This is a genomic window from Candidatus Marimicrobium litorale (assembly GCF_026262645.1).
Taxonomy (GTDB): domain Bacteria; phylum Pseudomonadota; class Gammaproteobacteria; order Pseudomonadales; family Halieaceae; genus Marimicrobium; species Marimicrobium litorale.
Map to the genome: position 1 here is coordinate 1,496,757 of NZ_SHNO01000001.1, position 57,671 is coordinate 1,554,427.

At 54.5% G+C, this 57,671-nt stretch carries 47 protein-coding genes (2 of these 47 cut by a window edge); 20 read left to right on the forward strand and 27 right to left on the reverse strand.

The annotated features are described in order from the left end of the window. Nucleotides 1–1,600: the start of a DUF6531 domain-containing protein gene (locus EYC82_RS06720; protein WP_279248768.1), read on the reverse strand. The gene continues 2,216 nt to the left of window position 1, outside the view; only the first 1,600 of its 3,816 coding nucleotides appear in the window; it begins with the start codon at nt 1,598–1,600; its stop codon lies off the left edge, out of view. A gap of 167 nt (nt 1,601–1,767) precedes the next feature. Here EYC82_RS06720 and EYC82_RS06725 point away from each other — a divergent pair, with 167 nt between their 5' ends. The 3 genes from EYC82_RS06725 to EYC82_RS06735 all read left to right on the forward strand — a co-directional run bounded on the left by EYC82_RS06725 (nt 1,768) and on the right by EYC82_RS06735 (nt 9,606). Next, nucleotides 1,768–3,009 (forward strand): cytochrome P450, encoded by a 1,242-nt coding sequence (locus EYC82_RS06725; RefSeq protein ID WP_279248769.1) that lies wholly within the window; start codon nt 1,768–1,770, stop codon nt 3,007–3,009. Nucleotides 3,010–3,582: 573 nt separating this feature from the next. Continuing rightward, the gene (gene gltB / locus EYC82_RS06730) at nt 3,583–8,148 is read left to right on the forward strand and encodes a glutamate synthase large subunit (RefSeq protein WP_279248770.1); all 4,566 of its coding nucleotides are present in this window, start codon (nt 3,583–3,585) and stop codon (nt 8,146–8,148) included. Nucleotides 8,149–8,166: 18 nt separating this feature from the next. Then, the gene (locus EYC82_RS06735; RefSeq protein ID WP_279248771.1) at nt 8,167–9,606 is read left to right on the forward strand and encodes a glutamate synthase subunit beta; all 1,440 of its coding nucleotides are present in this window, start codon (nt 8,167–8,169) and stop codon (nt 9,604–9,606) included. A gap of 109 nt (nt 9,607–9,715) precedes the next feature. Here the strand turns inward: EYC82_RS06735 and EYC82_RS06740 are convergent, their stop codons facing one another. From EYC82_RS06740 to EYC82_RS06755, 4 genes are all read right to left on the reverse strand, one after another. Continuing rightward, nucleotides 9,716–10,714: an LLM class flavin-dependent oxidoreductase gene (locus EYC82_RS06740; protein WP_279248772.1), complete on the reverse strand. Its 999-nt coding sequence runs from the start codon at nt 10,712–10,714 to the stop codon at nt 9,716–9,718. A 25-nt stretch (nt 10,715–10,739) separates the two neighbouring features. Continuing rightward, nucleotides 10,740–11,876, reverse strand: a complete 1,137-nt coding sequence (locus tag EYC82_RS06745) for an acyl-CoA dehydrogenase family protein (RefSeq protein ID WP_279248773.1) — start codon at nt 11,874–11,876, stop codon at nt 10,740–10,742. A gap of 2 nt (nt 11,877–11,878) precedes the next feature. Next, entirely contained in the window at nt 11,879–13,081 is a 1,203-nt protein-coding gene (locus EYC82_RS06750; RefSeq protein ID WP_279248774.1) for an acyl-CoA dehydrogenase family protein, read from the reverse strand. Nucleotides 13,082–13,233: 152 nt separating this feature from the next. Next, entirely contained in the window at nt 13,234–14,595 is a 1,362-nt protein-coding gene (locus EYC82_RS06755) for a phosphotransferase family protein (protein ID WP_279248775.1), read from the reverse strand. A 212-nt stretch (nt 14,596–14,807) separates the two neighbouring features. Between EYC82_RS06755 and EYC82_RS06760 the strand changes: the two genes are divergently transcribed. Together EYC82_RS06760 and EYC82_RS06765 are read left to right on the forward strand one after the other, a co-directional pair. Then, entirely contained in the window at nt 14,808–15,110 is a 303-nt protein-coding gene (locus EYC82_RS06760) for a YMGG-like glycine zipper-containing protein (protein WP_279248776.1), read from the forward strand. 82 nt (nt 15,111–15,192) lie between these two features. Then, nucleotides 15,193–15,588: a Rap1a/Tai family immunity protein gene (locus EYC82_RS06765; protein ID WP_279248777.1), complete on the forward strand. Its 396-nt coding sequence runs from the start codon at nt 15,193–15,195 to the stop codon at nt 15,586–15,588. Nucleotides 15,589–15,675: 87 nt separating this feature from the next. On the opposite strand, the gene EYC82_RS06770 is transcribed toward EYC82_RS06765, so the two are convergent. After that, complete coding sequence (locus EYC82_RS06770) at nt 15,676–17,991, reverse strand: efflux RND transporter permease subunit (protein WP_279248778.1); 2,316 nt, start codon at nt 17,989–17,991, stop codon at nt 15,676–15,678. 266 nt (nt 17,992–18,257) lie between these two features. Between EYC82_RS06770 and EYC82_RS06775 the strand changes: the two genes are divergently transcribed. The 3 genes from EYC82_RS06775 to EYC82_RS06785 are packed head-to-tail and all read left to right on the forward strand — an operon-like array spanning nt 18,258 to nt 21,138. Beyond that, nucleotides 18,258–20,051, forward strand: a complete 1,794-nt coding sequence (locus tag EYC82_RS06775; RefSeq protein ID WP_279248779.1) for a redoxin domain-containing protein — start codon at nt 18,258–18,260, stop codon at nt 20,049–20,051. Nucleotides 20,052–20,062: 11 nt separating this feature from the next. Continuing rightward, complete coding sequence (locus EYC82_RS06780) at nt 20,063–20,254, forward strand: hypothetical protein (protein WP_279248780.1); 192 nt, start codon at nt 20,063–20,065, stop codon at nt 20,252–20,254. Beyond that, entirely contained in the window at nt 20,251–21,138 is an 888-nt protein-coding gene (locus EYC82_RS06785) for a TAXI family TRAP transporter solute-binding subunit (protein ID WP_279248781.1), read from the forward strand. The genes EYC82_RS06780 and EYC82_RS06785 overlap by 4 nt, the downstream gene beginning before the upstream one ends. 18 nt (nt 21,139–21,156) lie before the next feature. Here EYC82_RS06785 and EYC82_RS06790 read toward each other — a convergent pair whose 3' ends face one another. Then, nucleotides 21,157–22,185 (reverse strand): aldo/keto reductase, encoded by a 1,029-nt coding sequence (locus EYC82_RS06790; protein WP_279248782.1) that lies wholly within the window; start codon nt 22,183–22,185, stop codon nt 21,157–21,159. Nucleotides 22,186–22,445: 260 nt separating this feature from the next. Here EYC82_RS06790 and EYC82_RS06795 point away from each other — a divergent pair, with 260 nt between their 5' ends. Continuing rightward, nucleotides 22,446–23,771 (forward strand): cytochrome P450, encoded by a 1,326-nt coding sequence (locus EYC82_RS06795; RefSeq protein WP_279248783.1) that lies wholly within the window; start codon nt 22,446–22,448, stop codon nt 23,769–23,771. Between the two features lie 21 nt (nt 23,772–23,792). On the opposite strand, the gene EYC82_RS06800 is transcribed toward EYC82_RS06795, so the two are convergent. Next, entirely contained in the window at nt 23,793–24,266 is a 474-nt protein-coding gene (locus EYC82_RS06800; RefSeq protein WP_279248784.1) for a hypothetical protein, read from the reverse strand. A gap of 710 nt (nt 24,267–24,976) precedes the next feature. Between EYC82_RS06800 and EYC82_RS06805 the strand changes: the two genes are divergently transcribed. Next, nucleotides 24,977–25,600: an START domain-containing protein gene (locus tag EYC82_RS06805; RefSeq protein ID WP_279248785.1), complete on the forward strand. Its 624-nt coding sequence runs from the start codon at nt 24,977–24,979 to the stop codon at nt 25,598–25,600. 112 nt (nt 25,601–25,712) lie between these two features. Here EYC82_RS06805 and EYC82_RS06810 read toward each other — a convergent pair whose 3' ends face one another. The 3 genes from EYC82_RS06810 to EYC82_RS06820 form a co-directional block, all read right to left on the reverse strand. Further along, the gene (locus EYC82_RS06810; protein ID WP_279248786.1) at nt 25,713–26,885 is read right to left on the reverse strand and encodes a dihydrolipoamide acetyltransferase family protein; all 1,173 of its coding nucleotides are present in this window, start codon (nt 26,883–26,885) and stop codon (nt 25,713–25,715) included. A gap of 62 nt (nt 26,886–26,947) precedes the next feature. Next, nucleotides 26,948–27,955, reverse strand: a complete 1,008-nt coding sequence (locus EYC82_RS06815) for an alpha-ketoacid dehydrogenase subunit beta (RefSeq protein ID WP_279248787.1) — start codon at nt 27,953–27,955, stop codon at nt 26,948–26,950. A gap of 10 nt (nt 27,956–27,965) precedes the next feature. Continuing rightward, entirely contained in the window at nt 27,966–28,943 is a 978-nt protein-coding gene (locus EYC82_RS06820; protein ID WP_279248788.1) for a thiamine pyrophosphate-dependent dehydrogenase E1 component subunit alpha, read from the reverse strand. Nucleotides 28,944–29,452: 509 nt separating this feature from the next. On the opposite strand from EYC82_RS06820, the gene EYC82_RS06825 reads away from it, so the two are divergent. Next, complete coding sequence (locus EYC82_RS06825) at nt 29,453–31,963, forward strand: sulfatase-like hydrolase/transferase (RefSeq protein WP_279248789.1); 2,511 nt, start codon at nt 29,453–29,455, stop codon at nt 31,961–31,963. Nucleotides 31,964–32,000: 37 nt separating this feature from the next. Here the strand turns inward: EYC82_RS06825 and EYC82_RS06830 are convergent, their stop codons facing one another. From EYC82_RS06830 to EYC82_RS06845, 4 genes are all read right to left on the reverse strand, one after another. Next, nucleotides 32,001–32,771, reverse strand: coding sequence for an SDR family NAD(P)-dependent oxidoreductase (locus tag EYC82_RS06830; RefSeq protein ID WP_279248790.1), 771 nt, complete (start codon nt 32,769–32,771; stop codon nt 32,001–32,003). A gap of 24 nt (nt 32,772–32,795) precedes the next feature. After that, entirely contained in the window at nt 32,796–33,611 is an 816-nt protein-coding gene (locus EYC82_RS06835) for an SDR family oxidoreductase (protein WP_279248791.1), read from the reverse strand. Between the two features lie 203 nt (nt 33,612–33,814). Then, nucleotides 33,815–35,296 carry a flavin-containing monooxygenase gene (locus tag EYC82_RS06840; protein ID WP_279248792.1) on the reverse strand — a complete coding sequence of 494 codons (1,482 nt, stop codon included), beginning with the start codon at nt 35,294–35,296 and terminating at the stop codon, nt 33,815–33,817. Beyond that, nucleotides 35,283–36,197 (reverse strand): sterol desaturase family protein, encoded by a 915-nt coding sequence (locus EYC82_RS06845; protein ID WP_279248793.1) that lies wholly within the window; start codon nt 36,195–36,197, stop codon nt 35,283–35,285. Before EYC82_RS06845 ends, EYC82_RS06840 begins: the two co-directional genes overlap by 14 nt. A 103-nt stretch (nt 36,198–36,300) precedes the next feature. On the opposite strand from EYC82_RS06845, the gene EYC82_RS06850 reads away from it, so the two are divergent. After that, a complete protein-coding gene (locus EYC82_RS06850) occupies nt 36,301–37,212 on the forward strand; it encodes a LysR substrate-binding domain-containing protein (RefSeq protein ID WP_279248794.1) in 912 nt (303 codons plus the stop codon). 66 nt (nt 37,213–37,278) lie between these two features. Here EYC82_RS06850 and EYC82_RS06855 read toward each other — a convergent pair whose 3' ends face one another. Then, a complete protein-coding gene (locus tag EYC82_RS06855) occupies nt 37,279–37,980 on the reverse strand; it encodes a hypothetical protein (protein ID WP_279248795.1) in 702 nt (233 codons plus the stop codon). Between the two features lie 271 nt (nt 37,981–38,251). Here EYC82_RS06855 and EYC82_RS06860 point away from each other — a divergent pair, with 271 nt between their 5' ends. Continuing rightward, entirely contained in the window at nt 38,252–39,334 is a 1,083-nt protein-coding gene (locus EYC82_RS06860; protein WP_279248796.1) for a nucleotidyltransferase family protein, read from the forward strand. On the opposite strand, the gene EYC82_RS06865 is transcribed toward EYC82_RS06860, so the two are convergent. From EYC82_RS06865 to EYC82_RS06895, 7 genes are all read right to left on the reverse strand, one after another. Further along, nucleotides 39,331–40,452, reverse strand: a complete 1,122-nt coding sequence (locus EYC82_RS06865) for a hypothetical protein (RefSeq protein ID WP_279248797.1) — start codon at nt 40,450–40,452, stop codon at nt 39,331–39,333. The genes EYC82_RS06860 and EYC82_RS06865 overlap by 4 nt on opposite strands. Next, nucleotides 40,452–41,303 carry a 2OG-Fe(II) oxygenase gene (locus EYC82_RS06870; RefSeq protein WP_279248798.1) on the reverse strand — a complete coding sequence of 284 codons (852 nt, stop codon included), beginning with the start codon at nt 41,301–41,303 and terminating at the stop codon, nt 40,452–40,454. Before EYC82_RS06870 ends, EYC82_RS06865 begins: the two co-directional genes overlap by 1 nt. Beyond that, the gene (locus tag EYC82_RS06875; RefSeq protein WP_279248799.1) at nt 41,284–42,120 is read right to left on the reverse strand and encodes a hypothetical protein; all 837 of its coding nucleotides are present in this window, start codon (nt 42,118–42,120) and stop codon (nt 41,284–41,286) included. The genes EYC82_RS06870 and EYC82_RS06875 overlap by 20 nt, the downstream gene beginning before the upstream one ends. 67 nt (nt 42,121–42,187) lie before the next feature. Next, entirely contained in the window at nt 42,188–42,442 is a 255-nt protein-coding gene (locus EYC82_RS06880; protein WP_279248800.1) for a hypothetical protein, read from the reverse strand. 274 nt (nt 42,443–42,716) lie between these two features. Beyond that, entirely contained in the window at nt 42,717–43,937 is a 1,221-nt protein-coding gene (locus EYC82_RS06885; protein ID WP_279248801.1) for an O-fucosyltransferase family protein, read from the reverse strand. A gap of 102 nt (nt 43,938–44,039) precedes the next feature. Next, nucleotides 44,040–44,642, reverse strand: coding sequence for a hypothetical protein (locus tag EYC82_RS06890; protein ID WP_279248802.1), 603 nt, complete (start codon nt 44,640–44,642; stop codon nt 44,040–44,042). Then, entirely contained in the window at nt 44,635–44,943 is a 309-nt protein-coding gene (locus EYC82_RS06895) for a PqqD family protein (RefSeq protein WP_279248803.1), read from the reverse strand. The genes EYC82_RS06890 and EYC82_RS06895 overlap by 8 nt, the downstream gene beginning before the upstream one ends. Before the next feature lie 392 nt (nt 44,944–45,335). Between EYC82_RS06895 and EYC82_RS06900 the strand changes: the two genes are divergently transcribed. Further along, on the forward strand, nt 45,336–46,232 hold the full coding sequence (locus EYC82_RS06900) for a hypothetical protein (protein ID WP_279248804.1): 897 nt from the start codon (nt 45,336–45,338) through the stop codon (nt 46,230–46,232). Between the two features lie 346 nt (nt 46,233–46,578). Here EYC82_RS06900 and EYC82_RS06905 read toward each other — a convergent pair whose 3' ends face one another. After that, nucleotides 46,579–47,688, reverse strand: a complete 1,110-nt coding sequence (locus tag EYC82_RS06905; RefSeq protein ID WP_279248805.1) for a glutathione S-transferase family protein — start codon at nt 47,686–47,688, stop codon at nt 46,579–46,581. A gap of 408 nt (nt 47,689–48,096) precedes the next feature. Between EYC82_RS06905 and EYC82_RS06910 the strand changes: the two genes are divergently transcribed. From EYC82_RS06910 to EYC82_RS06925, 4 genes are all read left to right on the forward strand, one after another. After that, a complete protein-coding gene (locus tag EYC82_RS06910) occupies nt 48,097–49,401 on the forward strand; it encodes a carotenoid oxygenase family protein (protein ID WP_279248806.1) in 1,305 nt (434 codons plus the stop codon). 12 nt (nt 49,402–49,413) lie between these two features. Beyond that, nucleotides 49,414–50,652, forward strand: coding sequence for an amidohydrolase family protein (locus EYC82_RS06915; protein ID WP_279248807.1), 1,239 nt, complete (start codon nt 49,414–49,416; stop codon nt 50,650–50,652). Nucleotides 50,653–51,011: 359 nt separating this feature from the next. Next, on the forward strand, nt 51,012–51,362 hold the full coding sequence (locus EYC82_RS06920) for a Zn-ribbon domain-containing OB-fold protein (RefSeq protein ID WP_279248808.1): 351 nt from the start codon (nt 51,012–51,014) through the stop codon (nt 51,360–51,362). Beyond that, entirely contained in the window at nt 51,362–52,534 is a 1,173-nt protein-coding gene (locus EYC82_RS06925; RefSeq protein ID WP_279248809.1) for a lipid-transfer protein, read from the forward strand. The genes EYC82_RS06920 and EYC82_RS06925 overlap by 1 nt, the downstream gene beginning before the upstream one ends. Before the next feature lie 86 nt (nt 52,535–52,620). On the opposite strand, the gene EYC82_RS06930 is transcribed toward EYC82_RS06925, so the two are convergent. The 3 genes from EYC82_RS06930 to EYC82_RS06940 all read right to left on the reverse strand — a co-directional run bounded on the left by EYC82_RS06930 (nt 52,621) and on the right by EYC82_RS06940 (nt 57,282). Further along, nucleotides 52,621–54,897 (reverse strand): TonB-dependent receptor, encoded by a 2,277-nt coding sequence (locus EYC82_RS06930; RefSeq protein WP_279248810.1) that lies wholly within the window; start codon nt 54,895–54,897, stop codon nt 52,621–52,623. Nucleotides 54,898–55,198: 301 nt separating this feature from the next. Further along, a complete protein-coding gene (locus EYC82_RS06935; RefSeq protein WP_279248811.1) occupies nt 55,199–56,173 on the reverse strand; it encodes an LLM class flavin-dependent oxidoreductase in 975 nt (324 codons plus the stop codon). 29 nt (nt 56,174–56,202) lie between these two features. Further along, the gene (locus tag EYC82_RS06940) at nt 56,203–57,282 is read right to left on the reverse strand and encodes an NAD(P)H-dependent amine dehydrogenase family protein (protein ID WP_279248812.1); all 1,080 of its coding nucleotides are present in this window, start codon (nt 57,280–57,282) and stop codon (nt 56,203–56,205) included. 176 nt (nt 57,283–57,458) lie between these two features. Between EYC82_RS06940 and EYC82_RS06945 the strand changes: the two genes are divergently transcribed. Both EYC82_RS06945 and EYC82_RS06950 read left to right on the forward strand, forming a co-directional pair. Continuing rightward, on the forward strand, nt 57,459–57,632 hold the full coding sequence (locus EYC82_RS06945) for a TetR/AcrR family transcriptional regulator (protein ID WP_279248813.1): 174 nt from the start codon (nt 57,459–57,461) through the stop codon (nt 57,630–57,632). Between the two features lie 12 nt (nt 57,633–57,644). Then, nucleotides 57,645–57,671, forward strand: the start of a protein-coding gene (locus EYC82_RS06950; RefSeq protein WP_279248814.1) for a hypothetical protein. Its footprint extends 414 nt past the window's final position; the window shows 27 of its 441 coding nt (coding positions 1–27); the start codon lies at nt 57,645–57,647; its stop codon lies off the right edge, out of view.

The window sequence follows — 57,671 nt, forward strand, 5'->3', positions numbered from 1 at the left end:
GCGTTTTCTTGATATCAGTGAGAACACCGCCTCGCAGCGCGGCCATACGCTCACTGGTTTTAACTAAGGTGTGTTCATCCCAATCGTAGGTAAAGACACGCTCTGCGAGTGAACCTGCTGCTTCGGTTCGCGTTTTCAGCAAGCCATAGCGAGCTTCGTCCGTATGGTAACTGTACCGCGTGACCTGACCAGCCTTGTCTGTGTCGGATTCCAGCCAGCCATAGAGAGCGTGGTAGGTTCTCACCTGAACGTCGGCAAGACACGTTCCAAGCGGCAAACCATCGATGGACGTGATGTTACTGACGCCCAGATGATGATCAATGTGATACACCGCCTGCTTGTCCAACGCAGTAGTCACCACCACTCGCGGATCGAGCAGGTCATCGATATGGGCATAATCGATGGCATACCGATTCAGGCTCCCATGGTGCCCAAGACCAGTGGTAACCGCACGCCCTTGTGCATCATAGGCGACAGATTGGAAACGATCGCCATTCTCGTCGGTAATTCCTGTCACCAGTCGGCTGTCAACCGCATCTTCATAATGGTAGGTACGATAGGGGTTATCCTCCCCGAACGGATTGCCCCCCGCGACACGGGTGTTATCCGGAAAACCGACGTACTGCACGTTATCCTCGTGGTTGTATGCATAACGATAGATCTCTCCATCCGGATCGGTCATCTCGATGACGCGCCCATGTGCATCCGTTGTCACAACAAGTTCATTGCCGTAAGCATCCTGCACCCTGATCTCGGAAACACCATACTGCACGTCAATAGCATCGCCCCCCACATAGGCGATACGGGACAACCGGCCACTGTCATCGAACCACTCCGCCTGACCAGAGGAAAGCATAAACCTCCATAGATCGTCGTCCTGTTCTATTCGGGCGCGCACATCCTTATCGGACTTCCAATCGCCGCTCCGATCACGATAAAACGACACGACATGGCCGTTCTCACGGTGTATGCGGATCGTGTGAATAAAGCCGTCACTGCCCGTCTTTAAGTACTCCGCGAACTGTCGGAAACTGAAGCGCCAGCGACGATCAAAACTGTTCCATACGCGACCGAATCGCAAACGCTGACTCCCCGGGGAATGATAATCTGTCTCCGAGAAAAACTTGTTCCCCGTTGTGAGGTTAATCGGGTTACCGACCGCCTTGCCGGAGGAACAAGTGGGGGGCTCGTTCTTCGTTGGTATAACCTTTTCGCAGCGCCTGCTGACCGAATCAAATACCTCGGGCGCAGTGCAGGTCTCGCGGATAATTTTTAGCTTGGTGTCGCAGCTCCAGGTACCGCAGAAGAGCGGGTCGCAGTTCACGTAATACCCTTCTTGCCAGAAGATGCATTTCCAGCCTCCCTGGTATTCCACTCTTTCGGTGCCTTTACAAGCAATCGCATTGGCACTCGTCGCGTTGCTACACGCCTGCTCTCTCGTGACGCCGAGCGCGCGATCGGCCTGGTCGGGGATGACCCTGAAATACGCCTCACCCGGTGGTGACATTATGGCCATTAACAGTAGCGCGAGAACACCGCGAGCACGCTTACGCACTGGGATGACGCTGACGGCATCCGGGCTATTGGCTTTAGGTTTCATCCGTGAATCCTCAAGACATCGTCTCAGCCTGATAGTTTAGTCTTGCCCTGCAGCCCTACAATGGCCGCGGTCAGCCATATATGACCAGCGTTTATTCTTGCGCGCGCAAGTAGCGATTTCCCAAAAGGCTGTATACACTTCCTGCCTAGTTTTAATTACGGGACAACATGATGAATCTCGCCTGCAACCTGTGCGATGCCAGCATTATGGGAAATGAAGCTTCGATGTATGCACTGCTCAAGGAGCTGCGTGACGACAACCCCGTCGCTTATGTCGATCATCCCGATTTTGAACCCTTCTGGGCTATTACTCGCTACGAAGACATCAAGGCCATCAGCCAGAACAATGCAGAGTTCATCAACAATCCCCGCACCGTGCTGATTCAGCGGGAGTTCGAACAGGCTCTCTTGTCCAAATTTGGAACGCGCAATGGGCTGGAAACGCTTATTCATATGGATGACCCCAAGCACCGCAAGCTGCGCAATGTCACCAGAAACTGGTTCAAACCCGGGTCTATCGAAGGCCTGTCCACGAACGTAGAAACCATCGCCGAACAGTATGTGGACAAGATGCAGTCTATGGGAGGCGAATGTGATTTCGTCAGGGATATCGCCCTGCTGTATCCGCTGAGAGTCATCATGGCCATTATCGGGGTAGCTCCCGAGGAAGAAGGAATGATGCTGAAACTGACGCAAGAGCTGTTTGGCGGCCAGGACCCCACCCAGTCCCGCGGCGAGAATGTCGACGATGGTCTTAACGTGCTTATGGATTTCTTCGCTTATTTCACCGCCATAGTGGAGGATCGAAAACAAAATCCGGGTGACGATCTCGCTTCGGTGCTGGCCAACGCCCTGGTCGATGGCGAGCCTATGGAGCAACTGGATCAGATCAGCTATTTCATTATCGCCGCCACAGCCGGTCACGACACCACGTCCGCTACAGTGGGCGGCGGCATGAAGGCCCTGTTGGAGCACCCGGACCAACTGGAAAAACTGCGTGGCAACCCGTCGCTTGCCAAACAGGCCGCCAGAGAAATGATTCGCTGGACATCGCCGGTACGCCACATGATGCGCACCACCACCAAAGATGTGGTGCTGCAGGGACAAACCATACGGGCTGGTGAGAGCCTGTGCCTGTGGTACCCAGCCGCTAACCGCGATGAGCGCGCGATAGACAACCCGGATGTCTTCGATATCGAACGCGACAACCGCCAGCAGATGGCCTTTGGGTTTGGCGGGCACATGTGCCTGGGCCAACACCTGGCCATACTCGAGATCGAGCGCTTTTTCCAGATACTGCTGCCGCGTCTGTCGCACATCGAGATGGTGTCAGAGCCAGAGTGGGTGCAGGCAAATTTTGTCGGCGGCCTGAAATCAATGCCTGTGCGTTACGCCTTTAATCCAAAGTGACCATGCCGTCTGCGCGATAGGTTTCGCGCTCCTAAAGCGAGACATTGCTAATCCGTCGTCGCGAGATGGTCTACATCCTCGTCATTGCCGTACTTATTCCAGTGGAGCAGCACCAGTGCAAAACGCCGCGGTCGCCGCGGGCGTGCCGCAGTTTGACGACAGGACGTTTGCCCTCGCCTACAACGCCAAAGCAAGTCGTACGGTGGCGCCCTGGCGACTCACAAAGGAGGAACAGAACATCGGCTCAAGTATCCCATTCCCGACAGTGCCGGGGCCTGCACCGGCCCACCGTGGCATCGGCGGGTCACCGCAGCGGTCGACGTACAAAACGAATCAGAATTTATCATTAAATACAATAGGTTAAGATTTTTCCCGCGTGTTCAAATGCGCCCAGAGTCTTGACTTTAACGGCTCGGGTGGTATTGTTCCCGCCCCGCTCGATATTGCCCACTAGCACCTGTGGCCGGCCGCAGCACGGGGAGCACAAGACTCCTCTGACCGACACTCTGTGAGTGCTAGTTTTTTTATGGTTTCAGCGGCCACAGTCCGCATCACCGAACGAGTTAAAAAGGCATGATGAACAAAAGAATTGATGGTAAAACAGGATTTCCCGCACGGCATGGCCTATACGATCCCGAGCAGGAGAAAGATTCCTGTGGGGTTGGCTTTGTCGCCCATATCAAGGGCAAGGCAAGCCATGAAATCCTGACCGACGCTTACCACATCAACTCCCGTATGGATCACCGCGGAGGCTGCGGTTTCGAGGAAAACACCGGAGACGGAGCGGGCATCATGACCGCTATGCCCCACAAGTTTTCGCAGAAAATTGCCAGCGAGCTCGGCATAGAACTGGGCGAACCCGGCACCTACACAATAGGCAACGTCTTCCTGCCACTGGACGTGAGCTCCCAAGATGCACTGAAAGCGATTTTCGCTGAATTGTTGCAGGCACAGGGCCTCGATCTGCTGGGATGGCGCGAAGTGCCGATCCTCCCGGAAGAAGCGAATATCGGGCCAGCGGCGCGGGATGCCATGCCTCATATCACCCAGGTCATTGTCGGCGGTGGCAAGGCGGGCGATCACAATTTTGATCACGGCCTCTATGTCGCGCGCAAAAAGTTCATGCGTTACGGCCGGGAAACCTATCCCGAGGATATTGTCTACGTCTGCAGCCTGAACTCCAGAATACTGGTGTACAAGGGTATGTTGACCCCCAGCCAGCTGTTCCCTTTCTATCCAGATTTGCAGGATGAGGATTACGAGAGCCACCTCGCCATGGTGCACTCCCGTTTTTCTACCAACACCTTCCCGTCCTGGGACCGTGCACAGCCCAACCGTTTCATGAGCCATAACGGTGAAATCAATACCCTGCGCGGCAACAAGAACTGGATGACCGCGCGCCAGGGCGTTGCTGCCAGCGAGCGTTTCGGTGACACGATTTCCGACCTGTTTCCTATCGTAGAGCCCGACTGCTCCGATTCAGGCTCCTTCGACAACGTTCTTGAATTTCTGCTCATGTCCGGCCGGACGTTGCAGGAGTCCATCATGATGATGATTCCCGAGGCATGGCAGCAGGACAAGAACATGCCTCAGGAGAAGAGGGATTTCTACGAATATAACTCGGCGCTAATGGAGCCGTGGGACGGTCCCGCGTCTATCGCCTTTACCGACGGCCACTACATCGGCGCAGTACTGGATCGAAACGGACTGCGGCCCTCTCGTTACTATGTAACACACGACGATAAGGTCATTATGGCCTCCGAGGTGGGTGTGCTGCCAGTCGACCCGGCGAACGTCAAGCTAAAGGGACGACTGCAGCCAGGCAAAATGTTTCTGGTGGACTTCTTCGAGGGCCGCCTGATCCCTGACGAAGAACTCAAGCAGGAGTTCGCCAAAAAACGTCCCTATGGGCAGTGGCTGGCAGAACACAAGCTGGAGCTATCCGACCTGGCACCAGACGATGCCGAACTGCACTATGACCCTGAAACGCTCGTACAGCGCATGCAAGCATTCGGTTATACCGTAGAAACCATGCAATTCATGCTACTGCCACTGGTGACCGAAGCTCGCGACCCACTGGGTTCTATGGGTAACGACAGCGCACTGGCATGTTTGTCCGACAAGTCGCGCATGATTTACGACTACTTCAAGCAGTTATTCGCTCAAATCACCAATCCGCCTATCGATTCCATCCGCGAAGAGGTGGTCATGTCGCTGGCCTGCTTCATCGGTCCTGAGGGCAACTTGCTGGAGACCACACCGGAACACGTGCACCGCCTGGAATTACACCACCCGGTAATTTCCAACGACGAGCTCACTCATATCAAGAATATCGAACGCGACGGCTGGGGCTCCAAAACCATCGATATCACGTTCGAGAAAGACAGTGGCGACGCAGGCATGATGGCGGCACTGGATCGAATCTGTAGCGAGGCCTCCGACGCAATCAATAAAGGATTTTCCTTTATCGTTTTGTCCGACCGCAACATCAGCGCATCGCGCATGGCGCTGCCCGCCTTGATCGCCTGTGGCAACGTACATCACCACCTGGTAGCACGACAGGAACGCACCCGGGTAGGCATTATCATGGAAACCGGCGAAGCGCGCGAAGTGCATCACCATTGCCTGCTAGTGGGCTATGGCGCTGACGCTATCAACCCCTACGTCGCGTTTGAAGCCATCTGGCAGTCACTCGAAGATGGCTTGCTGGATAAAAATACTTTTCCCAACAGTACAGCCATCGTCAAGGCTTACCAGAAAGGCGTCGCCAAAGGCATGCTCAAGGTGATGGCCAAAATGGGTATTTCTACTCTGCAATCCTACAAGGGCGCGCAGATTTTTGAAGCCGTGGGCCTCGCTGACGAGATCGTCGATCGGTGCTTCGTCGGCACCGCCAGTCGTGTGCAGGGCGTGGGCTTCGGCGTTTTATTCGAGGAAATGAAACGCCGTCATGAAATCGGCTTTCCGGCACGCAGTGAAAACCTCATCCCCTTGTTGCCCAACCCCGGCGACATTCACTGGCGACGCGGCGGCGACAGCCACATGTGGGATCCTGAGACAATTTCCAACCTACAAATAGCAACGCGCACTAACGACGAGGATGCCTACTGGAAGTTTGCCGATCACGCCAACAGTGAGTCTACGCGTCGCGCTACGTTTCGCGGTCTGATGACATTCAAAGAGACCGGTAACGCGATAGACGTATCTGAGGTCGAATCCGCCTCGGCAATCGTCAAGCGTTTCTGCACAGGCGCAATGAGCTATGGCTCTATATCGGCCGAGAGCCACGAGGCACTGGCCATTGCCATGAACCGCCTGGGCGGCAAATCCAACACCGGTGAAGGGGGTGAGGACGTAGCTCGCTTCTCACCGATGGAAAACGGAGACTCCAAGCGCTCCGCTATCAAGCAGGTCGCCTCGGGACGTTTTGGCGTAACGATCTGGTACCTGGCCAACGCGGACGAAATCCAAATTAAAATTGTGCAGGGCGCCAAGCCCGGTGAGGGGGGCGAACTGCCCGGGCGCAAGGTTGACCAGATCATCGCCGACATCCGCCACTCCACTCCAGGCGTGGGCTTAATCAGCCCTCCGCCGCACCACGACGTGTACTCCATTGAGGATATTGCACAGCTCATCCACGATTTGAAAAACGCCAATCGCGAGGCCCGTATCAGTGTCAAGCTGGGCTCTGAAATAGGCGTTGGAACTATCGCAGCAGGCGTCACCAAAGCAAAAACGGATCACCTGGTTATCGCTGGCCACGATGGTGGCACCGGCGCCTCACCGATTACTTCGATCAAACACGCAGGTCTGCCCTGGGAGCTGGGAATTGCCGAGACACACCAAACGCTGGTGAAAAACAACCTGCGCTCGCGTGTCGTATTGCAGACAGACGGGCAAATCAAGACCGGTAGAGACGTCGCCATGGCGTTTCTGCTCGGCGCGGAGGAAGTGGGCTTTGCAACCGCGCCGTTGGTCACTCTGGGCTGTATCATGATGCGCAAGTGTCACCTCAACACCTGCCCTGTTGGTATCGCCACACAGGATCCGGAGCTTCGCAAGAAGTTCTCCGGTAGCCCCGATCACGTAGTGAACTACTTCTTTATGGTGGCCGAGGAATTGCGCAAGATCATGGCAGAGCTTGGCATTCGCACTGTCAATGAAATGGTCGGCCGGGTCGATCTGCTTGAAACCGCCGAGGCAGTCGACCACTGGAAAGCGAAGGGACTGGACTTCAGCAGCATGCTCACGCCGGCTGAAATTGTCTACGAGGGAACCGAAGTCTATCGTACTATCGAACAAGACCACGGACTGGACAAAGCACTCGACAACGTGCTGATCGAACAAGCTCAGCCGGCGATTCTTCGCGGCGAAAAAGTTCGGATAGAGAGCGATATTATCAACATAAATCGTGTGGTCGGTACAATGCTGTCCCACGAGGTGGCCAAAGCCACCGATGGCAAGTTACTGCCCGACGACACCATTCATGTAAAACTGAATGGCTCCGCGGGACAGAGCCTCGGTGCTTTCCTTGCGACAGGCATCACTCTCGAAGTAGAGGGAGATGCCAACGACTACGTCGGCAAGGGTCAGTCCGGCGGTCGAATCATAGTCTATCCGCCGCGCCAGAGCACATTCAAAGCGGAAGATAACATCCTCATCGGTAACGTTGTCATGTATGGCGCTACCTCCGGAGAGTCTTACTTCCGCGGCATCGCGGCCGAACGTTTTTGTGTGCGCAACAGTGGCGCCACCGCCGTGGTTGAAGGCGTGGGCGACCACGGCTGTGAGTACATGACCGGCGGGCGAGTCGTCGTACTTGGCAAGACCGGTAAAAATTTCGGGGCCGGGATGAGCGGTGGTATCGCCTATGTCTGGGATCGCGATGGAGACTTTGCCGGCCTGTGTAACTTCGGCACCTTCGAGTTGGAGCAGATGGAAGAGCCCGATGATGTTGAGGAACTGCGCAAGCTGATCGAGAATCACAAGGCTTATACCGGCTCTACCACGGCCGAGCACTTGCTCGACAACTGGGAGGTCGAATTGCCCCGATTCGTGAAGGTCATGCCCACGGACTACAAGCGAGTCCTTGCGGAAATGGCGCAGGAAAACGTAAAAACCGCTGCAGTCGGTTCCTAGCAGGAATAGAAGAGAGTTATGGGAAAACCAACAGGATTTAAAGAGTACGAACGCGAAACCGAGCCCTACCGCGAGCCTTTCGTGCGTCTGACTGATTTTGACGAGCTCTACACCGAGCACGACGAGTCGCACCTCCGCAAGCAGGGAGCCCGCTGTATGGACTGCGGCGTGCCTTTCTGCCAATCAAACAATGGCTGTCCGGTTCAGAACCTGATTCCCGAGTGGAACGATCTCGTGTACAACGATCGCTGGCGTGAGGCGTTAGATCGGCTGCACAAGACCAACAACTTCCCGGAGTTCACTGGTCGTGTCTGCCCCGCGCCCTGCGAAGGCGCCTGTGTGCTCGGGATTACGGATCCGCCGGTTACCATCAAGAACATTGAAAATGCGATCATAGATCGCGGCTTCGAAGAGGGCTGGGTAACACCGAAGCCCTCGGCACCCGATACTGGCAAGCAAATCGCAGTGATCGGCTCCGGCCCCTGCGGTCTCGCCGCAGCAGAACAACTGCGCAGCGCAGGTCACGCTGTAACAGTCTACGAACGCGCCGATCGCATCGGTGGCTTGCTGATGTACGGGATTCCTAACATGAAGCTGGACAAGGGCGTCGTGGAACGACGTGTGCAGCTGATGCGTGATGCAGGTATCCGCTTCGAGACCAACGCCGATGTGGGCAGGAATATTGACCCCGCCGGGCTGATAGAGCAAAACGACGCCGTTCTCATGGCCACCGGCGCCACCCTCGCCCGCGATCTCCCCATACCCGGGCGTGAGGCGAAAGGCGTTCACCTTGCCATGGAATTCCTCACCGCCAATACCAAGAGCCTGTTGGATTCTGGCCTGGAAGACGGCGGCTATATTTCAGCCAAAGACAAAAATGTGATTGTCATCGGCGGCGGTGATACCGGTACAGACTGCATCGGCACATCACTGCGTCACGGTTGTAAGTCATTGGTAAACTTCGAGTTGCTGCCAAAGCCTCCGCTGGAAAGGGCGCCCAACAATCCCTGGCCTCTGTGGCCACGGGTCTACCGGGTAGATTACGGACATGCCGAAGCCGCAGAGCAATTTGGCGATGATCCCCGTGTCTACTCTATTATGAGCAAGCACTTCCTCATGGACGATGACGGCAACCTCACCGGCATCGTCACTGTCAACGTGGACGAGAATATTAAGGAAATACCCGGCACGGAAAAAACCTGGGAAGCAGACCTCATTCTGCTCTCGATGGGTTTCCTGCAGACCGAGCACTACGTCAACGACCCATTGGGAATGGAGACGGATGAGCGCGGCAACTTTATTGCCAATAAGCAGGACTTTCGCACAAGCATAGCAAATGTTTACGCGGCAGCAGACTGTCGCCGTGGCCAGGACCTGGTGGTTCGAGCAATCAATGAAGGCCGTGAAGCAGCCCGAGAGATTGACCGCGACTTGATGGGCAGCACGCAACTTCCCTGAAAAAGTTGCGCGTTGACACCACAAGCCAACGAGTCAGAACAACCACGTCTCCAAGCATGAGCGTGGTTTTTGCGCGCAAAGACCTCATCTCATCCTGTGATGATGCATGTCAGAAGCTGAAATTATCCGGCACAAACGCGTCAAACGTGGCCTTATAGATGTCTGGAGTCGGGTAAATGCATGACACTGCATTCGTATGAATGCCACCGTTGGCGTAGTCTCGCATCAACTCCTGCAACTCTTCCGCCGGACCTATCAAGCCTATTTCGTCAACCAACTCATCCGGCAGTGCGGCTGCGGTGCGTTCGCGATCCTTGGCCGCCCAGCCCTCACGTATTTCTCTGGCCGCTTCCTCGTAGCCAGCCCAAGCTAAAAATTTGTTATACACCGGTGTAGAGTAATAGCTGGCAAAGGCGCCGCGAAAAGCATCTCGCCCCATCGCCTTATCATCGGTCACGACGACCATATGACGACACACTATCTCAATGTCCTCGCATTTTTTACCGGCGCGCTCAGCACCCGCGGCAACATGCTCCATGATTTTCGGTAAAACCGAGCGGGGAAACAGATTGAGGATGACCCCATCCGCGATCTCGGCCGCCGCCTCAACCATTTTTGGCCGCAACGCCGCCAGATAGATGGGCACACCCTCGATCGGAGACTGTCGGTAACCTTTGCTTTTCAGCGTCTGGCCCTCGAACGCTGTTTTCTCACCCGCCAGCATGCTTCGCATCAGGGTGACCGTCTCCTGCATACGCGTCAGGGGCTTCTCGAGCTTGAGTCCGTGCCACCCCTCAATAATGGTGTGGCTGGAGGTACCCAGTCCGGGTACGAAGCGCTGCGGAAACGCCTCAGCGATTACAGTCAGCGTGGAAGAGAGCACAGCCGGGGTTCGCGTGTAGGCAGGCACCACGGCGATGCCGACTCTGACTTTTTTTGTTTTCTCGAGAATCATGGGCGCCAGTGTGAGGGCGTCCAGGCCACCGGCATCCGCAAGCCACAAATCATCGTAACCCTGCGCCTCCGCCTGCTGGGCCAGAGCAATGGTATCCGCTACGGTGCCCGTTGGGGCAGGCAAGGATAATGCGATGCGTTTTTTGTGTTTCATAGGCATTCCTCAAGGTGCTCCCCGGCTAAAACCCCAGCAACCGTGCATAGCGGTCGCGGTGGTAGGACCGGTTACCGTAACTGGCTTCCAGCGCACGGGCGCGCTTCAGGTAGAGACCCGCATCAAACTCATCGGTCATACCGATGCCGCCGTGCATCTGAATCAGTTCATTAGTCATATCGTAAAGAAACTGTCCTGCCCTGCACTTCGCCAGCGATGCAAGTTCAGCGCTGTTGTCTGCGTCGGTATCGATCGCCTGCAGAGCTGCCTCTACACACGAGCGTGTCTGCTCCATGGCGGAGAATAACCCGGCCGCGCGGTGACCCAGCCCCTGAAATGAACCAATAACCTTGCCGAACTGCTCTCGTGTTTTCAGATAATCCAGCGTCATATCAAAAGCCTGTGAGGCCGTACCCAGCATCTCGGCCGCAATACCAGCCCGGGCTCTATCGAGAACTTGCTGCAACAATGGCAAACCCCCATCCAGGCGCCCCAGTAACGCATCAGTGTCGACATGCACGTCGTCGAGCCGGATGTTGGCATAGTCACGACTGTCCAATACGTTGAGCGGCGTGCGCGATACACCGGCACTGTCAGCGGGCAGGAGGAACAAGCTGATACCGTCGTCTTCACCCGGAGTGCCCGCTGTGCGCGCCGCAACGACAAAGTGCGTGGCAGCGCTTCCCTCCGCGACACTGGCCTTGGAGCCCACCAGAGTAAACCCTCCCTCGCTCGCTCGTGCTTCAAGTGCGGTGCTCTCTGGTCGGTGATGCGTGCCCTCGTCAACCGCCAAAGTCACTATAGCGGTCCCATCGATAATCTTTGGCAACATTGCTTCTTTCAGCTCAGCGCTGCCGCCCAACAACAGTGCGCTGGCGCCGGCCAGTGCAGAGGGCAGCAATGGCGAGGCCGTCAGCTGGCGACCCAACTGCTCCAGCACCAGGCCAAAGGTCAGAATACCGAGATCTGAGCCCCCGTATTCTTCCGGTATCAGGATCCCCGTCCAGCCCATCTCGATCATTGCGTCCCAGGTTGCCTGCTCAAAGCCGGCGTTATCACTGGCATCACGCAATGCACGGAATTGACTGACTGGAGATTCCTTCAGCGCCCAGGCACTGGCCTGTTCGCGAATGAGCGTTTGTTCTTCTGTTAATGCAGCCATAATTAACCCTTTTGTGTAGTTTCCGGCAGGCCGAGAATATTCTTGGCGATGATATTTTTCTGCACTTCGTAGGAGCCACCGTAAATCGACATGGCCTTGGTGCCCAGCCACTCCCGCACCGAGTGCAACTCCCCGCCGGAGAATTCCGCACCTGCCCAGCCCAGTCCCTGGTTACCCATAATCTCCAGCAGTAGCTCTGAGCGATCCTGGGCAACGTCGGTGGCTGAATTCTTCAGAATGGACGCAGTCGCTGACACCTCGACGTTTCCGCCTTTGGCTTCGGCCATAATACGGCCAATAGTTAATGTGTGAGCCGCCGCATCCATCAGGTGATCGGCCAATCGAGAGCGTAAGTCACTGTCGGCCAACGTGCCGTCAGGCCCCAACCCAATATAGTTGCGCGCTAGCTCCTGCAGCGGCTCGACCTTATTGCTGGTAGGCGGCGCGGACGTCTGACTAGCCCGCTCATGCTGCAGGAGCCGCTTGATCACGCTCCAGCCATCGTTGAGTTCACCCAACATGTCATCAGCACCGGCTTGCGCACTGTTAAAAAAGGTTTCGCAAAATGGTGATTCACCCGCGATCAAACGGATAGGCCGGGTCTCAATCGATGCCTGATCCATCGGTAACATCAGGAAGCTAATACCATCACGCTTGGCCGCGTCGGGGTCGGTCCGCACCAGGGCGCCGCACCACTGGCTTTTGTCGGCTCCTGATGTCCAGGTTTTCTGACCATTGAGAATCCAGTGATCGCCCTCCTGCACGGCGCGGGTCGCCAGCGAGGCGAGATCAGACCCCGCGTTCGGCTCGGAAAGTCCGAGGCACCAGCGCACAGCCCCGCTGGCCATGCCCGGAAGATGACGCGTTTTTTGTTCCTCCGTCCCGTATTCCATAAGCGTGGGGCCAACCATTGTCACCCCCATTCCAGCGAGAAAAGGTATAGGGTTCATACTGCCTGCGGCATGAATTTCCCTCCCTATAATTTTCGCTTCAGCACCAGCAAGACCGGCGCCACCGTACTCTACAGGCCAGGTAGGAGCGCCCCAGCCCTGTTCCGCCAGCCGCTGTCGCCACAGCTCAAACGCCTCCAGAATTTCCGGCTCGCGTGAGCCGGGACCATACATACCAATATCTACGCCCTTTAACGCCTCTGGCAGGTTATCTGCCACCCAGGCCTTCACGCTTGTCCTGAAGCCATCACTCATCCATTTTCTCCTAATAATCTGCGGTTAGTCTTTTCAGTCATTCTATACGAGGTATGCAGTGCGTCCCGCTTAATATGTACGCGCCGCGTGCCACCTCCGTTCAGTCGTTTCGACGATATTCATAACGTTCGAACAGCGCCGGCACCGTATCATCAGTCCAGCGCCGACCAGCGCCGATCTGGATAAAGCCGCGTGACCGGCGCATAAAGCCATTCATCGCGATAAGCACGTCGAGCCAAATAAGGCAGGAGTGTCTCATCGTCGAGCTTTGCACTTAAAATCGCGGTATTCAACTGCTCCATTGCCACCGCATAGTCATCGATTGGCCGATCCAGCAATAGGGATACCTCATCGCATTCTATTGCGCGCAACGTTTCACCATAGCGGTGCACCCGGTCCATGCATTCAACCAGTATTTCCATATCATCGGCCCGGGAGCGGGCAAAAGCCCCCTGTAACTCTGGAGCTATGTCGTCCCGCAAATAGCCAGAAACCGCCTGCGCGAATCGTCCGGGCGCGACCTCTGCAGGCAGTTCTGGCCGATCAATGGGTATTTCCATGGCATCGGCCAGCGCTTCACACGTTGCGCGATCGCCCACATAGCGATAGCACAGGTACCATGCTAACGACTGACCCGACGGCAAGTGCTGGCACGCAACATGGATGGGTATCATGCCTCGCACGTTCTGCTGCACGCGGTAGTACTGTGCCGCAAAGCGGTGGTAGGGGATACCCGATATCTTCTCGTATCGTCGAAACAGCCCCTGCAGGCCGCCACTGGGGTTCCAAAACTCTCGGACACAGATATTGCCCAGATCCTCCATGGGGTCACCCCAGTGTCCCCACTCCCAATCCACTACAGCGGTAACCCTGTGCTTCTCAAACAGAAAGTTGACCGGGCCCGTATCGCCCTGCACTAGCGAGACACGGGATACCTGAGTGGGCACATAGCGCCGCAGCCACTGCACACCGTAACTAATCAGGGGGTCATTGTAATGCGCCAGGAATCGGCTAAATTGCTCCAGCTGATGATCGACATCGTCCAGAGCACAGCGGGCCGGCGTGTCTGGTGGGCCTCCCAGGACCTCATCCAAACCAAGCTCGGCGATCTCCAGTTGATGCAGCTGAGCGATAATATCGATAAAGTTTTCCATCACACTGCGCTGCTGCTGTTGATCGTCAAGCGCATGTATATCGGCACGCCCCACTTCCCGGCTGAACAGTGCGGCGTGATACTCCTCGTTCCAGGCCAGCAGTGCCGGCACGGGTATGTCCAAGGGACGCAATGCGTTACAGATGGAAGCCTCACGGCGCAAAGATACATTTGATCCCTCACGAGGGTTGCGATCAATCCGTAAAAAACACTCCAGAGTAGAACCATCGCCTCGCGCGATATCGACGACCCAGGCCTCGCGACGGGCCACATGTCGCTCAAGCCGCGATAGATTCCCCTGCCCCTGGGCAGCCACCCAGCGCAAAAGGTTCTCAGGAAGATCGGTATTTGTTTCTCTCACGCGTTCATCTCAATCAATGGCTGTGCCGTCACGCCGTCAACTTCAGCTTTCACTCTTTCATGCAGCGCAGCGACGTTGGGCTTGATTATAGAACGAAGTGGCGAGCTGTAAACAATAGCAAGACTGCTGCAGCCTATCCCGGTTTCACAACCGCTCATCATCTCTGTGCTAGACTGCTATACACTATCTTTTCAAGGCAGGGAGTAAAAACAATGTCCAAAAAAGCAGGCTTTCCTTCAATGTATCTGGCTGGTGCCGCCCTTGGCCTCGCCATTTTAACGGGCGGTTGCACCATGAATGACACCCAGCAACGTGTTGGCAGTGGCTCGGTGATCGGGGCACTTGGAGGTGCGCTGCTGGGTGGCAGCCGCGAGGGCGCTGCTATTGGCGCAGCCGTAGGCGCGGCGGGCGGCTACATTGTAGACCAGCGCTCCAAACGCTCGGACACAGCCTCTGAAAATGCCCGTCTTCGCGCTGAAAATGAACAACTCAGACAAGAAGCGGATGGCATCTAGAAAGCACTTTTCAGCGTCGCGACCACGGCCAAACAACCCGACACACTAGCATCGTAATTTCGATGCCACTGGAGCATGAACCATGAAGCAAAGTAACCGCAACACATCAGGCGCAATCATACTGTTTTTTAGCACCGGGTTATTCTCCGCCAACCTATTTGCAGAGAAGGCAGATGCGTTTGCCATCGACACCGCGGAGGACCTTATCGAGGTATGCACATTCGATAGTTCGCACGCTAATCACCAGACGGCAACAGCCTTCTGCTACGGCTTTTTCGAAGGCGCTGCTCACTATGACAACGCACTTGAGCAATCACCTTTACATGCGAACCTGCTCTGTGAGCCACAAGACCTCACCCGCCAGCAAGCGGTAACCGTTGTTGTCGAGTACCTGTCCGCGAATCCTCAATACAGCTCGGAGCCAGCCATCGATGGCGCCTTCAGGGCCCTGATCGCCGAGTGGCCGTGCCCCGAGTAGCCCCCCACACAACCGCATTCACCAGCCCCGGCAGGTTACAACAAGCTGTCGAGGCGTCGATTGAACCCTTTTTAACAGGCGTATCTTTCAGCGCTGAGTTGCGGTCACACTGCGTGACCGCCGCCCTTCCCACCAGTTATCAAATCGCAGCAACAGTGGCGGCAGGAATAAGAGATCCAGCAGCAGCGCCACCACAATAATCGGCGTTAGCAACATCGCAACGTTGGTGTAGTAGAAGGTATTCGAAAAAATCAGTATTACGGTTCCTGTCGCCAGCGACAACGTTGTAATCGTAATCGCCGACCCTGCACGGTCCAGCGCATATTTGACTGCTGGCTCCGGCTTATCGCCTCGTCGCCGGGCAAAAATATACTTACTCAACATGTGCACTGAATCATCCACTACCAAACCAATGCTGATTGAAAACAGCATGAGTATGTAGGGGTTCAAACCGCCTACAACCACCCCCCACACTCCGAACACGATGGTAGCTGGAAACAGGTTGGGCATGATACTCAGCAGGCCATAACGCCAGCTTCTGAGTCCAATCAACATAATGACAGTGATGAGCAAGAAACTGAGACTGAAGCCCTGCAACAGCTGCATAGATATCGAATGGTCCAACCGTGCGAACAGGATGCTTCTATCGCCATGCATAACGGCATACTGCGGCGGCAGATTTTCAGCAATCCAGTGCTCTATCCTGTCATTGAATTCAAGCAGCCCAGCATTTGACAGATTTGACGTTCCGATAACCAGCCGAACCGCAGCGTAGTCGGGATCGAACAGCGGCTCCATATGGGGCTCAATTTCCTGTACCAGTTGGTAGGTAACGAGATAGTCGATAATCTGCAGGTTGTCCTCGGGCAAAACAGCCCAGCTCTCATCGTTATCGTGCTCTGCTTTGTTTAACGTCTTGAGTAAATTCGCATAACTGCTGACGAAACTCGCCTCCGGCTGTTCTTCCAACCACTGTGAAAATGCCTCTACCTGATGCAGGAATTCGAGCTGTGTAATCCCATAATATTCGCCACTGTCTATACTGTAGACCAGGCTCTGATCGTTACCAATCTTCTCCGACAGCGCACTTAAGACCGTGTGAGAATCGGAGTCCTTGTCAACAAAACTGAAACGATCGAAATCGATCTTGTTCAGAGGCAGTAGCGCCAGTGTGGTTATGATGATCACCACACTGGCCCAAAAAAGCAGGCCGCTTCTGCGCTCGACCAAGCGACTCACACCACCAATAAAACCAGTTACACCGAGCGGCTCGGGTACTTTACGAATAGGAATTAGGAGCACTAGTGCAGGCAGCAAGGTAAATGTCACCACGAAAGCCCAACAGACCCCGATTGCCACCACGTTACCAAAACCGTAAATCCCTGGCGAGGAACAATAATTAAGACAGAGAAAACCCATGGCGGTGGTAATGGTAGCCAACGTTACAGGTTGAAAGTTAATCGCAAGACTCTCGCGCATTGCATCCAGCTTACTCAGGGAGCGACGCAATCCCTGCAGGTAGACCGACACGATATGAACACTGTCCGCCATGGCGATGGTAAGCACCACCAGTGGCCCCATATTGGATATCTGGTTAAAAGGAATCTTCAGCCAGCCGTAGGTGCCGACCGTCAAACCGACTGTTGCGAAAGACACTGCGAAAACAGCCAGTGACAGTGACAGAGAGCGCAAACAAAACCACTTCAGCAGGATGGTCGCGGCGATAACCAGCGGGAAAAGAAAGTTTCTGTCCTTAATCTGCGCGTTGTAGCTGTCCAGCTCGAACAGCGCCCTCCCCAGCACGTAAATCTCCTGCCCGGGATAGTTCTCCCGCAACGAATCACGCAGCCGAACAACAGAACGGGCCACGCTCAGTCGGCTTTCCTGATCATCTGTACTGGCTTTGTACTTGATAACAGCGAGCGCCATCTCGCCATCACGGGAGAGTATATTCTGTGTAATGTCCTCATCAGCAAGCGCAATTTGGCGAATAAAAGTGAGGTCCTCATCATTCAATTCAGTCAGGTCCGGCAATAAATAATCCCGCTCCTGGATATCCGCATCCACTGCGTTCAGCCGTTGATTAATCAGTGAGCCAACTGATACCGCGTACTCTACCTCAGAGTAACGGCTGGTCAGCTCTTCCATGGCGCGCAGAGCCTCAAAGCTGAAAACCTCGCCGTCCTTCGGCATAAAAGCGAAAAGCACGGCTGTGCTTGGAGGAAAATCTTCGTTTACCTGATCCACTTCCTCCCGGTAGGGATCGTCTTCACTCAGTATCGAATTAAAAGAACTGTCGATGGTGGTTTGACCGGCGCCCCAGCTGACCACCGCCCCGATCAAAATAGTCAGTACTGCGAGCAAGTAGCGCTGGTTCACCAGTTGATTAATGAAAGTCTGCATAAAAACGGCGATAGATTGTTGATGCGTTGTTATACCATAACTGAATTACCCTTATCTTGAGGTATCTGCAATTCATGCCGCAAACCAGGGACTGCGGGTCCTGCTGAGAACAGCCGTCGCGCACACCACACCGTCATGCGGTCGAACAACAGGCAAAACGCGCCAAACAGGCATCAAAAACTGCCGCAGTGGCTTTTCAAGGCTTGTTACATCACTATCCAATATCGGATAATCGCGACTACTGCTAGGCATCCAAGGAGATTTACATGAAATTGCTTAGAATCGCCTTCCTGATTGTGGCTTGTCTGTGCTGCGGGATCAGCTACGCATCGAAGACTCTTCCGCGCATCGGAGATTTTTCACTGCTCGACCAGCACGGCATGTTTCATCAGTTAAGCTGGTATAACGATCACAAGGCTGTGGTGATATTTATCCAGGGCAATGGATGTCCCATCGTGCGCAATGGTGCACCAACGCTGAAGGCCCTGCGAGATGAGTATGCCGACCAGAACGTAGCATTTTTTATGCTCAACCCCCAGGCACAGGACGATCGTGAATCGATAGCGGCGGAAGCGCAGGAGTTCAGTTACGACTTTCCTATTCTGGTTGATGAAGCACAGTTGGTCGCAGAATCACTGGGTGTCGACCGCACCGCAGAAGTTTTCGTCATAGATCCAAAAACACTCGAGGTTCTGTATCGCGGCCCCATTGATGACCGTCTGGGCTATGAGTCCCAGAAACCCAATGCCAGCAAGCATTACCTCAGGGATGCCCTGGACGCTGCACTGTCTGGCGAGGCCATTGCGAACACGCGGGTCGACTCACCCGGCTGCCTAATCAACTTCCCCGCTCGGGAGCGGCACCAGGCACAACCGGTATCCTACACTGCAGATGTGGCCCCCCTGCTGATCAATAAGTGCGTGGGCTGTCACCATCAGGGGGGTATAGGCCCCTGGTCTATGTCTGATCACACGATGGTGCAAGGCTGGTCCAAGATGATGAAAGAAGTCCTCATGACGCGTCGGATGCCTCCGGGACAGATCGATCCGCATGTCGGCAAGCCCATCGAAGACATGGTGGAAATGACACCGGGCGAACTGCAGACTCTGGTGCACTGGATCGATGCCGGAGCGCCTATGGAAGCGGGCGCTGAAGACCCCTTGGCCGCAGTCGACCTGGACGACACAAAGTGGAGCCTGGGGGAACCGGACATAGTGCTGAAAGTACCCGCGCAGGCGATTCCCGCCACGGGGATTATCGACTATCGCTTCATACCAGTAGAACTGAACCTCGACAAGGATATCTGGATACGCGCGATCGAATTCATTCCCGGCGACCCGCAGGTGTTGCACCACATCATCACGTACCTGTCCAGCCCCGCCGACAAGCATTCCAGAAACAAGAATGACAGTGACTCACGGGATGAGAGCATTGGTGGTTTTGCACCGGGACGGCAACCCGATCAGTATCGAGACAACAGCGGTCGCCTGATACGCAAAGGTTCCAACCTGCTGCTGCAAATGCATTATACGACTTCGGGCAAGCCAACGGTCGATGAAACGGAAGTCGGGCTCTATATCTACGACGAGCCACCCAGCTATGTTATGGATGGCGGTGTCGCGGGCCAGCGCCGCTTCATGATTCCGCCCCACGCCAAAGAGCATTTGCTGGAAGGGGAAATGTTGATCGAGCGGGACGCCTATCTCTACGGTATGACACCCCACATGCACTACAGGGGCAGATACATGAGCTACTGGGCAGAGTACCCAGATGGCCGTTCGGAACTCCTGCTGTCAGTGCCCAAGTATGAGTTCAACTGGCAGTTCAGTTACCAACTAGAGAACCCCCAGTTCCTGCCCGCGGGCACCCGACTGATCGCTCGCGGCGCGATGGACAATTCTGCGCAGAACCGTTTCAATCCCGATCCTGATCGCCCTGTGATGTTCGGGCTGCAAACTAAACATGAAATGTTTTTCGGCTTTTTGACCCTGCGCTATGTGGGTGATACGCCAGAATCTATTACGGGCGCGGAGACTGCAGAAGAAGTCGCTGGGCTGTAGGTGCGAACAGCATGCAGATGATGCACAAGGGCACGGTAGTGCCCGACTTTTCCTGCCACCACCAAAGCGATGCTTCTGGAGAGCACGCCAGCTCAGGCGGCACCCGTGTCACTGACCTCAAAGGCGTTGCTCCGGTTACTTTCCCTGCAACAGAGCGCCTGCTATCCTGCCCTCACCTTCTACCGTATGCGGAGAACACGTGAATCGATACCTGCGAAAAATTGCGCTACTCTGCGTGCTGGCGCCCCTATCCTTCAGTAGCTTCGCTCAGAGCGAGCAGGGAGCACCCGGCGACGCTATTGTGATTAGCTCCGGGCTTGAGGGCGGTGGCTATTGGCTGACAGGCAACCGCCTCAAGGCTGCCGGCATTAATGCAGGCCTTAATGTAGAGAACCGCTCCAGCACCGGCTCCCTGAGTAATTTGAAGGCCCTGATGGACCCGGACAGCCCCGTCAATATAGCCTTTGCCCAAGCCGATGCCCTGCAGTTTTATCTGCAGGACAGACCCAGCGAGGCCGCCTCAATCGAGACGATAAGACGCCTGGGGGAAGAGTGCGTGTTTATCATCAGCGGCAGTAAAAGTGGCGTCAAAAACCTGGGGGACATCGAAAATGCAAAACGCTTTCATCTGGGCATCAAGAGTCCCAACAGCGGTATCAGGGTCACCTTCGACCACATGACAACGCTGGTCCCGCAATTGAAACACGTGACTGTGCGCTATGGGGATTCGGTAGAAATGATCAATGATTGGGTTCACCATTTGTCGGATATCAAGAGAGCCGTGATGGTAGTGCATGCGCCAGACGCCCACTCGGAAGAGATCGATATGGTCATCGCTAACCCGGACAAGTACCGTTTCGTGAAGATCAAGGACACACGGCTTACCCAGTCCAGTGAATCGGGTCAATCGGCGTACACCGCCGAGAGCGTCGCTCCAGGTGCAGTAAGTGGTGCGAGCCGGGTTCCAACTATCTGCGTGGAGGGCCTGCTAGTCAGTCACAAGGACAAATTGTCCGACGCAGTGCAAAACAGAATATCCAGCCTCAGCGATGAGCAGTGGCAAAAGATTCAGAGCGAAAGCGATTGAGCCACATCACCGCGTGGATCAGGACATCCCTAGTGTGAGAAGGTTATCCAGCGGCTGATAAAGCGCCTCGAGGTAATCAATATCTGCCTGCTCCAGTTCAAGTTCGGTCGCTTTTACCAGATCCTCAATCTGGGCAGCCTTCGAGACGCCGACCACGGGCGCGCATACGCCAGGCTTGCTCAGTAGCCAGGCGATCGCGATTTGAGCCGGCGTTCTTCCATATTTTGCTGCCGTCTCGACCACGCGCTCGGCGATTCGAAAGTTGTTTTCACCCCTGTATAAACTCGCGGTGCGGTCTTTGTCGGTACCCGAGGAGCGAACCGTACTGCCCTCCTCAAAGCTGCCCTTGTAAGCACCGGTAAGAATCCCTCTCGCCAGAGGCGACCACGGCGTAATGCCAACCCCCGTCTTCTCACAGTAGGGATTCATCTCACGCTCTTCTTCACGGTAGACCAGGTTGTAATGATTTTGCATGGAAATAAAACGCGCCCAACCATGCCGCTCTGCAGTCATCTGTAATTCGGCGAACTGCCAGGCGAACATCGATGAACCGCCGAGGTAGAGTACTTTTCCAGCGCGCACTAGATCGTTGAGCGCTTCAAGACATTCTTCCAACGGCACCTCCACATGAAACGGCAAACCATGGGGATGACGATGAATGATCAGTTGGTCAACATAGTCAAGACCCAGGCGCTGCAGGCTCCGATCGACACCCTCGATGATATGCTTTCGCGAAAGCCCATAGGTATTGGCATTAGACCCCATGGGCATGGCAACCTTGGTGGTCAGGACATATTCCTCCCGCGGCAAAAGCTCACGCAGAACTCGTCCCACGACCTCCTCGCAGGCGCCGATTCCATAAAAATCCGCACAGTCGAAATAGAAAAGACCGTTATCAATTGCCGTGCGGAATATTTCCCGGGACTGGTCTATATCCAGGGTCCAGTCTCCCTGGTGACCCTGCCCTGGCACGCCAAAATTCATGGTTCCAAGGCACAGTTGAGATACCATCAAACCACTGTTACCCAATTGCACAGGCTTTAACATAATCCCCCTCTCACACCTTGCGACGATCTCCGCAGAAGGCCGTGAATGTAGGTAACGCCGGAAGCGGTCATCACCGTGAATTTACTCTACTGCGCATAAATCTGAGTCTATGGCGAAACGAGCACGGCCTGCCGAGAGGACAAAATCTTCGGGATCTCACTCTATTTTCACATCCGCGCATAGGGTTACACATGCTTCTGTAGTCATTATTATATTATAGTCGACACTATAAATATCGCGGTATCCTTCCAGGAGCTCAAATGTCTTCCAATATACCCCTTGTCAGCGGCGCCCAACCTTCGACAGGCCATCTGGATGAATTCAATAACGATCCGCTGGCACTCATGCATCGCGCTTATGAGGAGTGTGGCGAGATTTGTGAATTCAACCTCGGGGGTCTGCACACCGTTTTGCTGGTCGGGCCTGATGCCCATGAGGCTTTTTTTCGCAGCCCGGATGAACAACTGTCTGCTGCGGACGCATACCAGATGATGGTGCCCGTGTTCGGCGAGGGAATACAATACGGCGCGCCGCCCGAAATCGAACGCCAACAACTGAAAATGCAGGTGAAAGGCCTGAAATACGAGCGTATGGTCAACTACGCTGAGATTATAGAACGGGAATCCGAGGCCTTTTCGAGTGACTGGGAGGAGCATGGCGAACTCGATATTTACGACGCATTTACCCGCCTCACGCTCAAAACGTCTACCCATTGTCTGCTGGGAACCGACTTCAGGCAGCAGCTCACTGAAGAGTTCGCCGGACTGTACCACGATCTGGAAGACGGACTTGCGCCCTCTTCACTCACGGCCCCCTACCAGGATGCGGAACGATTCAGGCGTCGCGACCGCGCGCGCGAGAGGCTTGTTGAATTGATACGCGAGCGCGTCCGGCTGCGCAGGGAGCGGGGCGAGGCGGAACACGACATGCTGCAAGTGTATATGGACGCGACCTATAAGGATGGCCGCCCCCTGACAGATCACGAAATCACCGGCATGGTGATCTGGTTTATGTTTGCCGGCCACCATACAAGCTCAAACACCACTGCCTGGACACTGCTGGAGATCGCGCGAAACCCGCAGTATAAGCAGCGTCTGTTGGCAGAGGTCGATGCGCTATTCGAGGATGCCTCCGCACTGACCTTCAGAGGATTGCGTGATATCCCCCTGCTAGACGGGTTTATTCGCGAGTCATTGCGGCTTCATCCGCCGCTGAACGCCATTACGCGACGCGTCATGAGTGACTGGTCCTTCAAGAGGTACGTGGTCACTGCAGGAAAAAACATTATGGTGTGCCCGCACGTGAGCCACAAGCTGCCAAAATATTTTGACAACCCGAACGTTTTTGATCCGGAACGTAGAGATTCGGGACACCTTTTCGCGGAAATACCGTTTGGTGGCGGTCGCCGCAAATGCATTGGGAATGGTTTTGCGGTACTGCAGGTCAAGGCAATTCTCTCGACCCTCCTGCACCGTTACGATTTCTCGCTGACCGCCGCGGCCGAAAGCTATGGGGAAATAATGCCGGCCCTGATTCTCAGACCGTCAGACCCATGTACGCTGAAGTACACATTGCGAAGCGCCTGAACACCGGCGCTTGCAATATACCTACTGGTTGGCGTTCCCTCCGCGCCGCACTCGCTGTCGTGCTTCTGTCCGTTGCGCTTGCACTCGCTGCGCCAACGTAGCGCCCGATGCCTCTGACTCGCCCTGCAAACTACCGCCTGCAGCGGTGGCAGGAAGCGCAGTGCTCAGGTCGTCGCCGGAGTCGATCGCGGCCAGTATCTCCCGCACAGTCTCGTCCTGCACCGCACTATTACCAGTGCCTTGCGCGTTTTGAGCCATGAACACATTGTTACAGCGAATGTATTTAAAACGACCAATGGCATCAATGCGCATCCTTTTCCATACTTGCATTTGCCGCGGCTGGCCGCCTTTGTAAGTCAGGTCAGAATAGTGGTTGATTTCCCTTTGGAGATTTTCGCAGGCAGCGGTGTCAATGTCCTGCGCGCTCACCGGTGCCGTCAAAAGGACGCCCAGTGCTGCCCATATCGCTGTCAACGTTCTTGATTGTGAAATCATTTTGCGCACCTCTGCGTTTGTCCGTGACGGGGTCTGCTTTTGTCAGTATTGCTACTACTGGTGCAATTGCGTAGACAAAGCATACAAAACTATGCCGGTCATTTCAATTTTCCCTTTGCAGACTGGGTCACAAAAATGGAAATCCAAGTGCAACCACGGATCTTAAAATACGGAAAAAGTTCGCGTAAAATGCCGCTAAATTCTCGAAAAATCGCGAAAAATGATCTTTCTTATCATGTTGGCGCAAAAAGTAGATCCCGATGCACCCGCAGCGAAGATCAATGCGTAGTCGTGTCACCCCTGACGCTGTCTCCTGGGCTCAGCTTTGCGCACATGCGCTCAACCGGTGCCGCCCCCCTGCCCACACAAGCCTGCGCACTCTCGCCCAGGGCCGCGGTCATTACGTCGCCAAGACGGATTTTAATGCGCGGGTTTTACTGCCCATGTCTGCGAGTCGCGCCAAAAACACGCTTGCCTTGGCGCAACTCAGCACGGGTGACATACGTCGATATGACACAGGCTTTCCTCCCGGGCGAAAGATAGGTTAACTCGTCGCGAACACGGCTGTTGTCTGGGTACTGTGCAAACCGGCGCGACAGCAACGTCCGCTTCATTCTTGACCGCAGGCGTGTTCCTGTGGTGCGATAACAACTTATGAGGCGACCACACGCCGCCACCGATATCACTAAGCGCGCAGCAGGAGGCCATCCATGCCCGGTGCACTGGTACAACTAACCCGAAGGCTACTAGCGCTGGCCCTGATCAGTATTGCTGTCGCCGCCAGCGGTGCGATAGAACCTGACTGGGAGCTGCAGGACGAGGACGGCACACTGCAAGTTTTTACCCGCGAGGTGGACGCTTCTCCTTTTCTTGAAGTCATGGCCAGGGTGCAGATAAACGCCCCACTGGCTCGCATCACGGAATTTCTCGGCGACGGCAGCGGCTGCGCAGAATGGCGTGCCATGTGTCGTTCTTCACAGGTGCTTGAGGAGGTGTCAGCTGAGGAGCGCTATGTCTATCTGGTACTGGACATGCCCTGGCCCCTGACAGACCGGGACATGGTTATCCACTCGCAGACTCGGCTGGATCCGGACTCGTCGAGCGCCATTGTGAATTTACGTACCGACTCATCGCGCCACCCGCCGGGAGACTTTGTGCGCGCCGAATCGGTCGGGCAATTCATCCTTCGCGTGCTACCAGACCAGCAGGTGGAGTTCACCTATATCATGCATACAGACCTGGGCGGCGACCTGCCCCCCGAGTCCGTTAACGCACGTCTGGCGGAATCCGCTATGAACGACCTGAAGCGCTTGAAAGCGCTGGCGGAGGGCTGACACAGGAGTACCAAACGCGACTGTCTGGCGTTGAGATCGCTTTAAGGGGTCAGTTCGGTACTGAACAATGCGCGACCACTCGGTGACCTCCGCGCAGGCCGGGATCGCTCATTCACAGAGCGGCGATCTCTTCTCCCAGAATCTGAAGAAATTTCGCACCCAACGCCCCGTCGATTACACGGTGGTCACAAGACAGTGAAGCACTGACCACGGTGGCAACCGTCGGCTCACCATCGCGCACAATCATCTTCTGTTCACCTTTACCTAGCGCCAAAATAGCGCCCATGGGCGGATTAACGATCGCGGTAAAGTTGCTAACACCAAACATACCCAAATTGGATACCGTAAAGGAACCACCGCTGATATCGTCTTTGGTTAACTTGCCTGTCTTGGTCTTATCGGCGAGCTCACCGATAGCTGCAGCGACTTCCGCCGGAGACATTAACTGCGCTTTGCGCACTGTCGCAGGATACAGGCCGTCATCTGTGGCAATGGCCACCGACACGTTGGCATCCTTGAACTGATAGATATCATCACCTACCAGGTTTACGTTCATGCGCGGTTCTCGCATCAACGCTCTTGAAACACACCATACCACCAGATCATTGACGGACACCTTCTGGCCACCCGCGGCATTCAAAGACTCCCGGTGTTTGAGCAGTCCGTCCAGTTCATACTCCACTGTGAGGTAGAAATGGGGAATAGTCTGCTTCGCCTCCGCAAGGCGCTTGCCGATCGTTTTGCGTGTTGCTGACAGGGGAATAATTTCGTAATCGTCGGCGGGCGCATTGCCACTTTCACTGACAGCCTCACGCACATCGTCTTCGGTGATGCGCCCGCGGCGCCCGGTACCGGTTACCAAATTTAGATCGACACCCAGTTCTTCAGCGAGCTTACGCACGGACGGGCTGGAGCGCGTCGCGGCATCGCCGCCTCCCGCTTTTTTAGACACCGGCACATCCACTTTTTGTTCGGAGCCTGCGCCCGCATCTGCACCCGCGAAGTTCTCGATAAAAACATCGATAGCAGTATCGTCGACATCTGCCGCCGCGATAACGCCTAACAGAGCGCCCACCGGGTGCGTATCACCCTCCTGGGCAATAATACGACGCAGTACGCCCTCGACCGGAGCATCCCAGACGTTAACAATCTTGTCGGATTCCATTTCGAAGACCTCATCACCCTTTGCGATGCTGTCTCCTTCTTGTTTGTTCCAGGTGTTGATGGTGCCTTCGACCATCTCGATACCCCACTTGGGCACCGCTATTGGGTATATGTTACTCATAGCTGTTGCTCTTTTAAGTATTCAGGGAACAACCTGGCATCTGCCCCCTACCTCGAATTTCTTTACGCCAGAACGTCTTTGATGGTCGCCTTAATTTTGTCGACACTGGGTATGTAGGCCGCCTCAAGCTCTGGAGAAAATGGTGTCGGGCTGTGGGGCGCGCAAACCTGCTTGATCGGGCCCTTCAGAGAGTGAAAAGCCTTATCCGCCGCCAGCGCGGCAATATCTGCAGTCAGACCGCAGCGCGGCGGGGACTCATCGACCACTATGAGACGCCCCGTGGCCTCAACACTCTCCAGTATCGCGCCCTCATCCAGCGGTGAACTGGTGCGAGGATCAATCAGGTCGCAACTGATGCCCTCGGACTCCAGCGCGTCGATAGCCGCAGCCGCCTTATTCACCATCTGGCCAAAGGCCACAACCGTCACATCATCACCCTCGCGCACAAAGGCTGCCTCTCCGAAGGGAATGGTGTACATCTCGTCGGGTACCTCACAGGTCTCCTGATACAGCGCTTTGGGTTCGAAAAACAGCACCGGATCATCGTCCTTGATCGCTTGCAGCAGCAATCCCTTGGCGTCATAGGCATTAGAGGGAATGACCACTTTTAAGCCTGGAAACGAGGTCATCACCTGGTACATGGACTGGCTGTGCTGTCCCGCCGCAGAAAAACCACCGCCAGAGGCGAAGCGAATGACCGCGGGGCACGTGCTCTTGCCGCCGAACATGTAACGGAACTTGCCCATCTGGTTGACGATCTGGTCCATGCAGACCCCGATGAAATCAGCAAACATAATTTCGGCTACCGGCCGCATGCCCACAAGAGCGGCGCCTGCCGCAGCACCGACAATAGCCGACTCGGAAATCGGTGTGTCGATACAGCGATCAGGGCCGAACGCTTTGTAAAGGCCCGCTGTAACACCAAATACACCACCGACCTCACCGATCTTGCCGCTGGGCGCTCCGTTACAACCGGCTACATCCTCGCCTAAAACAAAAACGGTATCGTCTTCTGCCATGGCCTGGTGCAGTGCCTCGTTGATTGCATCGCGCATCGTTTTCTCTGACATGATGACTCTCCTATGCGGCGCCGTAATTAATGTAGACATCTTCTGTCACTTGCTCTGGCAAAGGACGGGGCGCGCCTTTTGCCTCTGTCACAGACTGCTCGATCAACGCCATTACCTCTGCATCAATCGCATCGAGTTCTTCCTGGCTGAGCTCACCTGACTTCGCCATAGACGCACGAAAGTTTTTCAGGCAGCAGGAGTTCTCCCGCAGATCGTCAAGTTCACCGTCTGCACGGTAATGCTGCGGATCTCCAACAAAATGACCGTGAAAACGACCCGTTTCAGCGAAAACTCCGGCGGGACCGCTACCAGAGCGAGCATGGTCAATAGCCTTGCCCGCTGCCTCGTAGACCGAGAAAAAATCAGCGCCATCGGCAACAAACACCGGAAAACCGAAGCTCTCGGTCCGCGCTTTCAAGTCATCGCAACCCACCGCGTATTCAATGTTGGTGTGCTCTGAGTAATAGTTGTTCTCAATGACGAATACAGCGGGCACCTTCAACACCACCGCGAGGTTCATCGCTTCAAAGCAGGTTCCCTGGTTGACGGAGCCGTCACCGGAAAAGGAAATCGCGACGCGGTTGTTTTTACGTATCTTTTGCGCCAATGCCGCGCCGACAGAGATGGGCGGACCACCGGCCACGATACCGTTGGCGCCGAGGATGCCTTTTTCTATGTCGGCTACATGCATAGAGCCGCCTTTGCCTTTGCACAAGCCCTCGGACGAGCCGAACAATTCTTTCATCATCGGAATAACATCGGCCCCCTTGGCAATCACGTGACCGTGACCCCGGTGGGTGGAGATGATCGTATCCTCGTTGCTGAGGTTTTCACACACGCCAACCGCATTCGCTTCCTGACCAGTGTAGAGATGGGTAAACCCCGCAATCTGGCCATTCATTATTTCTGCGTGTGTGCGCTCCTCGAATTCCCGGATAGTTTTCATCTGGCGGTAGGCCCGCAACAGTTTTTCCTTCGGTAGGCTCACGTGGCAACTCCTGCACTCAGTGTGATTTCGCGGGACGCAAGCGGGTGCAGCAGACAGTTGTCCGATGACCGGGCCGCGCGACTATCTGGGAAATTCCCCAGCTATGCGAATATAGGGGAATATCCATAAAAAAACAATCAGAATTGTTTTTTTCAAGCCGCTGTCAGCAGATTTGCCACTATCTCGGCAAGCCCGAGCCCTTTATAACGCACATTAGGACAACGCCCTGCCCGTGTATTTTTGAGCGCGCCACCGGGTGCTCAGCCCGATAGACAGCAGAAATGGCGACCACATATTGGTCACACTCAGGCCAATACATTACAGACGCACGTCATTGTTGAGGCATCCACTTACTAAAGACAACCTTGTCTCCCAAACCTCTCCGTGTAAACTAGCCAGCGTCCGGATTACCAAGGCTCAACGCTGACTGCATCTACCATGCTCCTGCTAAAAATCGTCGAGCATTTATAACGCCGGTGATTAACAATAACCACTCAAGAAATTGACCTGTGACGTCTGATAAAAAGATAATCTCATCGCAAAAATATTTGCATATTTTTACCCTTGCTGTGCTGGGCCTCTCACAGCCCTTGCTGGGCACTTTCTCCAATAGTCCCGAGTTCTTCGTAGCCTGGAAGTTCACCACTAATGAGCTAGCAGTTTTTTCTATCACACTTTTTCTTTTTCCTCCTCTGACTCTAATTACTTTTCAGACTACCGCGAGGCTAGCGGGTCTCGCATGCGGTCAGGTCGTCTACTACGGGCTTTTTTTCATACTCTCTTTACTCGCCATTTACACCAATATCCACGCCTATATCGATAAACACGCTATCGCATGGGTCACATCGACTATTGCTTCAGCATGCCTGTTGGCAATTACCCTGAAGTCCGTGGTTTTCTCGCGATTTCTTGCGCAATTTGCCTATGTAACACCACTATTTCTTATAGCATTTATCTTTCCGTTCGCAAGCAATGGACAAATCTCATGGGGTAACGATACAGCCAGCACTGAACAATCAAGCAAGCGCAGCTTCTCCAACCGAGTTCCTGTGGTATTGATTGTTCTGGATGCACTACCTGCGAAAACTCTGTTGGACGGACGGGGAAAAATAGATGCAGGACTTTTCCCGAATATTGCAGATTTTTCGTCTGATTCCGTCAGATATATCGACGCACTGGCACCCGACTTGCACACGGTCGCCTCGATTCCGAAGATGTTATCCGGACTCAAAAAAACTCCTAACGGAGCGACATACCAAAACTACGACGACACACTATTCAGTCTGCTTTCACCAGATTATCAAATAATCGCGTACGAAGCTGGCACCGCAATGTGTGAACCGGGTATTTGCTTATCCGGGACTGATGGCGATACAGGTAGACTCGCAGGGATTCTTTTTGATGTCGTTTTTTTGTATTCCCACCTACTGGATGCTGATTCACTGGGCTCGAGAGAGTTATTTTCGAACAGGCTACATGACTTCGGCAACTTTCATGTTTCCAATACCAGCAACGCCAAAGGAGAGATCTTGGCCACGGCGGACATATTGCGCAGATTTTCTGAGAGGCGCGCCGGCGCGCTGGGAGATATAACATCACTCATTGAGGAAATCACGCAGCTATCTCCCTCAGACGCAACGTTCATTTACTTTCATTCGCTTCTTACCCATGATCCCTTTGATGGCCTACCCCAGGGAAAATTCTATTCACCCGATAACTTGCCGGGATTAACGGAAAAAGTCTGGGACAGCGACTGGCTCGCATTGCAGGGATATCAGAGACATATACTGCAAGTGACATACGTCGATAAATTTATTGGCGAAATTCTCGATGCACTAAAGAAAAATGGTTTGTACGACAAGTCAATGATCATTCTCACATCTGACCACGGGGTGAGTTTCAGAGGGGGGAGCCTCTATCGGTATTCACGTAAGGATATACATTCCGCTCCCGCGGGCGTTGCGCGCTTTGACATGTTCCGCGTCCCGCTCATTATAAAATATCCCAAAGCGCTCAATAAAAAAGGAATTTCTCCCGGAGACGTCAGCGGACTCGATCTTGTGCCTACAATACTGGATGTCTTGGAAGCAGATTTCGATATCGCCCTTGATGGACAATCGGTGGTTGAAAACCCCATATTCGGCGAGACAGATATCGAGCAACACTTTTCTATAACAGCTCGCAGAAACATCCGCCGAACCAAGCTAAGGTATTTTAGCGACAACAAAATCGACCAAGTTTTCAAGGTGTCACGACAACCGTGGATGATTGGGAGAGAGATTGACTCACTGTCCGTAGCAAAAAAAAATGACGAGCGCATACAGCTCGTGTCAGCGATTACCGATCTCAGAAACTTTGACGAAGACAGCCCGTACCAGTCTATCAGGGTTGATGGAACAGTTATTAATCGGGGGCAGCATGACACAGACATAGATATCGCCATTGCTGTAAATGAGAAAATATGCAGTACAACGCAAACCTACAAAGACTGGGGGAAAACCAGTTTTTATGCTCTGCTCGATCCTGCCTGCCTCGATAACGCACGCAACCAAATAGAATTCTACGGCAGCAACGACTGCAGTCCCGACAACTGCGTGCTGCGTCACATCCCAACAGATGCCAAAATCGGGGTTGTCGAAAAGGGAGAAGAGATCATCCAGTTATCCGACGGAAAAACACTCTCCCGGATACCCACTGGCGATATAAATTACTGGGTGGATGACTTTTCCTGCGAGCGTGGCAGATGCGTAATTAGTGGCTGGGCGGTACACACTGCCGGTCCTGCCGACCTTACGGATGTCTATTGGCGCAGCGATGAGGATTTTGAACATGCCACCGAAGCCCAAATAGAGCGCGCCGAAGTCGCAAACCTTCACGGAGGGAACGGCTATTCAGGGTTCAAATTTCACCTTCCCGAAGACCGCCTGGATCACGCCAGAATAAGCTTGCTTTTCGTCTTCCCCCAGGGATATTTTTTAGTCAACCACGTGTGGAGAACAGACTTATCATCCACTCAATAAAAGCGCTTAACTCGGGATGCGTTGTTCAGAGTAGGCCCTAAAAACCCTCAACCTTATGAGTGTGCTTCCATATCTGGCCGGGAAGGAATCGACGCATTTTGTATCCGAACTTGGTGCCCTTGCCAGGCATGGAGAGGAATTCTCCGTGCTCCAGACACTGCTCGATATCCTCGAGTACCTGCTCCGGTGTCAGCGTCTCACCACCCTCTATGAGTTTCGGCATGACAGTCGCCTCGGCCTGTTTCCACAGGGGCGTGGACACCGGCGGCGGGCAGGCACAAACGAAACGGATGCCGCTGTTGATGTTCTCGTGATAAAGAATCTCCGTGTACATCTGCACTGCGGCCTTGGTGGCGCAGTAACCGCCCATCATCAACCCCGGTATCACTCCGGACATGGATGAGAAGCTGATGAAATCACCCTTGCCACGTTGAATCATAGCCGGCAGCGCCGCGGTGGCGACATTCACCAAGCCGCCGTAATTGATCTGCATGAGCTTGAGCTGTACTTTCGGATCCTGCTCCAGCAGTTTACCAAAGGGCATGATCGCCGCCGCATTAGCAATCCGATCAAGAGGCCCTAGATCCCTCTCGACCTGCTCGACCAGTGCGTGGACCGCATCGGTGTCGGTAACATCAACAACGAACGGGTGGATAGTAGCGCTCGATTCCGCCGTCTCTTTCATACCCTCTTCATTGACATCAAGTATTGCTACACTGGCGCCCTGCTTTGCCAACAACTGGGCTGCTGTTCGGCCCATGCCGCTGCCGCCACCTGTAATGAGTGCTACCTTACCTTTGAACGCCATGGCGAAATCTCCGTTGAGTGTTGATCAGGCTTTAAAACTCGTAAAATCAGGGCCTCGACGCAGGCTATGCCCGCCGTCGACACCGATACACTGTCCTGTAATCCAGCGTGACTCGGGGCCGACCAGGAATCGGGCTAGGTGACCAATATCATCAGGTACCGCCACATCACCTAACGGGGTGTTGGCAATATAGGAATCGTATACCTCGCTCTCGCGGGGTATACCCTCCATGATCTCCGTGGCAACAAAACCCGGGCGAATAGCGTTGAACCGCACCATATGAGCGCCGTTTTCATCCGCTGCATTTTTTATCATGGCCTCGATGCCGGCCTTGCTCACTGGATACGCGCCCATCCACGGGTGCGTCACGTGACCCGCAAGAGAGGACATACCCACAAAGGAGCCGCCGCCTGCCTTGATCATGTGAGGCAGGGTGTACTTTATGCACAGCATAGTGCCTATGATATTGAGATTAAGCACACGCAGGAACTCTTCGGTATCCATAGCCTCGTAGCCCATCAGCATTCCGCCACCACCCGCATTGGCGATACAGCCATCCAACTTCCCAGTGGTTTCCAGCGATGCCGATACGATACGTGCGACATCTTCTTCGACTGTCACATCACCGGTGACGACTCGGACCGAGCCACCGAAACCGGCCACCTCGGTAATTTTTTCAGCGGCAGCCTCCAGTATTTCTCTGCGCCGGCCACAGATAGTGACTGCAGCGCCGTCGGCCGCCAGCTCCGCCGCACAGCCCGTACCTATTCCCGTACCGCCTCCGGTAACCAATACCGAGTAGCCGGCCAAATTGCCCGCATGCTTGATCTTATCTGCCATCAGCTGAGCTACCTCATTCTGTCATTGCGATTGGGGTCTGCAATCTAAAGGCGAGAAGTGTAGCATTGCGGCCTCTGACGTGGACAAGGAACGCACTCTGTGATTCGGCACGTGGGCTAAGAATCTAGCCCAGTAGAGAGAATATTGCTCGAGGCGGCGCCGTCACAGACTGGTGGTGCAACAGGCCGCTTGCCTGCACGCTATCAGCTTTTGGATACGTCACAGTCTCGCAGTCGAAAGCTGGCAAACTTGCGACGCATTCTGAAGGTTGTCCAGGGCCAGTTACTGCTATTTTTGCCATTGCGATCGATGAAATAGCTGGAACAACCACCCGCATTCCAGACAGTCTTGGACAACGCCTGCTGCAGTTCGTCATTGAAAGCACGGTTGCGTCTGTTACCGACGCTGAAGGCGAGCACCTGCTGATCACGCGCCTCAGTAAGCGCTCTCATCACCAGCTTCAACTGCGCTTCGATAATCACAAACGCAGAAGAAAACGTATACAGGTTAGGCCCAAACGTCATGAAAAGATTAGGGCATTCCTCGGGCAATGTGCCCAAATAGACCGAGGGGCTGCCCTGCCAGCAATCGGCCAATGTATCGCCACTCTTTCCTACAATCCGCTCGGCAATCGGCGGGTTTGCCACCTCGAAACCGGTCCCATAAATGATCACATCCGCCACATGCCGACTACCGTCCGCCGCAATCACGGTGTCACCGTCGATTTCCCGCACGCCCCCGGTCACAGAGACGTTGTCAGCCGCGAGGGCGGGATACCAGGTATTGGACTGCAGGATACGCTTACAGCCTATAGTGTAGTCAGGTACGAGTTGTTCACGTAACACCGGGTCTTTCACCCCTCTGCGTATATTGCGCATAGCCGCCGACTGCAAACGTTTGACAATGGCGGGGCGATTCAAACCACTGTTGAGCAACTCAAACTGCAAATACAGCAAGCGCCGCAGTAAACGTTGTAAAAATGGAAAGCGGGCGAAGCGCCGCTGCCACTTTGTTGCGACCGGGATGTCCATTTTCGGCAATACCCAAGGCGGCGTTCTCTGAAACAGCGTGAGGTGCTTCGCTTGCTTACGCAGCACCGGCAAAAACTGAATAGCCGATGCGCCACTGCCAATGACAGCCACACGCTTATCGTCAAAGTTATATTGCTTGTCCCAACGCGCTGAATGGAACGCCGTGCCGGTAAAGCTGTCACGCCCGGGGATATCAGGAGTAACCGGCACGTGCATCGGGCCACACGCCATAATGACGAAGCGGCAGCGATACACCCCCGCGTTGGTTTCCAAACACCACTCGTTTTTTGTTTCATCCCAACGTGCTTCCAGCAATTCGCGCTGTAAATGGATCTGGTTGCATAAATCGAAACGCTTCACCGTCTGTTCAGTGTATTCAAGAATTTCCGCCTGTCGCGCGTAGAAGTGTGACCAGTCGGGCTTTGGGGCAAAGGAAAAAGAATAGAATGATGAGGGAATATCGCATGCACAATCCGGGTATACGTTATCGCGCCAGACTCCACCTACCTGCTCCCCTTTTTCAATCACCAGAAAATCAAAATCCGCTTCGCGCAGCTTGACAGCAGCACCAATGCCGGCAAACCCTGCGCCCACCACGATAACCTGCGCATAGTGGTCTCCCGCTACTGCGGGCTGGCTGTTATCTGCGTCCATTCAACATTCCTCGCGGTAAAAACTTGTCCATGAAAGGTCGATGAAAGAAGCGGTACCATGCGCTGCCCTCCTCCGCGTCCGTCTTGCGCCAGCCGTAGGTGGCGGGACGCTCTGTTGAAATCACCAGTTTCTTCCAAAGCAACCAATCATAGAGCGCGATAAAGTTCTGCATGTTGCGGCCAGAGTTATTGCTGCGGCTGTGATGGTGATGATGCTGGTTGGGAAATACCAGCACGTGACACAGCGCGTACATGGTTTTGGATATCCATGGGTTAGGGTGCTTCAACAACGTCATGTCATAGGTGAGGTTGGAATGGTTGTGGATACCCCAAAGACTTTTGAGCGAGGTACCCCAGATCCACACCTCCCAAAGGCCGAGATAAAGGCAAAAGGTACCGAACCAGTAATTGGGCAGGGAGAAAGGCCAGCCCCAGCTGACGACAATGGTCTGAGTGGCGCCGATCTGCCCTTTACCGTCTGGACCGCCGTTTAGGTGGTGTAACCGATGCGCGCCCTTGTACCAGCGCTGTATGCTCGCGAGCAACTTGTTCGCTGGTCGCCGCGCGTGAGCGAAACTGTGTATCGCGCCGTGCAGAAACTCGTCGATCAGCATAAAGCCCAGTACAAGCCCGACCAGAGTGGCCACTGAGATGTCCTGCAGCCAACCGTAGTTGCCCTCCAGCTGGGGAAACAACAGGCGATAGGTAAAGTATGAGCAGACCACCAGCATCGGTCGCTCAACGAACTGCAACCACGCCAACGACATACCGAACAACTGCCAGTCCTTAGCGGTTTTACGACCGCCTCGATAGCGACCACGCAAGCCCTCGTAAACAATATAAAATCCGAATAACGCCAGCGTGATATAGGTGAACTGCTCATTGATACTGCTGGATTCCATAGGACGACCACCCGCCTCCGCTGCTTTCCGCAAGATAGAGTACGCAGCATATGACAGCTTTTAGTATATTAATAATTAATATTTTTAAAGTATAATATAAGCAATGAATATTTTAAGAACGCTGGATCTCAATCTGCTCAAAGTGTTTGACGCCATTTACCTCTGCGGCAGTATTTCTGCAGCCGCTCAGTCGCTACATATCACGCAGCCAGCGGTGAGCCTGGCACTGAAGCGATTGCGGGAGGCCGTCGGCGACCCACTGTTCATTCGCGCCCACCGTGGCATGAAGCCAACCCACCGGGCGAACGAGCTGGCTGGACCCATTAAAGAAGCCCTGCGGGTACTGGCGGAAGCGCTCGAGCAGGGACAGGGCTTCGACCCGGGCCAATCCAACCGGGTATTCCGTATGGCCTTTGGTCGCTACGGCGAACTCGATCTGTTACCGAGGCTCCTCAGGCGCCTGCATGCCTCGGACTGTCGTGCAACACTTCAGTCGGTACTGGATCAGGGGCAGACCGGACTTGAGTTGGTTGCCGCCGGCGATATCGATGGCTGCTTCGATTTTGTCGAACCGCAGCTGGCACACGTTAACCACTGCGAATTCAGCCAGGAGGAACTGGTGGTAATCGCCAGGCGAAACCACCCACGCGTGCAGGGGGCGATCACTCACGAGCAGTACTTTGATGAATATCATGTGGTGATGAGCTTTGGCGATGAACGGCGTGAGCTGCTAGAAACTTATATGTCGGCCAGAGGCGGTACGCGTAAAATAATGACCGCTGTTAATCAGTATCTGGCGGCGCCCTCTGTCGTCGCGCAAACCGACGCTTTGGCCACCGTACCCATGCGCATGGCCACGTTTCCCGTCTTCAGGGACGACCTGCAGATACTGGACCTCCCCTTTCGGTCCCCGTTAATGCCCACCTATTTACTGTGGCACCAATCACGAGACAATGATCCGGGGTGGGTCTGGCTGCGAGAGCAGATATTGGCACTGCGTACAACGTCACCGTAAATACACAGCGCGCCTCGCGCAGGCACTGCCCCGGAAACACGATGTGCCATCGCGCGAGCCTGCAGGTTAAAAGGCCTCATCACCAAACAGCGCCAACCGTTTTCCCCGAGGTGCGGGCACCTTGTGCAGCTCGGGCAGCGCACACAGCCGATTCATTCGCGTCACGCTGCCATCTGCATACTCCCAGGCCACCTGATCGCCCGCGCGATAGCGCCGGACCACACGCGGACCCCAGCCAAAGGCGTAAAAATTGAGGACGCTGTTCTCCCAGATCATCGCGGCCGACGTTCGCATACAGTAATCCATACCCCCCAGGCGGAACAGCACCGAACCTTCCGTATCGTTGGTGTTGAGCGTCCCGGTGCTGTTTGGACCGTAGTCGTGAATAATTCCGGCAGTCGTAACGACAGTGCGTCTGCCACACTGTTCGATACGCTCGACGTGGCCGATGTGCCCGCCCTCAACACCCACCCACAACCCACGAATATCATCTGTCCCCGGCGGCAATGGCTCCGTGCACTGGGCCAGCACTGGCAAGGGAAAGTGCGGATACGAGCAGCCCGGTGCATTATCCTTGGGTATGTCTGCGGCCAACTTGCCGCTTCCGTCCAGCACAGGTAACTCACAGTAATCGATAACACTGCAGTCACCGGCCAGGGTTGCAGGGTCGATCGTCAACGGCGGCCTCTGGGAAAAATAGGCCAGCCAGAAAAGGCCGGCCGATACGATCAATACCAGTATCAATGCGGTCACTAGCGCTCGCTTCATGACCCTTCATCTCGAGGCTGTTGCTGTAGCGAAATGATCTTTCGTTTTACTGGTGGACTGCCAGCATTTTACGGGTAAGTCGTGAGGTTGTCCCGTTCAGTCAACAGAATAAGTGAAGAGATCTACTCTCAACAGGCCGTTTATTTTTCCTATACTTGGATCAGTGTGCTTAATAATGTCAGCCAGTTTACTTTTCAATGACATGTGTGGCATTGCATCGTAAATGCGTTGAGACTAGTCTTTAAGCATTGCAGACACAGTGGAATTACAGTTGCGCAACCTAGATTTAATTCGCCAAATTTTTTCCACGCCCCCGGCGCGAGAGGACAGTCTGAGTGAAGCGCAGTGGGCAAAATTCCTTGAATTTTCAGAGAGTCATCTTTTTGCAGGGCCGGTCGCAGCATCAATCCTTGCCGAAGAATTAACCGATGTTCCCGAGCTTGTTTATCGCTTTTGCACATCTATATTAGAGCTTAACGGTATTCGCAATCGCCAAATCATGTCGGTTATTGAGGACGCTGGTCTGGCTCTCAACGAATCGGGGATTACGCCGGTGTTTTTCAAAGGAGCTGCTGCGCTACTATGTGATATCTACGCTGAGCCATCGCATAGATTCCTTAGTGATATTGATTTGCTCATCCCGGATATGCTCGGCGATCAAGCGATCGAAGCCCTCGAAAACGCGGGCTTTGTTCGCACTGACCCTAATGACTTCGTAGTCCCGCACTGTATTGAAGTGATGGTCTGCAAAAGACGTGGAGTAGCCATAGATCTGCACCGGGAGATACTGATTCCGGAACTCCAACTCATACTGCCTTGCACCGATATGCTGGCTAACATTGAAAAGAGGCGTCTTCCCTCGGGGCTGAGATTTGCCGTTCCCTCGCCTACCCACCAAGTCGTGATAAACGTTGCCCACGGCCAGCTGCAGGACCGCAGCTATTTGTGGAACTTCCAGCCATTGAAGTACCTGTATGAGTTACACCGTCTTGAGAAGCGGTATCAGGACGCTATCAAGTGGGAGGAAGTGACTTCGCGATTTGCTACTGCAGGGCACAGGGCACCTTTAGAGCAGCATCGTTACCAAGCTGCGAGGCTTTTCGACACCGATAATTTACCGGACGTGTCGTTTCGCGTACGCTTGAAATATGGCTGTACCGTGCTAATGACGGAGAATGAGGCTATCTTTTGGGTGTATGGTCGCCTCTTCTCACCTTTTGTCTGGCTGAGGGATGTTCTTAGTGACCGAGTTCGTTTGCGCCGCACGCTGCGTGAAATACGTCGTTTCAGCTGGTGGCGTGAGCGGGTTCGACGGTTTTTCAGTAGCCAGCCGCATGCAATGAAATCACGCTAGAAGAACCATCGCTCCAGTAAGCGATGGTCCGATAAAAGATTGACGACGCGCTGGACTCGCTTCCCGTCTCCCATGTCGACAGCAGGCGTTTGACCATCACACTGTTGCCAAATAGCCCACTCATCACCACTCAACCACAGTTGGTCACGGCCATCGCGAGACATCAGGAGGTGCTGTCCGTCGACTTGTGCATGACGGACGTCCTTGCGGTGCTGGGGCATTACTAATGGCGGTATTGCAGGAAGGGCCCCCTCGCGCTGCGCAATAAACCGGTTGATGATAGCAAGGATATCTCGGCCAATCCCTGTGCTGGCTTGCTGCGGCTCAGGCACAGGTGTCCAGGGCGTATAATCAGACTTGGCAAACAGCGTGGCGTCGTTCCCATCGCGGACAGGGTGACAATAGTGCACTAGAGGTGAGTCCAACAAGTCTGGTGAATCGGGTTCCGGCCACAGGGGGTTGCTGCTCAACTGCGCAGGGGTATGGATTAGACCGTACTCGGTCGCGGCGATCATGTAAGCAAATACGTCTGAATTCCAGGCTGGGCCGTCATCCGGTGAGCGATAGTGGCGGCGGATAAGACGGGCCAGTTCCAGCCAGCGGCCGCAGATGCGTTTGAGGTCACTGGTATGAATGAGCGTCGGTGTCATCACAGACGGCATCATCTCGAGTGTGTTAGAGCAATACTCCTCGAGAAAAGCAAAGCCATGACCCAAACCATACGGGTGGGTCGTCGAGGGCGCAACCAGCGGATAATCCTCCCACGTCTGTGACACCGGTGCTCCCGGCTGCGCGCGCTGGTTGACCGCGCGACGGAAGATACAGTCTGGTTCAATGAGCAGTACGGTACCTTCCGGCTCGTACTGGTAGAGCCATTCCAGCAGGGATGCCGGCTTGTTGTAGACGGGGTAATGGTCGCCAGTGACCGGTTCGATATCATGTAGGGAGGTAGCAATGGTCGTGACATGATCCAGCGGCGGTATGTGTGCCGGTGTTTCCGTCGCGAGTAGGCGCACCAGAATACCTTCCTGTCCAGAGCGCTGCCAACTGTAGGCCAGCAATTCCGACTGCCACTGCATGCAGGCGTTATGGTTTGTGGGGAATACGGTGTAGAACATCAGTCCGCCGCGCGCAGCCAGCCGTTGACGGTAAAGCGGCTTTCGCTGAATGCATCGTCCGCCATGAAGACGGGCTCCACCTCGTGCAGTTGATCCGCGCGAAAAGCCACGAGACGATTGTTTTGTGGTCGCATTGCCAGAACCTTGCCCCGGCCGTTCGCACCGGTGTCATCCGTTAGCAATAAGTTGCCGCCGGAAAAGCTCTGCGGTTCGCGAAAAAAATAATAAACGTAGGTTAGGGTCCTGGCTGCGGTGCCTACATCCTCGCCGGCGTCGCGATGTAGCTTGAAGAAATCACCCTTGCCACTGGCGGTGAGCTGGATCTCCCGTTTGCCAACAGCAAGAGTATCAATGCCCAGCGTTTGGCAAATATGACTCAGGTGAACGTCCAGACGACCCTCAAATAGCGTTCTCCAAGGGCTGTCCTGAATAGTCTGCAGAACCATGGAGCGGCGATAGCCCTCGTGGCCGGTCGTGACGTCGCTAGGGGAGAACTCGGATTCGTTATTCAGCGCGTACTGTAATAGCCTGGTGTTTTCGTCTGGGGTCAGAAAATCGTCGATACAGACACAGGGTAGGTAGCTCCCTGTTTGCAGTGACGCTTGTGAATCCGCCGCTTCGATAAGAACCGGGGGGGTTGTCAATACCGATACCAGTTCAGAGGATGCGAAACTGAGTGCTGTGCGCCCTCCGTCTAGCGGCACCTGCATAAGCCGCGAAGGTGAATGCTGCTGAACTGCAGCGTGCAGATCGGCAAGCAACGGGTCGGCCGCAGGTAGAGCAGTTTCGAAGCGACTGTCGCCGCGCAGAATAAGGGTAATATCGATGGCGTTAAGAGGTTCGTCTTTCACCGTGTTCCCTCAGATGGATAAGAGTGAGTGCCGCAGCAATGTCGAAATAATGCAGTCTCGCCAGTGGCAGCTGCATAGTCAATGCAATCAGGGCATGGATAGATTTATCCTCGTTCAGGGGAAAGCTGATGCAGTTCTCAATCAGCACCTTTACCGCCTCTATTCGCTCTATTCCTCCCCACGATGTTTCCCTGTTCACACCATTATAAATGGGGAATATCATCCCTGTTACAGGTACAGGCTCCCGCACCAGTTGGGCCTCGGGTATGGAAAAGGGCGTCTTTTTAGCATTCGCCAGATCAATTTCATCGGTGCGGTGTACCTCGCGCTTACGCGGCAGAACAGGGAAGGGATGGGCACAACCCGTGGCGGGATCAAAGGGCACAATATCATCCGAAAGGTAGTGCCAGCCCTGTTCGAGCAGCCCGATAGTCAGCGTGGACTTTCCTGCCCCCCAGGGGCCAGTCAGCAGCAAACAGCGGTCGTCGCGCTTGATAGCGGCGGCATGTAACCACAGTAGATCTTGGTGTTGCTCAACCCAGTGACTCACTACAGTGCGATAGGTTTCTTTCAGCAAACGATCGAGGGAAAGTAGGCTGAGAGTTTGGCCGTTGTTGTCGATCAGAGTGTATGTCTCACTGTCTCGAGTAATGACGGCCGTAACTAACCCATCAAGCGATGGTGGTTGTTCTGCGATAAAACACCGAAAATGTTCTGATAACAGCTGCAATACAACATCGTCGGAACAAAAGAGTGTGACGGAGCCACGCAAAAAACAGAGTGTCAACGTAAGGTCGCTCTGGTGCGTTGCTGGCATGATGTCACTGAGTCCGTTAGCTGCGCACTCACTGCGCGTCAGCAACCGGAGAGAGAAGCGAGATGATTTACGGTGCTGGCGTTGGCGGCACTATCGGTACTGGCGGTTGCGGGGTCGGTGGTGCCGCTATTGGCGTGGGGGTCGGTGTCGGGCTAACCTGAGCAAATACTTTCCCTGGCACCACTGCCGACAGCACTACCGGCGCAATCCAGCCCTTGGCCACTTCACGGCGGGTCACGCCGGTAGATTCGCTATCAGTTTGCGCTGCTTCGAGCTCTGCAACTCGAGACTGTAGCCGTTCAAGCTCTTTGTTTTTTGACATGGAAATTGCCCTCCCTTGAACAGCAAATATAACCACAACGGTCCGGAAGCGTCAATCGCTCATCTTGTGACTCTTGTGCGGAGCTGTTTGCTAATTCAGCGCAGCTCAGTGCAGGCAGAGAGCGGCTAATCCCGCGCCCGAAGCCAAGGTGCGACCGCGATGGCGGTATACCTTCAAAGACTTCACAACAACGCGCTTTCTAATGAAATTACTGAAAATAATTGCACTAAGCCGATAGCGTTTAGCATCGGGCTTGTTTGTGCAGTTGCGGCGCTCAGTTGTCAGTCTCCAACCAGCAAACCTGATAGGCGCGCGCCCACAGAGGGTCTTTGCTGAGCCACCAGGGTGTCGCTGTTTCGACCACAGGGTCAACATGCCTGGTGCCTTTTCTCCAGAATCGCCCTAATAACCCCTCCTCTGCTTTCCTATTCAAAGGCTGCTGAGTGTAATAGAGGTTGGTATCTACGCCCTCGAAGTCACCACCGCTAGTGCAGGCCAGGTGGCCGCGAATTGTAGAAATGCGTGTGCTGAAGGTCGAAAAGCGAGTGCCCATAAACCGACCTGGCGCTGCAGCACAGATGAGGGTTTCAACAATCCCACACCAATGGTGCGGGGTATTCACCACAGTCTCCCGGGGCAGGGCACTAAACGTTACGACCTCGAATTTCTCTCGAAAACCATCCAGAAAGGCGCCATCGGTCTCGTCTGTTGCAATATAAATTGGGTGTTCGGGTGACAATAGAGTCTGGACGTGCTCGTGTATTTGGCGTGCGCCAATCCGGGTCTTGGCGTACTGGAAATCTCCACGCCTGATATGTAGCGCCGAAAACCGCCGACCGGCAAGAATTGGCGCATTGATCGCCGCTTCAGCCAGGTTGATAATGTCTTGCCGAAACCGTATCGCGTCGCGTAATAAAGTGCGGGCTCTGCGCTCGAGTTGTTCGTCTCCAAACAGGAAGAAACACTCTGCCACGCCGAACATCCGGTGTTCTGTGGTCATTGGAAAGTAGAGAAGGTCACATTCTCTGAGTTCATTCGATATTGTAATAAGCTGGCGATGAGCCTGCGAGGGGCCGGCTAATCTCGCCAGCAATTCAGGCCGCGTTAACAGAGCGTCTGACGGAAACAGCAGAATATCTTCGACGCCGTTCCAGGGAGGCATGACCCCGCGGGCACGCATTAAGTCGTGGAATTTTTCGTCGGTAGCCACCTTGGTATCAAGCTCTGCAACTTCCACGAATTCGTCCGCCGTCAGCACAGGTATCTGGCGGCGGAGTGCGTCCAGATCGAGAAAATCCTCCAGCAGACGCGAGGCTTCCCCGAGCAAATAGAATGGCTTTGCAGGCGGCAACACCAGCGTACGTCCCGTTATCCAGGCCAGTACCACCATAATCTCAAGCTGCATCAGAATATTATTCCAGCCACCGAAGTCTGTTTCAAAAGCAAGGAAGCGCTGCGGCGTCACTGTGTCTGATTGACGAAGCACATCATTCATCTCGCCACTGCCCGCGCTTGTACGTCCATATCTCAAACATTTGTGAGGGCTATGCATTTCAGGCTGTGTCACTCATTTGTGGTGCGTTCAAGCGGGCGCCGCTTACCAATCGAGCGGAGTATAGTGCAGGTAGAGGTTGGCAAACCAAGTGCCATCAAGAGCAAAGGGACGACCGTGGCGGAAGTGTGCGCCCTCGAAAAACAAGATGTCGCCCGCAGCCATATCTATCTCGTGGGACTTGCCTTCGCTATCTTCTATGCACAGTGGCCACGGGCTATCCAGCGCATGGCCGACACAAATGGTGGAACTGACAACATGTGTCTCGATCTGGTCGATGTGCTCGTGGAGATAGGATCCGCGCTGGTAACAGCGGATACCATAGGCGGCTGCCGGGCGCAGCGGCCTGCCAGCCCATTGCTCGTGCAGGTGCTGGCAGGCGAGGAGTAACTCACCGTTATAAGCTTCGTCTTTGTATATCAGGCTGGGAAACCCGCAGCTATCGGTTGTCTTTACGTGCTCGTTGGCCGGCTCAGGCTGGAAGTCGCGCAGGTGGGCAGTGAAGAAATCGGCAATTGGGCGCCACAGGCTGGGCGCAAGCCGCTCTTTCCTGAAGCTCAGTCCAAGGGAAGGGACATGCGCCCGATTGGCGTCGGTACGTTTGACTATCGCGGCCGGCGTTGGCATGCGCTGGGGTTTTTCAAGCATCGGCAAAGGTCAGGAATCCCTGCTCCAGAAACTCATCAACTGCTGTGGCTACCTCCGAGGCGATGTCTGTCGTCAGGACATTGTAGGACGACGCTAGCTGTGCCACCAACTGCTCAAAGCCAATGCCGTTGGCGCAGGCCTCGTATATGGCGCGCCCTGTCGCATTGAGCACGATTGCACGCGTGGCGCCTTTCGGCCCGGAGGTGTCGCTGCGGGCGAGCAATAATCCGTCATCCACGACGAATGCACGGCTGTGTGGTGTCGGTATCAATTGTTCTGAAAATCGATTAGCAAACTGCATGTTGTGCACTGTAACAGACGCCGGATGAGCACGTCAGCAGTATTCCCTCCCCCCCCCCGGCAGGCTGTAGGTCGAAAAAAGGCTTTTATCACGCAGAGCGGCGCGGCGTGACGGCTAATTGCTGACGTAAGTCGATATCGTTTATAGGTGTTCATACAAGGATTATGCGACCTACGAACGTTTTACTTGGCATTACCTGCAGGTACTATGTGAGAGCAGTGACGGTGGGGTTTTGCCTTATAAGCATTCGGGTGATGCAGCCTTACGAAATTGAGGTAGCGGTGCGCTCGGGGCAGTGGTTCTGGAATTCAGCCCCCTCCTTTCAGCCCGCGGCGGTCGCTGAGAATGCGGAGAAGTAGCGTTTGTTGGTGGCGCTGACACGGAGCAGATGAATGGAAACCTACACGATCTACAGCATAAGCAACTCCCCTTATCAGGAATGGCAGGCTGAATTGCTCGACTTTACATTCACGAAAGTGAAGCAACCCGGAAAATTGATTAGAGTATGCGCAGACGACGCCCAATTCCCTAGCCGTGAGCGATCGCGATCGAACACAGGTGATACTGTATTCACGCCGAGTTTGTCGAGGATAAGATGGCCATTTATAAAAGTTGGCGGCCGCTATTTCAGAGTATTCTGGTCTCGCTATACGCTCGAATGGCCTGTTATGAACAAGCCGGGGGCGCTGAAATACTTGTTCGACCATTGCGATTTCAGCGACAACGACAACCTCATCTTCTTGGATCCGGACATGGTGTTTACCAAGCCTTGGAATCCACCAACAGAAAGGGGCCAGGTTCATGGTCAAAAATGGAAGGGTTACGGTAAGAGCTACTGCGAAAGCTCCTCCATACATCCAGAGTTCTGCCCTGCAACGGAAAACGACTGCATCATGTATCCGTACGCTATCAAAGCTGGCGACCTTAGGGTCCTGATCTCTGACATTGAGCGTTTCGCCAGAGAGGGCTACCAGAAGGGAAGACAAGTTGGTCTTGACCAGGCCGCCTTATGGATGGCTGATATGCCTGCGTTCCAAACAGCAATGACCAAGCATGGTCTTACCATGAAGCCTGCGGAAAATATTGGCCTGTGCAACAACTGGAATAATTGTGACGACAAGGAGGCGCCTATCCTCCATTACTGCCAACCGATGAAAGATAAATCAGGCCAAACATTGTGGGATAAAAGAGATTACAAAGCATGGGGTATGCCCCCAGACCCGTCGCTGGCTTTGAATCGTGTCGATCGAGAAGTCCTTGAGATAATCCGCGAAAAGATCGTCGGATGAGGTGGTGCCATAGGTGACAAGACCCGGCTGCGGTGCATCAAGTTCAATGCTCTGTACGCCAGAAGATTAAGGCGAAAGCAGCGGGTTATGGCGACACCTTCTTCATCGACGAAGTATTCGTCGGCGTGCCAGACCATTTAGGTCAACGGCACGCAGCATTGCCTGTACTGGGCAATTTTTCAATGACGTTCCTTCTGATTGAACTCTGTAAGCGGGGATTCTTTCCTCGCTCACCCTCGCGATAGGGAACAGGACATCTCCAGCCCGCCGCTGCTCGCACCACCGACCAGAGCAACACATCAGGTTCCACTTATGGTCTTTTGCAACAGCGAAATGATCTTTCGTTTTACTGATGGACTGCCAGCATTTTATTGTGCGCCCTGAATGGCAATTCCTCCTCCTGACCTGGCAGCAGTGGCAGGCACGCGTGACGCCATAGGGACTCCCAGCACCCGTGTCTCTCCAGCAGGGTGCGGCCCTGTTCCTGCGCGGCTTCAGGCATAGACATGAAATGCAGGCGAAGCTGTTGTAAACACCACACACGATAACGTGAACAACGTGCACCACGATAATGCACACCGTCCAACTGAACATCGAAACGTCTTTTATTGTCGGCCACCGCCTCTGTGTTAGCACAGAGGTAGGGAAGATATCCGCTGCCAATATCGTCCAGCAGTGAGAAAACATCCTCCGGGATGCCATTGTCCCAGACGCTTGCACAGTCGGACAAACGCGTATTCCACAAGCGCGCTACCCACTCCAGCACTGCGGGCGCCTGTTGCCGGATTATTTCCAACGGCACCGGGTCCAGCGCGAGGTGACGAAAAAAAGGCCCTGAAAACCCGATATCCGCCAGCGAGGGACGATCCCCAAATAAAAAAGGCCGCGCACTAAAAATGGACTGCAGCGTGGCGAGCAGACGTGCCACGCCTGCCTCTACTGCCACCACATTGTCCGCGCACATTCCGTCCCCTGTCGTGTATCCCGCACGCTGACGCTGCTGCAAGTACAACCGCTTAAGCCCAACCGGACCAGGAACACCTCCCAGCAATTCCTCCGCCAGATGCCATGATGCAAAACGGGCTCCCTCCGCATAGTGCCATCGATAATGCATAGCGGGTCGCCACCACCATTCATCTGCCCAGTCTTCCAGCAACAGACACAAAAACCGCTGTAACGGATCAGCGGGCATAAGCCCCGGCCCGGGCAGTCGTTGCTCAAACCAGTCGATCATCCGTGTTGTATCCGTCATCCAGCGGCCATCTGGCAGTATGACGGCGGGCATTTGCATGACTCCCACCTTTTTTGCCATGCGTTTTTTGAATGCAGGAAACTGCATGCTGCGCAAGTCATAGGACACTCCGCGCACGCGAAAGTAATTTTCCATCTTACCGGTGAAGTAAGAAATATTTGAACCGTAGAGGGTGACAGGCTCTGTCAGTAATAGGTCAGTCATTGTGTTCTACTGATCTCCTACACAAAAATCTCGCTAGCAAAATAGACTAATCCGTTAGGACGCGCGAGGATCAACCACCCTCTCAGGCTTTTCTCATGAGTGTAACGAGCGTATCCCGTCTTCACGCAACGGACCCCCGACAGGCTTGGGTTTATCTGCATTCAGCTCGTTTCAGCACAGTTACCATGGTGTAACTGACGGTCACTACAGAACCGCTGCAAAATACTTTGATCTCGGGCTGCTCAATAGTATCTTCTTCAATCACAAGCGCAAAGAACTCAGCCCTATGCGCTTTTTAATGATTACCTACTTCCCGAAGCGCTACTGCTGATAGTATTCTATATCAGGTCTCGAATCCTAAAGCTGCATCCGTCGTTACACGGATCCTGCTATCCTGAGGAATACATGATGAACCAGCCCGTCGAGCAACCGTTCTATCTGAAAGACAATTTTGCCCCTGTCTCTGAGGAGATCAGCGAGAGTCATCTGCAGGTTGTCGGCAACATTCCGCCGGGTCTGAATGGTCGCCTGCTGCGCAACGGCCCCAACCCCCAAACGGGTTGGTCCGATCACTGGTTTTTCGGCAACGGAATGATACACGGCGTTGAGTTCTGCAACGGTAAGGCTAACGGCTACCGTAATCGTTACGTAAGAACAACGTTGTATGACGACCCGGGTGCCGACTCCGGTGAAGCAATGATGGATCTCGCAAAATCAGCGGCAAACACGCATGTGATTCATCACGCGGGAAAGATTCTCGCTTTGGAAGAAGCCCATCTCCCATGGGAAGTCTCCCCAGAGTTAGACACAATCAAAGCGTGGGATTTCAACGGCAAGTTGGAAACACCGATGACGGCCCACCCCAAGGTATGTCCCGTTACCGGAGAGTTGCTCTTCTTTGCGTACGGACTCTTCCCACCCTACCTCACCTACCATAGAGCGAACGCGCAGGGTGAGCTGGTGCAGTCAGAGCAAATTACAGTGCCCGGGGGCACCATGATGCACGACTTCAACATCACAGAAAATTACGTGATCTGGATGGACCTGCCAGCCGTGTGGGATATCGAATCACTGGCAGGTGAAGGTCTGCCTATCAAGTGGGATGAGTCCTATGGCGCACGTCTGGGCGTCATGCCCAGGACTGGTGGCGACAGCGATGTCACCTGGTACAACATAGACCCCTGCTACGTATACCATCCGCTAAATGCATATGAGGATGGCGACAATATTGTGCTTGACGTCTGCCGTCTGGCCAACATGATAGCCGACGGCATCGATTCACCCGCCTTCATGACACGCTGGGTCATTAACCGCTCAAGCGGCACCGTGAGCGAAACGCAGATCGATGACCGCAACACGGAATTTCCCCGGGTCCCGGATACGCTCATCGGCCAGAAACATCGTTATGGATACGTCGCAGGCCTTGCCGCCTCAGCACCCTACGGAGAGCGATATATCAAGTATGACTTCGGGGATTTCAGCGCCAAGACACTGGAACTGGGTCCTGGCCGCCAGGGCAGCGAGGCGGTGTTTGTCGCTGATCCATCTGGCAGTAGCGAGGACGATGGTTGGCTGCTGGCCTATGTCTATGACCAGAGCACCGAATGCAGCGAGGTGCTGATACTTGACGCCAGCACGCTGTCGGAAGAGGCTCGGGTCCTGCTACCGGCTCGCGTACCCATGGGCTTCCACGGCAGCTGGGTACCCGCTTGACGAGCCAGTGAGATGAAACCTCAGGCAGGTTGCAACCGTCGCGCGTTCCTGAATAAGGCAGGACTTTCTATCGGCAGCGCATCGCTGCTGGGGCTCGGACTGAGCGCCTGCGATTCCCCCACGCCAGAGCGCTACTCTCGAGCGGATATCGAGTCCCTCGCTGCAGAGCGTGGCAGGGAGCAAGAGATCAAGGGAGAGGGCGAGTACGGACACCATGTCTATCCGGGCTATCGCGGTCTGGCAGAACTGCCCTGGTTTGAGCTGGATACAGAACAACAGCTGGTGTGCGTCGATGACAGCGTTCCGCTATCGATCGATATCCACAGTCACCTCGGCATGTCATTACTTTTCAAGCCCCGACTCGATCTGCATGCGAGCACCCCGCGCGTAAAGCACCTCCTAGACTGCGATAAGACAAATCCGGGGTGCCCTTTCGACCTGGACGTTTATGCTAACAGCAACTTCAGTGAAGAAGCCCTCGGCGACCTGCGCATACAAACCATCGCTCAAGGGCTGTGGGGCAGCTCTTATGCAGCCACGCAAACTATCCCTAACCTGTTACGGGAGATGGATGCCATGCGTGTGCAAAAGGCATTTTTATTACCTATAAAGCTCGGCCTCCCCTTCGGAGATAACCTCGCGGAGGACTGGCGCGCGGCCATAAAATCCGCTGGCGCTCGAGACCGATTGCACTGCGGCCTCTCCATAAACCCGCGCAGCGAGAACGCGTTTGCGGAAATGCGAGCTCACGCTGCACAAGGTGCTCGCATCATCAAGTTACACCCGACCATGCAACGTTTCTACCCGGATGACCCTGCGGCAATGTTGCTCTACGAGGAGGCCTCGAGACTCGGCCTGGTGGTTTTTTTCCATGGCGGACGCGCCGGCATAGAACCGGAGTCTTCACATTCCTTTGCCATGCCCCGGCATTACGAGGCAGCCCTGCGCGAGTTCCCGAATCTGCAGTTCATTCTCGGTCACGCCGGTGCAAGAGATATGCAGGGTATGCTTGCGCTAGCACTTTTGTACGATAATGCGTGGCTTGATATCCATGGGCAGGGCCTGAGCAGGCTGGAACAGTTGATTCAGGAAACAGACGGTGAACGGTTGCTGTTTGGTACCGACTGGCCATTTTACCACATTGGCGCGTCGCTGGCGAAAGTGCTTATCACCACGCAAGCACCCGTAAGGCATCGTATCCGATACGCTATTCTGAGAGGAAACGCCGAGACGTTACTTCCCGACTGGTAAAACGTGTCCGGAAGATTATCGGCTAAAGCGCTGTGCCACACCACAGCGACCCATTAATGTCGGAGAAAATCAGCGAGAAGGAATACGGTGCAAAGCCTTGGGAAGATATCATCGCTAGTGGTGATGTAAACGACAACTGAGATATCAATACACGCGGGGCTCTTGCACTTGGTGCATTTGAATTCCGCAGACTGCAACCTGGCCATACGCACAGACAGCGCTGACCAGATGGATTTCGGGGCATGACCTGCGTTTTGCGCTTGCGGGTCCCGACAAACTGAACTCACTGAGTACTGAAACTCATGGACGCGACTCGCATCAAACCGCCTCTGGGACCCGACAACCGCTGGTGGTGGGATATGGCCAATAAGGACAAACTCGGAATCCAGAGGTGCACAGACTGTAAAGCCCTGCGCCACCCGCCGCGTCCCATGTGCGGTGAATGCCGCTCACTCGAGTGGGATGCCGTCGAGGCGAGCGGCAACGGCACCATTTGCAGCTATACAGTATTAACCCACCCTCGCTTTCCAGGTTATGACTACCCCCTGATCATCGTACTGGTGGATCTCGCGGAGGGTACTCGCCTCACTTCGCAATTGGTTAACTGCACGCCTGAGGAGGTGGACTTTGAACTGCCAGTTGTTATGACGATTCAGCAAGACGCAGACGGCTTCAAATTGCCTGTTTTTCAGCTGGCGGAGCGCGCGTAATGCCTGTTGCACTGAAAAATGAAGCGGCTGTTGCAGGCATCGGGATGACCGACTTCAGCAAGGCGTCGGGTGTTTCGGAACTGTCACTCGCGGCGCAATGCGTCGTCGCGGCCTGCGACGATGCAGGCCTGCAGACCAGCGAGATCGACGGACTGGTGAGCTACACATTGGATTCCTCTGATGAGATTGAAGTCGCCAGGGCCGTGGGTGCCGGAGATCTCAGTTTTTTTTCCAAGGTTAATTATGGTGGAGGTGCCGCGGTTGGAACGATTGCCCAGGCCGCGATGGCGGTAGCCACGGGCCAGGCCAGCACCGTGGTGTGTTATCGGGCTATGAACGGACGCTCGGGTAAACGCATGGGCCAGGGCATCTCCGGAGACATCATTACCTCGGACCTGGTGCACTGGTCATGGTATATGACCTACGGCATGCTAATTCCCGGGTCCTGGATAGCCATCATCGCCAATAAATACATGCACCGCTATGGCGTTACGCGGGAAGACCTCGGTCGTGTCGCCATCTCACAGCGCAACCACGCCCTGCGCAATCCGCGCGCCTGGGGCTATGGCAAGGCGTTGACCATGGAGCAATATCTTGCATCAGAGCCAATCGCTTTTCCTCTCTGCCTTTACGATTTTTGTCAGGAGACGGATGGCGGTGTCGCTATATTGGTCACCAGTGCCGAACGGGCACGTGACCTGCGCTGCAAGCCTGCTGTGATTCGCGGCGTGACTCAAGCCGCTACCGGGGGTCAGGAGCAGATGACCAGCTTTTACCGTGATGAACTGGAATCCTTACCGGAAATGGAAATGGCCGCAAGGCGCGTCTATGCCCAGGCCGGACTCGGACCCGACGACATCGATGCGGCCTGCCTGTATGACGCGTTTACCTCAGAAGTCATCATGCAACTGGAATCGTTCGGCTTCTGCGATCGCGGGGAGGGTAAAGAGCTTGTAAGAGAGGGCGCGCTGGATATCGGCGGCAGGCTACCGAACAATACTCACGGTGGACTGATCTCCGAGGCGTACGTGCACGGCATGAACAACATTGCGGAAGGGGTTCGGCTTATACGCGGCGACTCTACAGGACAGCCTGATAAAAACGTGGAACACGTGCTGGTCAGCAGTGGTGTAGGGGTGCCCACAGGCGCCATAATTCTGGGAAAGGATTAATACCGGGAAATGAAAAAGATGAGCCGTTCCAGTAAATGGGTGGGAGACGCCAACAACGCTCGCGCCCCCACCGTTTCGTGTGCAGTCTAGAAGCGGTACGTCCCGGTGATACCGACACTGCGTGGAGGCGTCACGGTAAGCTCGTTATACGCGAGCGTGTTCAGCGGACGACGATTCAGCACTCCGTCATCATCGAAAGCATTTTTCACATAAAGCTGCGCGCTCCAAACATCGTTACGCAGGCCTGTGAACACGTCGACCACGGAAAATGAATCACCGTCGAGACGACCGGCGACATCCCCAACGCCCTTCGTATCACCCTTGTAGCTCCACAGGGCACTGACGTAGTAGTCGCTGTCCATTACCACCTGATCCCAGGTGTATTCTGTTTGCAACATACCGGTCCACTTGGGCATGGCGGTCGCGTTTTCGCCATTGGCATCACACGTGTTATATCGATTAGCCGGGGGTGGGCCAACCGGCGGTTGACTCGGATCTGTACAGGGCACTGTTCCGTCGGTAAATTCAACTTCCGCATAGGTAAACGCGGCGTACACCATCCAGGCATCCGTCACCAGCATACGGAAGTCTGCCTCCACGCCTTTTTGCTCTGCTTCATCCACATTCACGAAGGGCGCATTGGTAATCACTTGCACGTCACTGGTCACCGTGTTGTAGGCTTCAAAGTTTACGGGTACCTGATAATCATCATAGCGACCATAAAATACGGCTGCGGTGTAGCGGGCGCGGCCATCCATCAAGTCACCTTTTACACCAAGCTCAAAACTGTCGACGGTCTCGCCGGCGTAGCTATTGAACTCCGGAGAGAAAGAACCATCGATATCAAAATTTGCCGCGCCAGGACGATAACCCCGGTCGATGCTCGCATACAGGTTGACCGACTCATTGAGGTCGTATTGCAGCTTGACCGTTCCGGTCACCTCATCCTCGTCGATCGTATCTGTCAGCGTGCAGGGACTGGCAGGAATTGGACAAGGAAACACATCTTGGAAAACAGCCCCAGGGTCAGTGATATCTCCTCCGGGCAACAGCTCAGAGCCAAGCCAAAAATCACCCGCAATGGTGTTAGAACTATCCTGATCGAACTTGTTGTAGCGCAGACCAACAATCAGGTTTAAGTCGTCCGTGAGGTCGAAAGTATTGTGGGTAAATACGGCCCACGTTTTGCTGTCGATAGGAATATCAAACGTTAACAAGAAAACACCGCCATCAGCCTGACGATTAACATCTGTTCCCACATCTGTCTGACTCTTTGCCTCGCTATAATACCCGCCGACCGACCAGTCCCAACGATCAAATGCATTGCCAGATACCCGGAGCTCCGTCTGGTACGACTTCAGGTCATCACCAAAATCGGTATCCAGAAACAGGTTAGTCTCTGGCAGGTCGGTATTATCCTGATCGGTTTCGCTTTTGGTATGGGTATCCAGATAGCCCGCAAAAAAACTGATGTCGAGATCATTGACCATCCAGTCAAGATGCAAGGTGCCAAGGTAGTCTTCCTTTTTCTGAATTTTGCTTGGCGCGTCGGCGATCGCCTTTAAATCGCCCGCGTCAACATCGTAGTTGGCTATGCTCGAGTCCAGCGTTTCAACCACTCGATAGGTATCAGAGTTTTTCGACTCGGTGTAAGTGAAACCCGCCTTGGCAGAAAAGTTCTCCGTCGGCTGCCATAGCAACTTGGCGCGACCACCATCGCGGCCGCGCTCTTCATCTTTATCACGCACTACAACATCAACACCTGTTTCACGATCATCGCTCAGACCCGCAACCCGAAGCGCCAGCGTATCGGTGAGGGTGAAGTTCAAACCGCCCTGTACGTTATAGCCCTGCGGGTCGGCCTGATAACTGGCCTGAACATTCCCGCTAAAGCCATCGAAGTTAGGGTCCTCTGTGTTTAATATCAGCGCACCGCCCGGTGAGGGTTGTCCGTACAGTGTACCCTGCGGGCCCTTGAGAATTTGCACACTCGCTATATCAAACATGCTGGACAGTGCCACTGCTGCCTGCGAGGCCGTCCAGTAATCGTCGAGATAGGTACCCACACGCGAGGGGTTGCTTTGCTGCTGGAATGTCCCCACACCGCGCAGACCGACGCCGACATTCGTGTCACCCTCGTAACGCACCTCAAGCCCGGTAGTGAGCCGGTTCAGCTCATCCGCCTGAAATACTGAAAACTCTTGCAACTGCTTAGCATCGAATACGGTCACCGCCAAGGGCGCCTCGATCAATGATTCCGTTTTTTTCTGGGCTGTTACGACCACTTCCTCCAACACCTGCGAGTAAGCTGGCGCTGCCCCCATAACCAATACAAGGGCGGACATCTGCGATAGACGCTTCATGGCAAACACTCCTTTGCTCTACTTTTTGATTATTATCTTTACGACGCACTTTTATAGCGCCGGCATTCATCCTGAACAAATTTAGTGTAGCTTGCACAAATGGAAGTTCCAGTGGAAAAAGGGGGGCAAAATTACACAACTGTTGTGGCTATACCCGAAAACCCCAGTAGAGCGGGCTCCTCGGGCCATTTCACGCCCCCCCCTTCAATGCCGGTTCGCCTCAGACCAAAGCCGCTCATAACGCACAGATTTTCTGCTTGACGCACGTTCACTGGCAAATCACCGTTGCCCATCTGGCCCGTTACAACGCTGGCGCAACCTTACTCGCATAAAGCTCGAGGCTTTTCCACGCGGCGTCCAGCGGCATGCCGCCGCACAGTGGCGAAAGATTGATAGACCCTTTCTGCCGCACTCGTTCCACTGCCTGCGCGGGCGTGAGAAAGCAGTACTTGCCCTCTTCCCTGAGTCCCGTAATGTCGCTGGCTGAGGATTCAGCGTAAGCCCGTCTTGTCGGGTGCTGCCACCGCCCATAAGCGTGTGCGTCGTAGAGAAAATATTTGCCATAACGAGCCCAGTCACGGTCCGGATCATCCGACACCAGGGTCAGACTGGGCTCTTGAGGGAAGATCACCCCACCCTGATGAAACCCGTGTGCGTCACACGCTGCGTTATAAGCCTGTTCCAGCGAAGGATCATCGATCGCGGGGGCGAAAAAAAGGCCAAAGCGCGCTGCACGTCGTGCTGCCGAGACACTGTTACCGCCAATACAAAGCAATGACCGCGCGGGACGTTTTGGCACAGGGTTGAGCATCGTTTGAACATCGTTGTGGGTAAAATACTCACCTTTCCATGCGTTTAATAGCACGCCAATTTTTTCGTCCATGATGGCACCTCGACGCTTCCAGTCCACTCCCATGGTCCGATACTCACTCTCGCGGTAACCCAGCCCGGCTACCGCCATAAAACGGCCCTGAGACAACAGATCCAGCACAGCCACATCCTCCGCAATCCTTATCGGATCATGCAGGGGCAGTAACAGCGCACTGACGCTGAGCCGGATATTACGGGTAGCCTGCGCGGCTGCCATCGCCAGCATCATGGGCGAAGACAGGAAGCCGTCTTCCGTATTGTGGTGTTCAGAAAAACCGACCACGGATAAGCCGGTCTTGTCTGCCCACTCCACCATTTCGAGACAGCCCCGATAACGGGCCTCCTGACTGTCGGGACATTCTGGCGAGCGCCGCATATCAAACTGGAGCACGGTGAGTGCGTTCATTGCAAAAAGCCCTGTGTCCCGAGCACGCGCTAAGCGTTTTCCCTCATACTGTGCGTCCCCATACAGCCTGTAATCATCGGCAAATCCAGGTAGGTCTTAATACCTGGATTGTCCGCCTGACAAACCGCCTCAATGGCGTTGACACAGTGAAACCCGGTTGTACTCATGCCAATCGAGGTATGCTCCTCCTGCGATAAGTCCGACGGAAACTGAATATCAACATGAAAGCTGACATCACCCTCGATCTTGATGCGCCAGCCCGACGTCCGCGGGATGTCCATTTTTTCCTGTAGGCGATTTTGCTCTATATCATCCATCAGCCAGACCTGCTCCTGCACAATTTCTGTGCCCTCCCGAGTTCGACCGATATGCATGTAATTATTCAGTGCTATCGTGTCCTTCTCAATAATTCCTGCTGCTGTCTCAATATCCTGATTGGCCAGAATGTAGTTATGCCTCGCCTCATATTCGATAACTTCAGAGCCCAACCCCTCGGCGATCATATCAATGGGCTCGTTCCAGAAGCTGACCAACATATCCTTGATCGGGTTGTTGTCTGCTTCCTCCGGTGTTTTTCCCAGATTCATCAATTCGCGCACCACACCCTCGGAGGCATAGTGGCGACAATCACCGTATTCCGACATGGTGATTCGGTCTATTCGATTACACCACCCGGAAAATGTCAGGGGGAATCGCTCGGCGATACCGCCAGGGTTGCAGCCGGAGGCGTGGAGGTTGACCTGGCCGTCGGTGCACGCGGACTGAATTTTTTCCGCCGCCTCTTTATCTTGCGTGAACGGAAACCAGTAGGGGCACGGTGTCACTATGTGCTTGCCGGAGCGTAAAATACGACACATTTCATCGACATCCCAAGGCATGGGGCAATACAGCACGCAGTCTGCATCCATTGAAATTATCGCGTCGACATCCTGGGTCGCCAGGACGCCAGTTTTTTCACCCTCTACCAAATCGCCGGCATCCTTACCTGCCTTCTCGTCGCTATAGACCTTGACGCCGACCAGCTCTAGTTTTGGATGGCGTATAACACCCTTTAATGACGCGGTACCGGCTACCCCGGTGGCCCACTGTATTACCCTGTATTTATTCATGGTATCTCCCGGTTAATGCCTCTATAGCCTGCGTACCCGCACTGCTTACAGGCTGTTTTATTAAAACTAACACCTGTTTTAGTTTACAGGGACACATTACCGATGCAACGTCGGGGCAACGCCGCAGCTACGTCGGCCGGCCCAGAGCTGCTTTTCCTCTTCAGCCAGCTCACATCATGCAGAATAAACGTAAAAAAATGGGCAGACCAGCAGGAGCAAACCGCGAGGAAACCATCGCACGAGCGATAGCGAGCGCCCGCAGATTATTTATAGCGCACGGCTACGGCGGGGCCACGCTAAAAGATATCAGCCGTGACATGGGCGTGACCCATGCAACGTTGTACCTGTAGTTTGATTCCAAGGTGGATTTATATTGCCAGACCATCGAC

What these genes read in the sequence shown, in the direction of transcription:
- EYC82_RS06935 (WP_279248811.1), bottom strand. Translation starts at nt 56,173, where the DNA reads ATGAACGCACTCACCGTGCTCCAGTTTGATATGCGGCGCTCGCCAGAA.
- EYC82_RS06890 (WP_279248802.1), bottom strand. Translation starts at nt 44,642, where the DNA reads ATGCTTGAAAAACCCCAGCGCATGCCAACGCCGGCCGCGATAGTCAAA.
- EYC82_RS06790 (WP_279248782.1), bottom strand. Translation starts at nt 22,185, where the DNA reads ATGTTAAAGCCTGTGCAATTGGGTAACAGTGGTTTGATGGTATCTCAA.
- EYC82_RS06920 (WP_279248808.1), top strand. Translation starts at nt 51,012, where the DNA reads ATGGCCAATAAGGACAAACTCGGAATCCAGAGGTGCACAGACTGTAAA.
- EYC82_RS06835 (WP_279248791.1), bottom strand. Translation starts at nt 33,611, where the DNA reads ATGGCAGATAAGATCAAGCATGCGGGCAATTTGGCCGGCTACTCGGTA.
- EYC82_RS06760 (WP_279248776.1), top strand. Translation starts at nt 14,808, where the DNA reads ATGTCCAAAAAAGCAGGCTTTCCTTCAATGTATCTGGCTGGTGCCGCC.
- EYC82_RS06775 (WP_279248779.1), top strand. Translation starts at nt 18,258, where the DNA reads ATGAAATTGCTTAGAATCGCCTTCCTGATTGTGGCTTGTCTGTGCTGC.
- EYC82_RS06850 (WP_279248794.1), top strand. Translation starts at nt 36,301, where the DNA reads ATGAATATTTTAAGAACGCTGGATCTCAATCTGCTCAAAGTGTTTGAC.
- EYC82_RS06925 (WP_279248809.1), top strand. Translation starts at nt 51,362, where the DNA reads ATGCCTGTTGCACTGAAAAATGAAGCGGCTGTTGCAGGCATCGGGATG.
- EYC82_RS06940 (WP_279248812.1), bottom strand. Translation starts at nt 57,282, where the DNA reads ATGAATAAATACAGGGTAATACAGTGGGCCACCGGGGTAGCCGGTACC.
- EYC82_RS06945 (WP_279248813.1), top strand. Translation starts at nt 57,459, where the DNA reads ATGCAGAATAAACGTAAAAAAATGGGCAGACCAGCAGGAGCAAACCGC.
- EYC82_RS06735 (WP_279248771.1), top strand. Translation starts at nt 8,167, where the DNA reads ATGGGAAAACCAACAGGATTTAAAGAGTACGAACGCGAAACCGAGCCC.
- EYC82_RS06770 (WP_279248778.1), bottom strand. Translation starts at nt 17,991, where the DNA reads ATGCAGACTTTCATTAATCAACTGGTGAACCAGCGCTACTTGCTCGCA.
- EYC82_RS06800 (WP_279248784.1), bottom strand. Translation starts at nt 24,266, where the DNA reads ATGATTTCACAATCAAGAACGTTGACAGCGATATGGGCAGCACTGGGC.
- EYC82_RS06910 (WP_279248806.1), top strand. Translation starts at nt 48,097, where the DNA reads ATGAACCAGCCCGTCGAGCAACCGTTCTATCTGAAAGACAATTTTGCC.
- EYC82_RS06725 (WP_279248769.1), top strand. Translation starts at nt 1,768, where the DNA reads ATGATGAATCTCGCCTGCAACCTGTGCGATGCCAGCATTATGGGAAAT.
- EYC82_RS06840 (WP_279248792.1), bottom strand. Translation starts at nt 35,296, where the DNA reads ATGGACGCAGATAACAGCCAGCCCGCAGTAGCGGGAGACCACTATGCG.
- EYC82_RS06740 (WP_279248772.1), bottom strand. Translation starts at nt 10,714, where the DNA reads ATGAAACACAAAAAACGCATCGCATTATCCTTGCCTGCCCCAACGGGC.
- EYC82_RS06905 (WP_279248805.1), bottom strand. Translation starts at nt 47,688, where the DNA reads ATGACTGACCTATTACTGACAGAGCCTGTCACCCTCTACGGTTCAAAT.
- EYC82_RS06810 (WP_279248786.1), bottom strand. Translation starts at nt 26,885, where the DNA reads ATGAGTAACATATACCCAATAGCGGTGCCCAAGTGGGGTATCGAGATG.
- EYC82_RS06865 (WP_279248797.1), bottom strand. Translation starts at nt 40,452, where the DNA reads ATGTTCTACACCGTATTCCCCACAAACCATAACGCCTGCATGCAGTGG.
- EYC82_RS06780 (WP_279248780.1), top strand. Translation starts at nt 20,063, where the DNA reads ATGCAGATGATGCACAAGGGCACGGTAGTGCCCGACTTTTCCTGCCAC.
- EYC82_RS06815 (WP_279248787.1), bottom strand. Translation starts at nt 27,955, where the DNA reads ATGTCAGAGAAAACGATGCGCGATGCAATCAACGAGGCACTGCACCAG.
- EYC82_RS06855 (WP_279248795.1), bottom strand. Translation starts at nt 37,980, where the DNA reads ATGAAGCGAGCGCTAGTGACCGCATTGATACTGGTATTGATCGTATCG.
- gltB (WP_279248770.1), top strand. Translation starts at nt 3,583, where the DNA reads ATGATGAACAAAAGAATTGATGGTAAAACAGGATTTCCCGCACGGCAT.
- EYC82_RS06900 (WP_279248804.1), top strand. Translation starts at nt 45,336, where the DNA reads ATGGAAACCTACACGATCTACAGCATAAGCAACTCCCCTTATCAGGAA.
- EYC82_RS06885 (WP_279248801.1), bottom strand. Translation starts at nt 43,937, where the DNA reads ATGAATGATGTGCTTCGTCAATCAGACACAGTGACGCCGCAGCGCTTC.
- EYC82_RS06750 (WP_279248774.1), bottom strand. Translation starts at nt 13,081, where the DNA reads ATGAGTGATGGCTTCAGGACAAGCGTGAAGGCCTGGGTGGCAGATAAC.
- EYC82_RS06830 (WP_279248790.1), bottom strand. Translation starts at nt 32,771, where the DNA reads ATGGCGTTCAAAGGTAAGGTAGCACTCATTACAGGTGGCGGCAGCGGC.
- EYC82_RS06765 (WP_279248777.1), top strand. Translation starts at nt 15,193, where the DNA reads ATGAAGCAAAGTAACCGCAACACATCAGGCGCAATCATACTGTTTTTT.
- EYC82_RS06895 (WP_279248803.1), bottom strand. Translation starts at nt 44,943, where the DNA reads ATGCAGTTTGCTAATCGATTTTCAGAACAATTGATACCGACACCACAC.
- EYC82_RS06880 (WP_279248800.1), bottom strand. Translation starts at nt 42,442, where the DNA reads ATGTCAAAAAACAAAGAGCTTGAACGGCTACAGTCTCGAGTTGCAGAG.
- EYC82_RS06745 (WP_279248773.1), bottom strand. Translation starts at nt 11,876, where the DNA reads ATGGCTGCATTAACAGAAGAACAAACGCTCATTCGCGAACAGGCCAGT.
- EYC82_RS06930 (WP_279248810.1), bottom strand. Translation starts at nt 54,897, where the DNA reads ATGAAGCGTCTATCGCAGATGTCCGCCCTTGTATTGGTTATGGGGGCA.
- EYC82_RS06795 (WP_279248783.1), top strand. Translation starts at nt 22,446, where the DNA reads ATGTCTTCCAATATACCCCTTGTCAGCGGCGCCCAACCTTCGACAGGC.
- EYC82_RS06915 (WP_279248807.1), top strand. Translation starts at nt 49,414, where the DNA reads ATGAAACCTCAGGCAGGTTGCAACCGTCGCGCGTTCCTGAATAAGGCA.
- EYC82_RS06845 (WP_279248793.1), bottom strand. Translation starts at nt 36,197, where the DNA reads ATGGAATCCAGCAGTATCAATGAGCAGTTCACCTATATCACGCTGGCG.
- EYC82_RS06875 (WP_279248799.1), bottom strand. Translation starts at nt 42,120, where the DNA reads ATGCCAGCAACGCACCAGAGCGACCTTACGTTGACACTCTGTTTTTTG.
- EYC82_RS06805 (WP_279248785.1), top strand. Translation starts at nt 24,977, where the DNA reads ATGCCCGGTGCACTGGTACAACTAACCCGAAGGCTACTAGCGCTGGCC.